Below are 54,603 nucleotides of genomic sequence, written 5' to 3' on the forward strand. Positions count from 1 at the left end.
TTTTCTTTTAATGTGTTTATTGTTCTCTCTTTAAAGTAGGTATCGCTTCTAGAACCGAAGATGACCCCTCTAACTAGTGAAGGGTTGTGGTGAAATATCTCACCATTGGATTTTCGCGGGGAGTGGAAAACAAGGCGGCTTTCTTTTTCGTATTCCCAATGGTTATTTTTAGTGAAAAAATAATTACTGTTGTCGATAATGTTTTTGGAGATGAGTTTCCAAAGATCTATTTTTTCGGGGCTGCTCGAATATCTTACATCCATCATCTTAACATCATACTCATTCTTTTCGAGAATATGTGTCTTAAGTTTAATTTTATTGTCTTCAAAATCATATATTAATATGCATCCTTTAAAACCATTGGCATAATGAGACCACATAAGATAATTAAAAGGGTCCCTGCTAAAGGATACGGAAATGAAATTTGCATCATTCTTTATTTGAGTAAATTTATCCATTAATAATGAGGCTGCGGAGGTAACGTTCGTTCCTGTAGCTAGTTCATTTCTTTTTATAATATCTATTATATTGTGCTTGTATTTAATTCCATTCTCGACTACTTCAGTGAGACTCTTTCCCTTAAATAGGTTATTTATTGAAATATAGAAATCATCGTCTTTTGGCTTGGAAATATAGTCCATTAAACAAACTAAACCATTGTCATAACGGCCAATAAATTGTTTCCATAACTCTATATCATCCCAAAAAATGGGATTGAACCATAAGTCCATTGGATCATTTAGCGAACTATTGGCGGCAAAAAAAAGTTCGTTATAACGTATTGATTTATCAAAGTTCGCATCATTTCTGAAGTATTTGAAATAGTACATGCTCAGTTCATCGCTCCTTTGAGATTGTGTGTATTGCAACGTGTATTGCAGCCCATTAGCATGAAGCCATTTTAATAAAAAAATTCCTTTTGAACCAGTTAGTTGTTTTCAAATCATTGCATGATGATCCAGCACCGCTACGAGCTCGAGCTTCCGCAACAGGATGCCGCCTCCTGCCCGGAGTGCTGGATCGACTGGCTGGTTATCGACAGCGCCGGCCTGGAGGTGAAGCCAATGCGCAAACAATTTTATAACCTCTGTCAGCAATCCTTCTGGCTGGCCATGCAGGCGGAAGGCGAAGATAAGAGCTGATACAGGATTGCTCAGATAATCGGCAATTGCCCGTGAACGGGCGATCGGGACGGTAAACTGTGACCCCGACGGCGGTAATGCACGGAAGATTCCCCTTATAGTGGCGACAGAGGTTAAATAGTCCTGATGAATATAAGGATATGCATCAGGCCGCTGATTTCGCCGAGATGCGCTTTTTCTGTCGTAAATGGAGGTTGTTATGAGCAGTTCGCTAACCGCGTCAATGCAGGCACGTCGTCACCCGGATACCACCCACATCGATCGCCTCGCCACCGCCGACATGCTGGCGATGCTGCATCAGGATGATAAGCAGATATCGGAGGCGGTCGGCGCCTGTCTGCCGGATATCGCCCGGTTGATTGATATCGCCACCGCGACAATGAGCCGGGGAGGGCGTCTGGTCATTATCGGCGCCGGGGAATCAGGCCGCACGGCAGTCCAGGCGGTCAGCGACTACTCTCCGGAAGGCAAACACGCGCTGGTGGGGCTGATTGCCGGTGGCCAGACGGCGGCGATGGCCGAGCGGGAGACGGCGGCGAATAATTACGATCTTGGCGCCTTCGAGCTGCAGTCGCTGGACTTTTCCAGCCACGATATGCTGCTGGCGCTGACCGTTAGCGGCAAGACCCCGTGGGTCTGGGGGGCGATGCGCCACGCCTGGTCGCTGGGGGCCCCGATCGCGGTGGTGACCCAGCAGGCGGCCAGCGAGGCGGCGCAGCTGGCGGATATTGTTATTGCTCCGCAGACCGGGCCGGAAGCGGTAGCGGGCTTGACCAATCCGAAGGCCCGGCTGGCCCAGCGGCAGATCCTTAACATGGTGTCGACGGGCCTCGCTATCCGTGACGGCCGGGTGTACAGCAACCTGCGGGTGGATCTGCAGGCTGACACTCCGCACTGGGCGGAGCGGCAGGTGGCGATTGTCATGGCGGCCACCGACTGCACGCGCAGCGAAGCAAAAGCCGCGCTGACCAGCTGCCACCACCATTGCCGCACCGCGATCCTGATGCTGCTCAGCGGGCTGGACGCCTGGCACGCGCGGGAGCTGCTGACCAAACATCACGATCATCTGCGTCTTGCCCTGCGCGAAGCCCAGCGCAGCGCTGTCACTCCCGCCCATTAAGCCTGTCGCCAGGCGCGCACCAACGGTGTGCGCGTCTGGACTTTATTAACTAAAGAAACCCCTCTTTTCTATTTTCCCCGGCAATCGCGCTGAATTTTCAGCGATAATTTTACGGCGGCTCTTATTTTTTTCGCTGCTCTGATTTTTTAAGTTAAATAATTGTTTGATTAAAAATGCGAGAGTGTAAATGATATTTTAAAATAAAGTAAAAGTGCGTTAATATGCTGCCTCTAATTACCGTGTGCTACGTGATAATTCTATTATGCCTGCAATGAAAAAAACGATTATTTCCTTTACCGCATTAGCGATGTTCGTCAGCGCGGCGACGCATGCTGAAGCGGATACCTCTAAAAAAACTGACTTCCTGCTGATTGGCGGCGGGATCATGAGCGCCTCGCTTGGCACCTGGCTGCAAGCGCTGCAGCCGGACTGGGACCTGACGATGGTGGAGAAACTGGACGGCGTGGCCCTGGAATCTTCCAACGGCTGGAATAACGCCGGTACCGGTCACTCGGCGAATATGGAGCTGAACTATACGCCGGAGCGGGCCGACGGATCGATTGACGTCAGCAAAGCGCTGGATATTAACGAACAGTTTATGATCTCCCGTCAGTTCTGGTCGGCACAGGTGAAGCGCGGTATTTTGCACGATCCGCACTCCTTTATTAATTCCACGCCGCATATGAGTTTCGTCTGGGGCGATAATGTTGATTATCTGCAAAAGCGTTATAACGCGCTGCAGCAGACCACCTTATTCCAGGGAATGAAATTCTCCACCGATCACGCGCAAATTAAACAGTGGGCGCCGTTGGTGATGGAAGGACGCGATCCGCAGCAAAAAGTGGCTGCCACCTGGACGCCGGTCGGTACCGACGTGAACTACGGCGAAATTACCCGGCAGCTGATCGGCAGCCTGAAGAAAAACAGCCATTTCACCCTGCAAACCTCCTCTGAGGTCACCGATTTCAAACGCAATGCCGATAACTCCTGGCACGTGACCATTAAGAACGTGCAGAGCGGGGAAGCGCAGACTATTGACGCGAAATACGTCTTTATCGGCGCCGGCGGCGGCGCGCTGAAGCTGCTGCAGAAAACCGGTATTCCGGAAGCGGACAACTATGCTGGCTTCCCGGTGGGCGGTTCGTTCCTGATGACCGAGAACCCGGCGGTCACCGCGCAGCACCTCGAGAAAGTGTATGGCCAGGCTTCGGTCGGCGCGCCGCCGATGTCGGTACCGCACCTTGACGCCCGCTACCTGGATGGCAAGCGCGTGGTGCTGTTTGGGCCGTTCGCCACCTTCTCGACCAAGTTCCTGAAAAACGGTTCCTTCTTCGACCTGTTGAGCACCACCACCACTGACAACGTGCTGCCGATGACCCACGTCGGACTCGATAACTTCGACCTGGTGAAATATCTCGTCAGCCAGGTGATGCTCAGCGATGATGACCGCTTCGCTGCGCTGAAAGAGTACTACCCGGACGCGCGTAAAGAGGACTGGAAGCTGATCCAGGCCGGCCAGCGCGTGCAGATCATTAAGAAAGACGCAGAGAAGGGCGGCGTGCTGAAACTGGGCACCGAAGTGGTGGTCGATCAGCAGAAAACCATTTCCGCGCTGCTCGGCGCGTCGCCAGGGGCTTCCACCGCTGCGCCGATCACCCTCAATGTGCTCAAGCAGATGTTCCCGACGCAGTTTAACTCGCCGGAGTGGCAGACCCGTATCCACCAGATCGTGCCGAGCTACGGCCAGAAGCTGAACGGTAACGTGGCGCTGACCCAGCAGGTTTGGGATGATACCGCCGCGACCCTGCAGCTGACGAAACCGCCGGTGATCCAGATGCCAGCGGCTGCGCCCACCGCGACCGCGAAGCCGGCTGAGCCGCAGCGCGACGCCTCGCCGCAGCACGATATGGCGCTGTAAAAGCAAACTCGATAGAGAACAAAAGGGAAGACCACGGTCTTCCCTTTTTTGCGTTCCTTGCCGGCCTAAGCCGCTCTCTGCCTGCAACTTTGCCGTCATAAACGATATACTGATTTGAATTGAAAAAAGAAAAGCAAATCAGGAGTGTGGAAGGGCTATGCAAGACGATATCAACCAGGAGATCACCTTCCGCAAGCTGTCGGTCTTTATGATGTTTATGGCGAAGGGCAATATCGCCAGAACCGCCGAAGCGATGAAGCTTAGCAGCGTCAGCGTTCACCGCGCGCTGCATACCCTGGAAGAGGGGGTGGGCTGCCCGCTGTTTGTCCATAAAGGGCGCAATCTGCTGCCGCTGCAGGCGGCGTGGACGCTGCTGGAATATTGTCAGGATGTGATGAGTCTGATGAGCCGCGGCCTTGAGGCGACGCGCAAAGTCGCCGGCGTCGGCCAGGGTCGGCTGCGCATCGGCACCCTCTATTCCCTGACCCTGGAAACCGTCCCGCGCATTATCATGGGTATGAAGCTGCGTCGCCCGGAGCTGGAGCTGGATCTGACCATGGGCTCTAACCAGATGCTGCTGGATATGCTGGAAGACGACGCCCTCGACGCTATCCTGATCGCCACCAATGAAGGGGAGTTCAACAATACCGCATTCGACGTGGTGCCGCTGTTTGAGGACGATATCTTTCTCGCCGCCCCGGCGACGGCGCAGCTGGATAGCACACAGCTTGCTGACCTGCGCGATTATGCCGACCGGAAATTCGTCTCGCTGGCGGAGGGGTTCGCCACCTATGCCGGGTTCCGGGAAGCGTTTCATATCGCTGGCTTCGAGCCGACGATCGTCACCCGGGTGAATGACATCTTTTCGATGATTAGCCTGGTGCAGGCGGGCGTCGGGTTTGCGCTGCTGCCGGGGCGGATGAAAAAAGTCTATGAAAAAGATGTACAGCTGTTAAAGCTGGCGGAACCGTACCAGATGCGCCAGCTGATCTCGATTGTCTATTCACACCATCGCGAACGCGATGCCGACCTGCTGGCGCTGGCGGCGGAAGGGAGAATGTACGCCCGGAGCCTTAATCGCTAAGCCGCTGCGCCAGATGGCGGGCGACATCCACGCCGCTGCGTTCCAGCGAAAGGGTCTCTCCGCGCCAGCCCGCCTGGCGGGTCAGGCAGGTCAATACCCCGCCGGGGGGCATCTCAATGGCTAAGCGCGCGTCGCGCTCATCGGCGGCGATCATCGCCTCCTGCCAGTGGACGGTGCGCGCCATGTTCATCGCCAGATCGTCGGCGATCCGCTGCGGATCCCACAGCACGCGCGCCGTCGAGCCGCTTAAATAGGCGCACTGCGGGCGCGTTAAGGTCACGTCGGCAAAGGCTGTTGCCAGCGCGGCGGCGGGTTTATCCAGCAGCGCGCAGTGCGACGGGACGCTGACCGCCAGCCGCTGCGCCTTACTGGCGCCCGCCTGCAGCGCCAGCTGCGCCACCTCGGCCATGGCTTCATCGCGTCCGGCGATCACGATCTGCGTTTCGGCGTTCAGGTTGGCAAGATAGACCTCGTGACCCTGCATCAGCTCCTCAACCCGCGGGCGGGTCAGGCCCATGATCGCCGTCAGCCCGTAACCTTCGGGATAGGCCTGCTCCATAAGATCGCCGCGCAGGGCCACCAGGCGCAGCGCGCTGGCGAAATCGAGCGCGCCGGCAATCACCGCTGCGGGAAAGGCGCCGATGGACAGGCCGCTGACAATCTGCGGATTGACGCCCTGGCGCTGTAGCTCGCGCGCCCAGGCTACCCCGGCGATCAGCAGGCAGAGCTGGACCGCACGGGTATGTTTTAGCGATCCGGCGCTATCGAGGGCCTCGACTTCATTCCCCAGCACGGCGCGCGCCTGGCTGAGGATCGCTTCGCGGTCGGGGATAGCCGCCAGCATGCCGGGACGCTGGGCACCCTGTCCGGGAAAAGTAAACAAAATCTTCATCATTCCTCCCTGCGCCACGGCGCAGCGGTTAAGCGCGCGCCGCGGGACGTTTTCAGCAGCGCTCGCCCATCGCGTAGCCACTCATTGAGGGCGAAGGCGCCGTATGGCGTTTCGACCTGGGTATCGGCGCGGCACGGGAGCAGGGCCACCCGGGACTGCCAATCCAGCAGCGCCTCGCGGGCCAGCGGCTGCGGGGCGCGGATCAGTAGATCCAGATCGCTTGCCGCATGGAGTACCGGGATTTCGGTCGCCAGCGCGTAGCCGGTGCTGCCGGTGGCGCCCCAGCGCCAGGGCCAGTCGCCCAGCGTCAGGGCGATGGCCGCCTGGACCGGCGGCTGCGAAACAAAAGGGGAGCCCAGCAGGCGCTCGCGCTCCACCAGCATCTCCGGGGTGACGCTGCGCACGATATTGTGCGCCTGTACCCAGCCGGCGGCGCGCTGTTCGCGCTTCATGCCCCGCACCCCAACCGGGATGCGGGCCTGGCCGTCAACATCGCGCCTCACCACCACCGGCAGCGCGGCTCGCCACTGCTGCGCCACCCACGGCTCGACAACATCTTCCAGGGCGCTGGCGTGGTTTAACCACACTAAATCGTGGGGACGCGGTGTTGATGACATGGTTTACAGTCCTGAAGTCAAAGAGATAAATAGCGGTAGCGACAGGATACACAGAACCGAGCTCAACAGCAGCACGGCTTCAGCATCCGGGGACTGCACGCCGAAGCGGTTGCCGAAGACCACGCCGAAGAAGCCGGCGGCCAGGGCAATCATCAGGATCGCGGTGATGGCGATGGCGCCGTGCAGACCCAGCAGCATCACCAGACCCCAGGCGATAAATGGCTGCACCAGCAGTTTCACGATGGTGGAGGTGGCGATCAGCGCATTGAGCTGCAGTTTACGCGCCGAGAGGATCACCCCGGTGAGGAACAGCGCCGCGGCGGTGGCGGCCAGGCCCAGCGGTTTGATGGCGGCCAGCAGCAGGTCCGGCATTTTAATGCCGATAGCGGAAAGCACCACCCCGAGCAGCGGGCCCCAGACGATCGGCTTTTTCACCGAACGCCACATCAGCACCGGCAGCATCGCCAGCGTAGAACCGGTGGTTTCCCCCGCGGCGCGGGCTTTTTCACGTTCCAGAATCAGCAGGCAGAAGGGGGTCATCAGTACCGAACCGCAGGCGATAGAGACCGCCACCGACAGCGAAGTCGATGCGCCTTCGCCGAGCACGCTGCCGAGGATCGGCAGGCCCAGCGCGGCATAGTTCGGCAGGGCGACGGTGAGGGTCAGCACCGCGGCATCCTGCGGGGTGCGTTTGAAGACGCTGGTGGCGAGGAAGTAAATCCCGGCGTAGGTGATCCACATCGCGCCAGTGAGCACCAGCACCAACGGCGACTGGGCGACGATACCGGCCCACGGAGTTTGCACCGTGGCGCTGAACAGCGTAGCGGGTAAGGCAAAGTCCATTACAAAGATATTGAGCAGGGAGACATTTTTGTTATCTACCATCCCGGCCTTACCGGCCCAGAAGCCCAGCAGCATAATGACGAAAATCGGGGCAAGAGCATGAATAATCACATAAGTCATAAATCACCTGTAAATAAAATAGAGTACTGGCGCGATTGTTATTTTTTCTAAAAGCCGTCCCTACCCGGCGCGGTTATGACGCGCTCCGGGGGACGGCTTCCGGCAGGTTTTCTTCTACTACTTACGTACGAACGTGTTACCAGCTGGCGCGCATCAGGTCGCGGACCCGCTGCGAGCTGCGGCGGTTTTCCGCACCCAGGCGGCACTTCAGCGAGGGATCCTGGCGCGCGTCAGCGATGGCGTCGCGCAGGGTGTGGCTGACCAGCGCCAGATCGTGGTCGTCAGGGGCGTCCGGATGGCTGATGTCAAGCAGAGCGGAGAGCAGGCCGAGCGTGGCGTAGTTGCTGACGTCATAGGCCATCGGCGGGATGGTCGCCGCCAGTTTCTCCAGCGCCTCCACGCTGCGCAGGGTAATGCGCGCGGCCGACGCTTTACCCATCGCGTGGACCAGTACGCCGCTGTCGTTAAAGGCGATCAGACGGTTGGCCTGGTAGCCGTGGGCCAGAAACGCCCCGGACATCGCTTTGCCGACGATCAGGCCAATCACCGGATGGCCGGCCAGACGGGCTTTGGCGTAGGCGCCTGCCGCTCCGGCCAGCGCCTGGTGAATACCAAAGGCTTCTTCGCGACGGCCATAGGCCTGGCTGGGGACATCGATAACCGCGATAATCGGGCGCTTTACCGTTTTATCGGCATCGGCGTCGAGGGTTTCGTTGACCACTTTCGCCAGCGTCCAGCCTTCCAGCAGACCGACTTCGCCTCCGGCGGCGCGCGGGTAGTGGTTGTTGGCGTCAGGCACTACGGCGATAAAACGCACCTTTTCGCCATTAAGCTGGCCGTCTGCTGCCTGAACGGAAGGGCACAGGCCGCTCATCAGCGGCGCCTCGGGCGCCAGTTTGTTCAGCCACAGCGCGGCGCGGTTTGGGAACTGACTCATTATTTTTCCTCCCGGGCAAAAAGCTGTTTAATCTGCGCGGTATCCGCCTGCTGGCGGGTGTCGAACTGGCTCAAACGGCGCAGATAGTCGTCATAATTGTCGCTGCGGTGCTGCGCCGGTACGCCTTTGGCGATCGCTTCGTTCATCGCGGTTTTGACGGCCTTGACGCCATCGTTAACCAGCGCGTCGACCAGGCCGCTGGCGGCGCGAATTTCGCCGCCGGTCATGCTCCAGATAAACGGCCGGTTACGCGAGTCGTACTCTTCAATGCCGGCTTCCTGCTCGATAACCTGCGGGCCGTTGAGGCCGAGACGGGCTTCTCGGGTGACGATGAGATAGCTGCACAGCGCGGCGGCGATGGACATGCCGCCGAAGCAGCCGACGGTGCCAGCGATGATGCCGACTACCGGGGTGTAGCGGCGCAGATCGACAATCGCGGCGTGAATATCGGCGATGGCGGCCAGGCCAAGGTTGGCCTCCTGTAGCCGTACGCCGCCGGTTTCCAGGCACAGGACCGCCTGCGTCGGGATACCATTGCGGTTATCCTCCGCCGCCAGCTCCAGCGCGGCGGCCATTTTGGCGCCGGAGACTTCGCCCATACTGCCGCCCTGGAAGGTGCCTTCGATGGCAATCACCACCGCCGGCTGGCCGTTGATAGCGCCTTTGGCGACCACCATACCGTCGTCGGACTGCGGGACAATGCCCTGCGCCCCGAGCCACGGCGACATAATGCCGTCAAACGGATCCAGCAGTTCACGGTAGCTGCCGTCGTCCAGCAGTGCGTGGGCGCGTTCGCGAGCGCGCAGTTCGATAAAGCTGCGATCGTTACGCATGAGCGGCCTCCTCAAAGACTTGTTCAATACGAATACGGGCGACGCCCGGCGTGGCGCCGAAGTCGTGAATAACCAACTGCCCGGCGGGCAGGCCGTTAATCAGGCTCAGCCGGTCGAACAGCGCCTGCCAGCGCGCCTGGCTGTTATCCACCGAGGTGGTAATTTGCACGCTGAGCGTATCGCTCCCGGCGGCGGTATAGAGCACTTCCATATCGCCTGAACCTACAACCCCTGCCAGCGCTCGGCCGCGGAGGGCGCGGCTGGCAGGAAATGACAATGTAATCTGTTCCATAACATCCTCTGAATGCGTTAGCCGGCAACCCGGTCGAGAAACAGGGTGGCGGCAAGGAGATCGGCGGCGCCGCCCGGCGAGGCGTTGTGCGCCAGCATCTGCGCGTCAAGCCGCGCCAGGGCGGCGCGTCCGGCGACGCTGGCGCACCCGCCGGCCGCCAGCACCGCGCGGGCGCCCTGCTGCATGGTCTGCAGGCCGGTCAAGCCGGCGCGCGACAGCACGCAGGTATCGCTCAGCGAGGTCATGATGGCCATCAGCGCGTCAAGTTGCGCCTGCGGCTCGCTGGCGCCCCGGGCGCGGCTTTGCTGTAACTGCGGCAGCGCCAGGGTGGTGATATGCGGGAAACCGCGCTGCGCCTCTTCGCGCGCGCCCGGCACCTGCCAGCGGCGGCTGGCGCGTAGCCCTTTACTGAAGCTTTTCGGCGCCAGGCCGTCGGGCAGGCGGGCGAGGGCGGCGGCGGTGTCGGCGATCGCCTGTGAATGACCCGCTCCCCCCAACATCGCTACCGCGCTGACCAGCAGCCCCAGCGCCCAGATGGCGCCGCGGTGGGTGTTGACCCCGCCGGTGGCCTGCATCATCTGCGCTTCGCCTTCCCGGCCGAGGCGGCCGACGGTTTCGCGCAGCGCGATATCCGCCGGGCGGCGCCAGCTTTGCTGGGCCAGCGCGTGGAAGGTCGGCTGCAGGCTGCGGGCGGAGCGTTCCATCAGCGCCAGCGTGAGGTCCTGATGCGCGCCGCTGCCGCGGCTGTCGACCAGACCCGGTTTCGGGCTCAGACGGGCTTCGTCAATCAGACAGGCGCTGGCGGTATCCGCCAGCCAGCTGACGCGGCTTTCTGCGTGCAGGGGGGAGAGAATTTTCATTACCAGCTCCGGAATTTTGCCGGTGGGTTGTACAGTCCGTCGGACCATTCCACCAGGTCGGCGACGCTGCCGGCGGCCAGCAGCGAACGGGTGGCCTCGCTGCGGCGAATGCCGAGATCTTCCGGGTAGACCACTTTGCCGCTCTGACGCAGGGCAGCCACGCGTTTCGCGCCCACTCCGAGGCCAATGTCGGTGATCCCGGCCACGGCAGCGACCATCGCCCGGCGCTCTTCCAGGCTTTCCGCACGATACAGGTAGGCGATACCCTCTTCGGTCAGCACGTGGGTGACGTCATCGCCGTAAATCATCACCGGCGCCAGCGGCATGCCGGATGTTTTGGCGACGTCGACCGCGTCGAGAGTCTCAACAAAGGTCGGCTTCACCCCGGCCTGAAAGGTTTCGACCATCTGCACTACCAGTTTTTTACCGCGCTGCATGGGGTCCGGCTCGGTGATCATATTGAGCCAGGCAGGGGTGGCATGACGGCGGCCGTGCGGATCGTGGCCCATGTTCGGCGCGCCGCCGAAGCCGGAAAGGCGGCCGCGGGTAACGGTCGAGGAGTTAGCCAGACCATCAACCTGCAGGGTCGAACCGATAAACATATCCACCGCGTATTGCCCCGCCAGCTGGCAGAAGGCGCGGTTGGAGCGCATGGAGCCGTCCGGGCCGGTAAAGAAGATATCCGGACGGGCGCGGATGTACTCTTCCATCCCCAGCTCGCCGCCGAAGCAGTGCACGCTCTCCACCCAGCCGCTCTCGATCGCCGGGATCAGCGTCGGATGCGGGTTCAGGGTCCAGTGTTTACAGATTTTGCCTTTCAGACCGAGCTGTTCGCCGTAAGTCGGCAGCAGCAGTTCGATGGCGGCGGTGTTGAAGCCGATCCCGTGGTTGAGGGACTGCACCTGATGCTCGGCGTAGATGCCCTTGATCGCCATCATCGCCATCAGAATGTGTTCTTGCTTAATCAGGCGCGGGTCGCGGGTGAACAGCGGTTCAATAAAGAACGGCTTGTCGGCGACCACCACGTAATCAATCCACGAGCCGGGAATATCGACGCGGGGCAGATCGCACTCGTCGTCCACCAGTTCGTTAACCTGGGCGATAACAATACCGTCGTGGAAGGCGGCGGCTTCCACCAGTGCCGGGGTATCTTCGGTACTCGGCCCGGTATACAGGTTACCTTTACGGTCGGCTTTGTAGCCGGCGATCAGCGCGACGTTGGGCGACAGATCGACGTACAGGCGGGAGTAGAGTTCGATATAGGTATGAATGGCGCCGATTTCCAGCAGGCCATCTTCCAGCAGCTGCGAAATGCGCAGGCTTTGGGTACCGGAGAAGGAGAAATCGAGTTTGCGGGCGATACCTTTTTCAAACAGGTCCAGATGCTCGCTGCGCCCGACGCTCGGCATGATCATATGCAGATCGTGGATTTTCTGCGGATTGACTTCCGCCAGCATGCGGGAGAGGAAATCGGCCTGCTTCTGGTTGTTGCCTTCCAGCACCACCCGGTCGCCGGGGGCGAGCAGGTTTTCCAGTACGCTGACCAGCTGGTCAGTGGGGATGACTTTGCCGGGGATGTTGGCCTCGGCCAGCCGCCGCTGCTTTTCCGTCCGGCGACGGTTCCAGACCCGCCCCGTCGTTTGTTCGGCATTCATTATTAACCTCCTGATTCGACAAATCGTTTTGTTTGTCCTGGTGGAGGTTAGTGTGCGATGCGAGGCGCGGAGCATCAATTAAGCACGGCGGCCAATCGTTAGCCTGAGAGTAACAATTGTGATTGGCCCTTTGTGATGAGGATCAATAATACGAAAGGCGTAGTGGTCTACCACAGGTGTCAGGGAGAGGGGGGGCCGGCCAGTCGCCGGCCCGGGGAAGGGTTACTCTTTGCTCACATCACTTAATAAGAATGCGATGCTCTGGCCGCCGCTGGTCTGCTCGAGGGCGATTTTGACGATGATCGTCAACGGCACCGACAGGAGCATACCGACCGGACCCAGCAGCCAGCCCCAGAAGATCAACGACAGGAATACCACCAGGGTGGAGAGTCCCAGGCCGCGCCCCATGATCCGCGGTTCGAGAATATTGCCGAACACCAGGTTAACGATCAGATAGCCGGCCAGCACCACCAGCGCCTCGTACAGGCCGCCGAATACCAGGACTTGCAGGATCGGCGGGATGGCCGCCAGCACGGAGCCAATATTGGGAATATAGTTCAGCGCGAAGGCCAGCAGCCCCCACATAAAGGCAAAACGCACGTCCAGCAGAACCAGCATGCCCCAGACCACCAGCCCGGTGACCAGGCTAATCGCGGTCTTCAGCACCAGATAATGCGACACGCTGTCGATGGCGCGCTGAATGGCCCCCATGCCTTCTACCGGGCGGGACATCAGCTGCTGCAGTTTGGCGGGCAGTTGCGGAACCTCCAGCAGCATAAACACCACCGTCAGCAGCAGCAGAAAAATCGAGGACATGGCGTTCGACAGCTGAGTGAGCAGACCGGTGACCAGGGTCATCACGGCGTTGGGGTCGATGTATTTGTTTAGCTCCACCACCGAGACGGTAAAGCCCAGGCGCTGCAGCCAGGGAGCGATGGTTTGCATCGGTTCGTAGAGATAGTTGCGGTACTGCGGCAGGGTGCGCGCCAGCTCGTTAAGCGAAGTCCCCAGCGAGGCCAGCAGCACAACGGCTAACATGACGATAAGGCCGATCAGCAATGAGATCGCCAGCACGCGTGGCACCCGGCAGCGGACCAGCAGCTGGACCAGCGGATTAATAATCACCGCCAGAAAAAGCGCGAGTATAAACGGGACAATAATGTCTGCCGCAAAGCGAATGCCGGTCAGGATGATCACCAGCATGCCCAGCATGATGACCATCTTTAATCCGTTAAGTGTAATAATAGGTTTAGCCATAGGATCCCGTCCTCAATCTTCCTTGCCTGTTAACAGGTTGCGTTACATTAGCATAATGACGTTTTTTTTCAGAAAAAACGCATTGCTGCAAAACCGCGGCGTAAAGAATTGCAAAGTCTTTGAATAAAATGTAGCACTATGCTACAAATGTACCTGTGTTTAACTACTGAGGACAATTTTCATCCGCACCGGACGAGAAGCAACACCGCGGATAATTGTAATTTTATGGACAATCAGTTCAGGATGTATATTTTAAATCACCCCGCAGTATCCCTCACTTTTTCCCGTTTTGCCGGCGAACAGCACTGGCATTCGGCGCTATAGTCACCTTCTTTCTGCCTGAGCTGGCGCCAAGCGCACAGCGAAATCTACGTCAGAAATTTTCCTGTTTACGCGTCGCGTAAACGGTAATGGATTATATTCTCAAGCAGGAGAAGGGATCATGTTTTATTGGATTTTATTAGCTTTAGCGATTATTGCTGAAATTACCGGCACCTTGTCGATGAAATGGGCAAGCATTAGCGGTGGGCATACCGGATTTATTTTAATGCTGGCCATGATTGCCCTGTCATATATTTTTCTCGCCTTTGCGGTTAAAAAAATTGCCCTCGGCGTGGCCTACGCGTTATGGGAAGGGATTGGTATTTTGCTGATCACCCTGTTCAGCGTACTGTTGTTTGATGAAAGCCTGTCGCTGCTGAAAATAGCCGGTCTGACCACCCTGGTGGTGGGGATCGTCTTAATTAAGTCCGGCACCCAGAAAAAAGCGTCGTCGAAGCAGGAGGTGGCTCATGCAGCAGTTTGAGTGGATCCACGCCATCTGGCTGGCTATCGCCATTGTTCTGGAAATTATTGCCAACGTCTTTTTGAAGTTTTCCGACGGTTTCCGCCGCAAGGTCTATGGCATTCTGTCGCTGGCGGCGGTGCTGGGCGCGTTCAGCGCCCTGTCGCAGGCGGTGAAAGGCATCGATCTGTCGGTCGCCTATGCGCTGTGGGGCGGCTTCGGTATCGCGGCGACCATCGCCGCCGGCTGGGTGCTGTTTGGCCAGCGCCTGAATAACAAAGGCTGGGCGGGAGTCATCCTGCTGGTTGCCGGCATGGTGTTAATTAAACTCGCCTGACGTCGCGCCGCTTGCAAAGCCAGGCGGCAAAACGGGTTCGCTGTAGTATGCTTACTCAAGACCGGCCCCGCAGGTATTGTGCCCGGTGACGATGAGGACTGCGCATGCTCACAGCTTTCGGCTGGCGGAAAATTCCTTCCGCCAGGACGTTGTCAATAATGATTTTTCTCGCCGGGCTCGGCCTCACCGCGTCGCTGATCTCCCTGCTTTACCTCTCGCAACACCTCATTGCCAGCAAATCCAATGAAATTGACCAACAGCGCTCGGTCCTGTCGGTGGAAGGGGCGGTGCAGACCTCGGTCAACCGGGTGCTGTCGCTGGTGCTGGACAATGCCATCTGGGACGATGCGGTGACCCAGACTTACGCTCCCAGCCTGGATCAAAAATGGCTGTACGACTCCTGGGGATCCGGCTTCAAAATCAATAACCTGTATGACGGCACCTTTGTCCTTGATGAACATTATCACATCCTGTGGGGCGCCTTTCAGAGTCAGGTTATGCCCCGGGCAGACCTCTCATTTCTCGGCGCCGGGCTGACCAGCCTGATCCGCTATCATGCACAGGCTCTGCGCGAGGGGAGAAACGCCTTCGCCGGCATCACACGTACCGAGGCCGGGATCGCTTTCGTCGGCATCGGCCTGATACGGCCGACGAGCGGCCGGCTGCAGGTGGCTGACGAGACCCGACGCTATCTGGTCATTACCCGGCACATCAGCCCTCAGCTGCTGGAGCGTTTAGGCGACACCTTCCAGATAAGCCATCTGCATCTCAGCGACGGCCCAGGCGAACACCGGATCCCGCTGCGCACGCAGGGAGGCGAGGTTCTGGGCTATCTGGCGTGGCAGCCGCGCCTGCCCGGCGCCGAAGCGGCCCTGGCCTCGTCAGGCAGTATGCGGTTGATCGCCGGGGTGGCCGCCAGCCTGATCCTGCTGTTTATTCTGTTCAGCAGCCTCGGCATGTATAAGCTGGCCCGCGGCGAACGTCAGGCGCGGGAGATCGCCCTGATTGACTGGCTTAGCCGCCTGCCCAACCGGCGTGCGCTGCTGCTGCGGCTCAGCCAGGTGTGCGACACGAGTAAGCACGATATGCAGTGCGTGGTGTTTATCGATCTGGACGGTTTTAAGGATGTGAATGATAACTATGGCCACGATGTGGGCGACACTCTGATCCGCCATATCGCCAGCGCGCTGCAAAAACGGGTGCCGGCGGGGGCCATGCTGGCAAGAATGGGCGGGGATGAGTTCGCCATGGCGGTGAGCGGCGAACAGGCGATCGACCGGGCCGCGGCGTTCGCCTGGGCGGCGCTGGAGCTGCTTAAAGCGCCGGTGGCGCTGAGCAAACGCACAATTTATATCGGCGCCAGCATCGGCATCGCCAGCGGTACTCCGGCGGAATGCTCCAGTACCGAACTGTTTCGCCGGGCGGATATCGCCATGTACCACGCCAAGAAGAGCGGCAAGGGGCGGACGGCCTGGTATGACGATGCGCTGGATGCCGTGCGACGTCATCAGCTGATGATTGAGAATGGCATCCGTCAGGGGCTGGAGCAGGATGAATTTGAGGTCTGGTATCAGCCGGTGGTCGATGCCGATACGCTGGCGATGACCGGCGTTGAAGCGCTGCTGCGCTGGCCGCGTCGCCCGCAGGGTGCGCTGGCGCCGGATGAGTTTATCGCCATTGCCGAGAGTAGCGGCCTGATTGACACCCTCGGCCAGTTCGTCCTGCAACGCGCCTGCAGCGACCTGCAGCCGGTGGGCGATCTGCTGCTGTCGGTGAACATCTCGCCGGCGCAATTTCGCGATCCGGCGTTTGAACGCCGGGTGATGGAAACGGTCGCTGCCTGCCGCTTTCCGCCGTCGCGCCTGCAGGTGGAGGTGACGGAGAGTTATGTGCTGGAAAATCCGGAACGTTCGCAGGCGGTGGTGGAGAATCTGAAGGCCCAGGGCATCGCCGTGGCGCTGGACGATTTTGGCACCGGTTACTCCAGCATCGGCTATTTACGCCGCTTCCGCTTTGACAGCCTGAAGATTGACAAATCCCTCGCCGGGCGGGTGGATTGCGATGCGCAGGCGGCGGAGATGGTGCGCGGCACGGTGCGCATCGCCCGCGCGCTGGGGATGACGGTCGTGGCGGAGGGGGTTGAAGATCCGCAACAGCTGGCGCTGCTGCGGCGGGCCGGCTGCGACCGGCTACAGGGCTTTTACTTCAGTAAACCGATGCCGATCGCCGACCTGCTGCAGCGGCGTCAGCAGCAGGGGTAATTACTCTCCGGCCAGCGCCTCCAGCTTATCGCGAAAGCCGGTCACCGCGATGGCGCGGTTGTCCGCCCGCCAGCGATCCTGCGGGCCGGGAGCCGAACTTTGCACGGCGATCACTTGCCAGCCGTCCGCGGTTTTCAGCAGCAGCGGCGAGCCGCTGTCGCCGGGCAGGGTGTCACACTGGTGCGACAGGACGCTGTTTTGCGCCCAGCCGGTGACGATGCAATCCTGATGGCTGTAAAGATTGTCCAGATGATCTTCAGGATAACCTGACTGGGTCACTTTCCGGTCCGCCGCCTTCAGAGCGGCGGTTAAATCGGCCTTACTGCCGGGGAAGAGCGGGATCGGCGTGATGCCCGAGGGGGCATAGCGCAGCACGATCAGGCCAAAATCCGAGGGCGCCGCGGCGGAGGGAACGATCCAGCCGTCACCGTCGGCTTTCAGACGCTTGCCTAACCCGGGATCCACGCGTCCGTCAATGCCGTGGATCTCATACACCCAGTTACCCTTGCGGGAAATAAAGCGCAGAGCGACCGCTTTGTCCGGCTTGCCGCGCGGGGGCGTTAACAGGCAGTGGCCCGCGGTCAGCGCCAGGTTGGGGGAGATGAGCGTCGCCGTGCACAGATTGCCGCTGGCGGTCTCCAGCTGGCCAATCGCGTCCCACGGACTCTCCTCCGGGCGGCTCACCGCTTTACGCTCATCGTGGCCGAAAAACAACGTCTTAATATCTTTGGCGCTCAGTCCGCTATCTTCGGCATGTGCGCCCAGAGGTAACAGATAAAATGAACACAGTAATAACAGAACGTCTCTACGCATATCACTCTCTGGGGGAGGCTATGATGTCTATTGACAGTAGCAGGAGATTTAAGTTTTTGAAAGTAAACAATAATTCTAATCAGGCCAAACGGCATGTCTCATCTGCGCGCGACAGGCTCTGGCGCGGGTAAAACCTTCTGATTTCAATCGGTTAATACCATTAACCTTCTGCTGCTATTTCCGCAGAAAGCACGGTCTGGCGCAAGCACATTCGTGTATCAGAACGTACTGAAATTGGCGAATAATGCAGCAATACCTCTTTGAGGTTATTCCTGGTTTGGCAGCATAATGCGCAAAAATAATACTTTTACCCGCCAGAACTTCACCAGAATTCGCACTTCTTTACGCCTCACGTAATTATTTTCAATGCGAAACATTTTCTCACCGAAAACGTTGTTACCGTCACCCGGCCGTTGAGTAAATAGAGAGGTAATACCGGCGATGATAGCCTGAATTCTATTTCCCCGGCGTTCGGAGGGTATATGTCTAAAAAAGGTATTCGCGCACTGGTCTATGTTTCCCTGGTCTCGGTGGCCATCTGGGGCGCAACCGGCTATCTGGTGATGGAAGCGGTACGTGCGTTGTGATGAGTCTGGCCGCCGTGTGGGGGCCAGGCGCGCGATGGTTTATTGCTAACGTGTCTGGCGTCTTCGGGCGCCGGGCATGATTTGCGCCGCTGGCAGCGGCAGGGTAAAGAGAGTGATAAGGGTGGGCAACAATATTTGCACGACATTCACCTTGCGGGAAGTCTGAGCCAGGCGGCAAAACGGGAGAGAAAGGCGAAATGATTAATAGAGGAAAAAGCGGGTCGCAACCACTGCGCAAATGATTAACAGGATCAGGATGAGCTCAAAACGATAACGCCGCAGCATAGTGCTCTCCAGAAAAAACGGCGCTGAAGCAGCGCCGATTATTTAAGAAGGTTGGTTCACCGGGAGGAATTAGGCTGCCGGCTGTGCAGCAGGTTTAGCGGCCTGGTGTTTGGTGGTTTTGTGGTGTTTTTTCGCTGCCTGAGCTTTCTGGGCTACCGGTTTAGCGGCAGCTTTGTGGTGCTTTTTCGCGGCCTGGGCTTTCTGCGGAGCGGCGGGTTTGGCTTCTGCTTTTTTGTGTTTTTTAGCGGCCTGGGCTTTCTGGGCAGCGGCTGGTTTAGCTTCTGCTTTCTTGTGTTTTTTGGCAGCCTGAGCTTTCTGCTCTGCAGCTGGTTTGGCCGCGGCTTTATGGTGTTTTTTGTGATGGGTGGTCTTGGCAGCAGTGCTGTGGGTAGCAGCTGGCGCCTGAGTGGTGCTTACTGCGTCAGCAGCGAAAGCGGCGGAAGAGAGACCCATAGCAGCGGCAACGACCAGAGCTAATACTTTTTTCATTCTGATATCCTCGAAAAGTTTTCTTAATTTCAACCCCACTGCGGGGCCGGTGAAATCACTATATGCTTGTCTTTTCGGGCTTTCCGTGAGTGTTTGGTATCGGCGTGTAACCGAATGTACAAGGCGGGGAGTGGAAGGACGCGCCGGGCAGCCCGGCGCGGACGATCACAGATAGCGGGCGGTAAGGTGGTCGCGGAAGTAGCGGCTGTTAAGATCCTCGCCGGTGGCCTGCTGGATCAGCTGCGAGGTGGTGAAGCGGCTGCCATGCTGCCAGATATTCTGCCGCAGCCAGTCAAACAGGGCGCTGAAATCCCCTTCCGCGATATCACGGTCTAACGTCGGCAGCGCGCGACGGGCGGCGGTCATCAGCTGCGCGGCATACATCGCCCCCAGCGTGTAGGAAGGGAAGTAGCCGAAGCCGCCGTCGGTCCAGTGAATATCCTGCATACAGCCGTCCCGGTAGTTGCCGGTGGTCGACAGTCCCAGCCAGTGCTGCATTTTCTCATCCCACAGCGACGGAATATCTTCCACCTCTATCTCGCCGTCGATCAGCGCGCGTTCAATTTCATAGCGCAGGATCACATGCGCCGGATAGCTGACCTCATCGGCATCAACGCGAATAAAGCCTGGTTTCACCCGCTGGTTCCAGGCGATGAAATTCTCCTCGCTAAAGGCCGGCCGATCGCCAAAGCGTTCGCGCACCGCCGGCAGCAGGCGTTTCAGGAAGCGCTCGCTGCGTCCCAGCTGCATTTCGAAGAACAGGCTCTGCGACTCATGGATAGCAGTAGAGCGGGCCAGTCCTACCGGCTGGTCGACCCACGGGCGAGGCAGATTCTGCTCATAGCGGGCGTGGCCGGTCTCGTGGATCACGCCGAACAGAGCGCTGAGCAGGTCGTTTTCGTTGTAGCGGGTGGTGATGCGCACATCCTGAGGGACGCCGCCGCAAAACGGGTGGGCGCTGATGTCCAGACGCCCGCCGTCAAAGTCAAAGCCGAGGATGCGCATCGCCTGCAGACCCAGTTCGCGCTGCTCAGGGATCGGGAACGGCCCCTGCGGGGCGATCAAGGTTCGCGTCGCCTGCTTATCGACCGCTTGTCGCAGCAGGGAAGGCAGCCAGGACTTGAGATCGGCAAACAGGCTGTCCAGCCGGGCGCTGGTCATATCCGGTTCGAAAATATCCAGCAGCGCGTCATAGCGTGAGCCGCCCCGGGCGTCGGCGCGGATCTGCGCTTCCTCGCGGCTCAGCCTGACCACCTCGCGCAAATTATCGGCAAAGCCAGCCCAGTCATTAGCCGGCCGCTGACTGCGCCAGGCATGTTCGCAACGGCTACCGGCCAGCGATTTGGCCTCCACCAGGCTCTCCGGCAGCAGCGCCGCCTGAGCGTACTGGCGCTGCATTTCCCGCAGGTTGGCCTGTTCGAGGTCGTTGAGATCCTGCTGGCGGGCCGCCTGCAGCCATTGGCCCACTTTTTTATCGGTCAGGATCTGATGCTGTAGCACGCCGAGTTCCGCCAGCGCTTCGCCGCGGGCGGCGCTACCGCCCGGAGGCATCATGGCGAACATATCCCAGCCGGCGATGGCGGAGAGATGCGAAAAGCGCGACAGGCGCTGAAAGGTGCGGGTAAGCTGCTGATAAGGCTTATTTTCAGTCATAGTAGCGTTCGGTCCGTGACAGGTGAATGAACAGATTATCGGTATGCCTCTACACTATCCTGATACGCCTGGCGGGTCGAGCGTGGCGCGCAGAGGGCGGGGTAAAGCATTAGCCGCGTGATAGCAGGAAAAAAAGCGTGGCTCTGTGAGCAGTATTGCAGAAATCGGTAACGCATCGTGACTAAACTGTGATCGATAACGCAAGTCTGGAGGTTCGGGGGTGGTTTATGAATCCGTTCACCTGGCTGTTTATTGCCTTACTGTCCGTTGATGCCGTCAGAGAGCTGATGGGCTTGTCATCTATCATGGGCATGTGGTGAAACGTGGCCCGCAGGCCACGTCACGCGCGATTATTTGAGTCGCCGATACAGGCAAGTGCCGGTCAACAGCGCGGCAAGGAGCAGCAGCGCGATAAATCCGCCGACGCCGTTCCAGCCGTAGCGATGCCAGAACACCCCGCCTAATGTCCCCGCCAGGCTTGAGCCAAGATAATAGCTGAACAGATACAGCGATGACGCCTGACCGCGGGCGCGGCGCGCGCGCGGGCCAATCCAGCTGCTGGCGACGGAGTGCGCGGCGAAGAAGCCGGCGGAGAACAGCAGCATGCCGAGGAAAATAAGCCACAGGGAAGAAAAGAGCGTCATCAGCAGGCCGCAGAGCATCACGCCGGTAAAGCCGAGCATCACCGGACCGCGGCCATAGCGTACGGTCATGGCGCCCGCTTTCGGCGAGCTCCAGGTTCCGGTGAGATACGCCACCGACAGCAGACCCACCACCGCCTGGCTTAACGACCACGGCGACATCATCAGACGGTAGCCAATGTAGTTAAACAGGGTGACAAAGGCCCCCATCAGCAGGAAACCCTCGACGAATAGCAGCGGCAGGCCGCGATCGCGCCAGTGCAGGCGGAAATTAATCAGCAGCGTTTTTGGCCGCAGCGAGGTCGGGCGGAAATGGCGCGACTCGGGCAGGATTCGCCAGAACATAATCGCCGCGGCCAGGGCGAAGCCGCTGATCACCGCCAGCGCCACGCGCCAGCCGAAAAAATCGGTAAAGACCCCGGTGAGCAAGCGGCCGCTCATGCCGCCGATGGAGTTGCCGCTGATATAGAGTCCCATAGAGAAGGCCACAAAGCTGGGGTGGATCTCCTCGCTCAGGTAGGTCATACCGACCGCCGCCACGCCGCTCAGCGACAGGCCAATCAGGGCGCGCATAATCAGGATGCCGTGCCAGCTGGTCATCATGGTCGACAACAGCGAGCAGCAGGCGGCCAGCAGCAGCGCGGTGACCATCACCGGCTTGCGGCCTATGGCGTCCGACAGCGGGCCGGTAAACAGCAGGCCCACCGCCAGCATCGCCGTGGAAATGGAGAGAGAAATACTGCTGCTGGCCGGCGATACGCCGAACTCGTTCGACAGCACCGGCAGGATCGGCTGTACGCAGTAGAGCAGGGCGAAGGTGGCCAGACCGGCGGAGAATAGCGCGAGCGTGACGCGCATAAACTGCGGGGTGCCGCGCTTAATAAACGGATCCGGGCGGGATGCACCAGCGACGCTGACCTCGCCCGCCGGCACGGTGTCAACGGTTGTTGTACGACTCACAGAGAATTCCTTGGGTAGAAGTTGCTGCTTACCAACAGAGTGTTGTGACCATTCAGCTCACATTTTTAGGGTATGAAAATGTAAATATTCTGTCTAATATATTAATAATCTCAAATAAGACGTTTTAAATATGAATATCGAGTTGCGTCATTTGCGCTACTTTGTCGCCGTCGCCGAGGAGCTGCATTTTGGCCGCGCCGCGGCGCGACTGAACATCTCTCAACCGCCGTTAAGCCAGCAAATTCAGATCCTCGAGCAGCAGACCGGCGCCCGCCTGTTCGCCCGCACCAACCGCAGCGTCTGCCTGACGGCGGCGGGGAAACAGTTTCTCGCCGACAGTCGACAAATTCTCGCCCAGGTGGAGGACGCGGCCGCCCGCGCCGCCCGTCTGCACCATGGGGAAACGGGCGAACTGCGTATCGGCTTTACCTCCTCGGCCCCTTTTATCAAGGCGGTATCCGATACGCTGTCCCTGTTTCGTCAGCGCTACCCGGATGTGCATATTCTCACCCGCGAGACCAATACCCGCGAACAGATTGTCCCGCTGAGCGAGGGAGCCCTCGACCTCGGCCTGTTGCGCAATACCCAACTGCCGGACACCCTGGCGTGGCAGCGAGTGCTGCGCGAGCCGCTGCTGGCGATGGTCCCGGCGGACCATCCGCTGGCCCGCCAACCCTCGGTCAGCCTGGCGGCGCTGGCGCGGGAGCCGTTCGTCTTTTTCGACCCGCACGTCGGTACCGGCCTGTATGACGATATCCTTGGCCTGCTGCGCCGCTACGGCCATACGCCGGTGATTGCCCAGGAGGTGGGGGAGGCGATGACCATTATTGGCCTGGTGGCCGCCGGGCTGGGGGTGTCGATCCTGCCGGCCTCCTTTCAGCGCGTGCAGCTCAGCGAAATGCGCTGGCTGCCGATTGACGAACAGGATGCGGTGTCGGAGATGTGGCTGGTGTGGTCGAAACACCATGAGCAGGGGGCGCTGGCAAAACGCTTTCGTGACACGCTGCTGGCCTGGAAAAACGAGCGCAATTGAGACAAAAAGGGGCTGGAAATGTGCGGTAAATCACAAGGCTAAGCAAAAATTTGACGTTCACCATCGAAGTGCTTCACCATAGCCGAAAGTTTATTTCGAAGCGCGAAAATAAAGGGAGTCAATGGTGGTAGCGGATAGTCAACCAGGCCATATCGATCAAATTAAGCAGACCAATGCGGGCGCCGTCTATCGCCTGATTGATCAGCTCGGCCCGGTATCGCGTATCGACCTCTCCCGATTTGCGCAACTGGCGCCCGCCAGCATCACCAAAATTGTCCGCGAGATGCTGGAAGCGCATCTGGTGCAGGAGACTGAGATTCAGGAGCCCGGCAGCCGCGGGCGGCCGGCGGTGGGTCTGATGGTGGAAACCGAGGCCTGGCACTATCTGGCGGTGCGCATCAGCCGCGGCGAGATCCACCTTTCGCTGCGCGATTTAAGCAGCCAGCTGGTGGTGGAGGAGCAGCTGGAGCTGGCCCTTACCGACAGCTCGCCGTTTCTGACGCGGATCATCGACCATATCGATCGCTTCTTTATTCGCCACCAGAAGAAGCTGGAACGCCTCACCTCCATCGCCATCACGATGCCGGGTATCATTGATACCGAAAACGGCATTATTCATCGCATGCCGTTTTATGAAGAGGTCAAAGACGTCCCGTTGGGCGAAACGCTGGCCAACCATACCGGGGTGCCGGTCTATATTCAGCATGACATTAGCGCCTGGACCATGGCGGAATCGCTGTTTGGCGCCTCGCGCGGCGCCCGGGACGTCATTCAGGTGGTGATCGATCATAACGTCGGCGCCGGGGTTATCACCGACGGACGTCTGCTGCACGCCGGCAGCAGCAGCCTCGTGGAGATCGGTCATACCCAGGTCGACCCCTATGGCAAACGCTGCTACTGCGGTAACCATGGCTGTCTTGAAACGATCGCCAGCGTGGAGAGCGTGCTGGAGCTGGCGCAGATGCGGATGGCACAGTCGATGAGCTCGCTGCTGCATCAGCGTCCGCTGAGCGTGGAGTGGCTGTGCCAGGCGGCGCTGCAGGGCGACCTGCTGGCCCGGGACATTATCAGCGGCGTCGGTCATCACGTCGGTCGCATTCTGGCGATCATGGTCAATCTGTTTAACCCGCAGAAAATCCTGATCGGCTCGCCATTTAACCTGGCGGCAGACATTCTTTTTCCGGCAATTTCCAGCTGTATTCGGCAACAATCACTCCCGGCCTACAGCCAGCATATCGCAGTTGAAAGCACCCAGTTCTCCAACCGCGGAACGATGGCTGGCGCGGCGCTGGTCAAGGATGCGCTCTATAACGGATCCTTACTCATACGACTGTTACAGGGTTAACATTTTTTCATAGTCACACCAAAAATTGCGCTATCTCAAGCTGACCCCCAGCGGCTTCACGTAGACTTTGCCCACTGTTGATTATTTCTCTCCCGTATATTTCATCGACAAAACTGTGGGGTTAGTGATGTTTAAGCGTTTCTTTATTACAGGTACAGACACTGCTGTCGGGAAGACAGTGGTTTCCCGTGCGCTGTTGCAGGCACTTGCTGCCAGAGGCAAAAGCGTGGCCGGGTACAAGCCTGTGGCGAAGGGCAGCAAAGAGACGCCGGACGGTTTGCGTAATAAAGACGCGCTGGTGCTGCAGAGCGTCTCCACGCTGGCGTTACCCTATGAAGCTGTCAATCCCATCGCCTTAAGCGAAGACGAAAGCAGCGTGGCGCACAGCTGCCCGATCAACTACGGTCTGCTGTCGGATGGTTTGCAGCGGCTGGCCGGGCAAGTTGAACACGTGGTGGTTGAAGGCACCGGCGGCTGGCGCAGCCTGATGAACGACCTGCGACCGCTCTCCGAATGGGTGGTACAGGAGCAGCTCCCGGTGCTGATGGTGGTAGGGATCCAGGAAGGGTGCATCAACCATGCGCTGCTGACGGCCCAGGCGATCGCCAATGACGGGCTGCCGCTGATCGGCTGGGTGGCCAACCGCATTAACCCCGGTCTGGCGCACTACGCCGAAATCATTGATGTGCTCAGCAAAAAGCTGCCGGCGCCGCTCATTGGCGAGCTGCCGTATCTGCCGCGCGCCGAACAGCGTGAGCTAAGCCGCTACGTCGACTTAGACATGCTCGGCAACGTGATGGCGATAGATCGAATCTCGGCGTAACGTACGCGACAGCACCGACGCCACCACGCAGGTGATCAGCAGGCCGGGCAGCAGCACATACTGCCCGGTCATCTCACAAATCATCAGTGTCGACATGATTGGCGCATGGGTAGTGGCGGCAAGAAACGCCGCCATGCCGGTCAGTCCCATCATCATAGCCATCTCCTGCTCCCCCGGTAGCCACAGCCCGCTGAAGCGGGCCAATAGCATGCCCATCGCCAGGCCGACAAACAGCGTGGGGGTAAACACCCCGCCCGGCGCGCCGGAGCCACTGCTGGCCAGCACCGCCAGCAGTTTGCACAGGAATACCGCTACCAGCAGCGCGCCGGGCGGCGGCAGCAGCAGATAGCTTTGCACCACGCTGTAGCCGTTGCCCCACACCGCCGGCGTGATGAGCGATAAGCCGCCGACGATCAGACCGCCCAGCGCCAGCTGCCACGGCGGCGCCAGTTTCAGCCTGACGAACCCGCGGTGGCTGTATTCCATCAGCCAGATAAACAGCGGCCCGCACAGTCCGGCCAGCAGTCCGGTGGCGAGCATCAGGCCATAGTGCAGCGCGCTGAGATCCTGCTGCAGGACGACATGGTACAACGGCGCGGCGCCGCCGTTGAGAAACTGGGTCAGCAGCAGGGCGATCACCGCCGAGATCACTACCGGCCCAAGCGAGGCCAGCATCAGCGTGCCAAACAGAATTTCAGCGATAAACAGGCTGCCGGCCAGTGGAGCATGATAGGCGCTGGCCATCCCGGCGGCGGCGCCGCAGGCGACCCACAGTTTCCATTCGGCCTGCGGCGTGAAGCGGCGGGCGAACAGCGAGGCCGCCAGCGCGGCCAGCAGGATCATGGCGCCTTCCCGGCCAATCGCGCTGCCGGTGACCACCACCAGCAGCGAGGCCAGCGACTTCACCAGGCTTGCCGGCGTATCGAAGCAACCGTCTCCGGTCTCCAGGGCTTCCATATAATCGGTGGCGGCGTGCGGACGGGCAACGCGGCGTCGTTGCCACAGCCAGAGAAGTGCCCCTGCCGCCAGTCCCCCCAGCGCCGGGGTAATCAGCCGTCGCCACGCCGGCAGCGACTGCGCGGCGTTGACCAGGCTCCCGCTGTCGTTACCGAGAAACAGCGTTTCCAGCACCACCATGGCATGGCGAAACAGGGCCACCGCCAGGGCGGCGAGAAGGCCAATCAGCGTGGCGATCAGCAGGCGACGAAACATCACCTGCACATCAGGATAGGGATGAAGACGGTGCATCGGTCACGGCGAGATTGGGAAAACATGGCCTTATTGTGATAGGGAATAAACTTATATGCAAAAGCGATAAGTGCGGGGCACGGAGAGGGGAGCCATCAAGGAAACCGCGCCGACTCCCGGCGCGGCAAAGGGATTAGCGATAGAGCGGCTTTTCCGCCACCGCGAGGGGCAGACCCGCCTGCCACTGCGCCAGGGTCGCCTGCGCCAGCTGGCCCAGCGCCTGGTAGAAGGGGTGGGCGGCATGTTCGACAAAGACGCTCAGGAAGCGCCCGGACCACGGCAGCAGATGCCAGGCCAGCAGCTGGGCAAACAGCGCCTCCTGCTCCGTTTCGCACAGCCACGCCGCCAGCAGCAGCAGGGTGCCGAAATGGTCTTCCGGCTCGTTGCGATCGGCGTCCAGTGCGATGCCGTTCGCGCGCATCCATTCGCGCAGGGCCAGTGTGGATTCGCCGAACAGCACCGACTCTTTATCCAGCCAGACGGATCCCCAGGGCGGCGCCGGCAGGGCCCACGGTCCGATAAACAGGCGCTGCCAGGCTTCCGGCAACGACTCTTCAACCGACGCGGCAAACCCCGATGCCAGCGGGGCGGCAACCGGGAAGGGCCACTGTTGCTGCCAGCTGCCGTCCTGGAAGGCGGCCACCAGCGGCGCGATTTGCGGGCTATTCGGCGCATAAGAGAACAACGCGCCCAGGGTACGGGCGCTTAAGGCGACAGCGTCGCGGTGAGGGAACGGCATCATCACTTATTCCTTTCTGCGGCGCGCGCCGGCGCGCCGTCTCATTAACGGGCAACCGCCATACCGACGGTCATATGGAGCCCATAAAACAGGCCGCGGCCAATACATTCCGCGATCAAGACCAGCAGCAGACCGGCCAGCAGCCCCGCAGCGCGCGGCGGCTGACGGCGGATCAGCGGACACAGCCAGCAGCCGAGTCCCAGCGCCAGCAGGATCAGACGTAAGGCCTGCAGTCTGCCGTAATCCGGCAGCAGGGTGGCCGCCTGCTGAACGGAGCTGTGTATGGCGCCGAGCCCGGCGCTTTGCATCACGATAATCGCGGCGCTGATGACCAGCGCGGCCACGCTCAGACCGGCAATAAACCAAGCGTTAACGTCGACTTTCGCCATTCGCAGCAGCAGGGCGGCGAACAGCGGCCCGCTGAGGAGTACCGTCAGGAAGAAGGCGCTGGTGGTGTAGCCAGTGTACCATGTCGGCACGGTATCGATTTGATAAACCCGGGTCATCGCCAGCACAAACAGCAGTCCCAACAGCAGGGCGATCGCCAGCCAGACTTTACCCAGCGCCGCCGGCATTTTTTCCAGCACGGCCAGCAGCCACCAGAATCCGCCCACGACGAAAAACAAGGCGCCGCTGGCGATTTCGTTGCTCAGCGCCGAGGCCCCGACGCGGTTCAGCGAGTTAAACGCCCGCAGCGGCGAACCGAGATGCATCACTGAGGCGAGAAAACCGATCCCCATCAGCAGCCAGATAAAAAACATGCTGCGCACCAGCCGCTGCCGCGCTTCGCGCTGGTCCGCCAGCGTCAGCCAGACCAGACCGCTGACGAGGGTCGCGCCGACCACGCATTGCCCCAGTACCGTAAACAGCACCAGCGGCCATTCCTGCCATCCGCTTCCCATCTCACACCTCCTTCGGGTTTGCAAGATAACCGGTGGTATCGCCACACGGCCGGGCGTTGCGGTTAGGTTTGATCGCGATGCTCGGCTGAGTGAAGTGCGCCGAGGGCAGCGGGGCCACCGCCGCCAGCTGGCCGTGCTTAGCGCGCAGTTCGGCAATGGGGCCGAAATCGAGCGCCCGCAGCGGGCAGGACTCGACGCAGATCGGCTTTTTCCCTTCGGCGACGCGCTCGTGGCAGCCGTCGCACTTGGTCATATGGCCTTTGTCGGCGTTATACTGCGGCGCGCCGTACGGGCAGGCCATATGACAGTAGCGGCAGCCGATGCACACCTCTTCATCCACCACCACAAAACCGTCTTCGCGCTTGTGCATCGCTCCGCTCGGGCAGACCTTGGTGCAGGCCGGATCGGCGCAGTGGTTACAGGCGATGGAGAGGTAATAGGCGAACACGTTCTGCTGCCAGACGCCGTTGTCCTCCTGCCAGTCGCCGCCGGCGTACTCATAGATGCGACGGAAGCTGACTTCCGGAGTCAGGTTCTTATAGTCCTTACAGGCCAGCTCGCAGGTTTTGCACCCGGTACAGCGAGCGGAGTCGATAAAGAATCCATATTGCGTGCTCATGGTTTACTCCTTAAACCTTCTCGATGTCGACCAGGTTGGTATGCTGCGGATTCCCTTTCGCCAGCGGCGAGGGGCGATGGGTGGTCAGGGTATTCATGCAGGCGCCATGGTCAACCCGGTCCCCGGCCATATTGGCGTCGTGCCACGCGCCCTGGCCCATCGCCGACACGCCCGGCATGATGCGTGGCGTCACTTTCGCCGGCAGCCGGACTTCGCCGCGCTGGTTGAACACCCGCACCAGATCGCCGTTTTTAATCCCGCGTTTTTCCGCGTCCAGCGGGTTGATCCACACTTCCTGACGGCAGGCGGCCTGCAGCACGTCCACGTTGCCGTAGCTGGAATGGGTGCGCGCCTTATAATGAAATCCAAACAGCTGCAGCGGATACTGGCTGCGCAGCGGATCGTCCCAGCCTTCAAATGTGGAGGCATAGACCGGCAGCGGACTGATGACTTCGTCTTTCTCCAGCTGCCAGCGGGCGGCAATTTCGGCGAGCCGGCTGGAGTAGATCTCAATTTTGCCGGACGGGGTTTTGAGCGGATGCGCTTCAGGATCGCGGCGGAAGTCGCGATAGGCGACGAAGTGGCCGTTCGGGTCCTTGCGCTTGTAGATGCCCATTCGCTTCAGCTCATCGTAGGCCGGCAGCGCCGGATCTTTCGCCACCATTTTGGCGTACAGATGCTGCAGCCACTGCGCCTGAGTACGTCCCTCGGTAAAACGCTGGTAGACATCGTCGCCGAGCCGTTGCGCCACTTCGCTTAAGATCCAGTAAATCGGTTTGCGTTCAAATTTCGCCGAGGTGGCGGGCTGGATGAAAATCAGATAGCCCATATTGCCGGCGTAATCGTTGGGAATAATATCTTCCTGCTCAACGGTCATCAGGTCGGGCAGCAGCAGGTCGGCGTATTTCGCTGACGAGGTCATAAAGTTGTCGATAACCACAATGGTTTCGCACTTGCTTTCGTCCTGCAGGATCTCGTGGGTCTTATTGATGTCGGAGTGCTGGTTGATGAGGGTATTGCCCGCGTAGTTCCACAGGAACTTGATCGGCACATCCAGCTTCTCTTTGCCGCGCACGCCGTCGCGGGTGGCGGTCATCTCCGGGCCTCGAGCGATGGCGTCGGTCCAGGTGAAGCAGGAGATGGCGGTTTTCACCGGGTTTTCCAGCACCGGAAGACGCTCGATGGTGATGGTGTAGGTCGATTCACGGGCGCCGCTGTTGCCGCCGTTGCCGGTTAAGATCGGCAGCATGGCGATCGCCCGGGCGGAGAGTTCGCCGTTGGCCTGGCGCTGCGGCCCCCAGCCCTGGCAGATGTAGGCCGGTTTGCTCATGCCGATGTCGCGCGCCAGCTTAATGATGCGATCGGCGGGGATGCCGGTGATACGCGAAGCCCACTGCGGCGTTTTGGCGACGCCGTCGTCGCCCTCGCCGAGGATATAGGCTTTATAGTGGCCGTTTGCCGGCGCCCCGGCCGGCAGCGTCTTCTCATCGTAGCCGACGCAGTATTTATCAAGGAACGGCTGATCCACCAGATTTTCGTTAATCAACACCCAGGCGATACCGGCGACCAGCGCGGCGTCTGTGCCGGGGCGAATGGGGATCCACTCATCTTCGCGACCGGCGGCGGTATCGGTGTAGCGCGGATCGATAACGATCATCCGCGCGTTGGAGCGCTCGCGGGCCTGTTCCAGATACCAGGTAATGCCGCCGCCGCTCATGCGGGTTTCCGCCGGGTTGTTGCCGAACATCACCACCAGCTTACTGTTTTCAATATCCGAGGTGCTGTTGCCGTCGTTACTGCCGTAGGTGTAGGGCATGGCGCAGGCGATCTGCGCGGTGCTGTAGGTACCGTACTGGTTAAGCGAGCCGCCGTAGCAGTTCATCAGCCGCGCCACCGGCGAAGCGGAAGGCGAGGAGCGGGTCATGTTCCCGCCGACAATTCCTGATGAGTAGTTAATGTACACGGCTTCGTTGCCATATTGCGCGACGACGCGTTTCAGACGGTCAGCAAGGGTATCCAGCGCTTCCTGCCAGCTGATACGCTCAAATTTGCCTTCTCCGCGTTTGCCGACGCGCTTCATAGGATAGTTAAGGCGATCAGGGTGGTTGATGCGCCGGCGAATCGAACGCCCGCGCAGGCAGGCGCGGACCTGATGATCGCCGTAGCGGTCGTCGCCGGTGTTATCCGTTTCCACGTAGACCACTTCATCATCACGCACGTGCAGCCGCAGGGCGCAGCGGCTGCCGCAGTTGACCGAACAGGCGCCCCAGACAATGCGGGTGTTGTCGCCGGCAGCCTGCTGTACCGCCGCCGCGGCGCTGCGCAGCGTAAAGGGCAGGGGAAGCCCGCCGGCGGCCAGCGCCAGAGAACCGAGGGCTGTGGATTTAAGTAGCGCGCGTCGGGTGACGCCGCCGGAAGATTCCTGATTCGACATTGCTCACTCCATGATAGTTATGCTGGGCGGAGAAGGGCCGCCGCGTCTTCAACAGACGCCGGGGTGAGCGATAATACGTTATGGGTAGCCGGCAGATCTTATCCCTGGTCAATGCAGGGATAAGATCTTTCGTTTGAAAGCGAGGCGGGCTTACTGAGCGTCGTTTTCGGCGGGACTGTCGCTGTTACGGGTGTAGGTGATTTTGAATGTGTCGTTGGCGCAATGACCCACCACCTGAGCGCCGGGCTGGTCCGCCTGGTCGTTTGGCACGATGGCCAGACTGAAGGCCGTTTCCGGTACGCCATTGTTAATGATCTTCTGTTGAATATCATTTTTGACCCGTTCACAGGAGTCGGGGGCCGCCAGCACGGTAGTGGAGCACAGCAGCAGCGCGGCGCCTGTCCAGAGGGATAGTTTCATCTTACGCTCCTTATCGATGGTATCCAGATTTAAGCATAGCAGAACTGGTGTAAACAATTGTATTTGCTAATATGATTGGATGTACACAAAAGGAATCACCTGTGAAAAGACTGTATTGGTTGATCCCCACCGCGCTGCTGCTGACGGCGTGCGACCGCGAAAGCGCCCCGGAAGCCTTCACCCCGGAGATGGCGAGTTTTTCCAATGAGTTTGAGTTCGATCCGCTGCGCGGTCCGGTGAAGGATTTTAGCCAGACGTTACTGGACGAACACGATGTGGTGGTCAAGAAGGTGAGCGCGCAGCTGTCAAAAGAGGGATGTTTCGATCTGCTGACGCTGGAGGATGTGGAGAATAACACCGGCGCCACGCTGCTGCTGGACGCCAACTACTACGTCGATGGCCGCACCCATGAGAAGCGGCTGCGTCTGCAGGGGAAATGTCAGCTGGCAGAGATGCCCGCCACCGGCGTGAGCTGGGAAACGGATGATAACGGCTTTATTATCAGCGCCCGCGGCAAAGAGACTACCGCCACCTACCGTTACGACAGCGATGGCTATCCGCTGGGGAAAACCACCACCGCCAAAGAGGAGCGATTTACCGTCGCCTCCACGCCGTCGAAGGATCCGCGCAAGAAAATGGACTATACCGCCATCAGCACCTTCAACGACCGCACGCTGGGCACGGTGCGCCAGACCTGCGACTACGATCGCCATGACAATCCGCTGAGCTGTGAGCTGCAGGTGATCGATGAAAGCGTCCAGCCGCCGCTGACCCGTCACTACACGATTAAAAACCGCATTGATTATTACTGAGCCGTCGGCTTCAGCAGAGACGGGCCCGGCGTTTTGTGTTCCGCCAGATACTGATGCTGGAACAGACACATGCGGATGGTGTTGCGGTACTCGCCGTTAATGAAAAACTCATGGATCAGTTCACCCTCGACCATAAAGCCGAGCTTGCGGTAAATATGGATCGCTTTTTCATTCTCTTTATCCACAATCAGATACAGCTTATACAGATTGAGCACGGTAAAGCCATAGTCCATCGCCAGCCGTGCGGCGCGGGTGGCGAGGCCTTTTCCCTGGAAGTCGGGTGAGATGATGATCTGAAATTCGGCCCGGCGGTGCACATGGTTGATTTCCACCAGCTCCACCAGTCCGGCTTTATCGCCATTGCATTCGATCACAAAGCGACGCTCGCTTTGATCGTGAATATGCTTGTCGTACAGATCGGAAAGCTCAACGAAGGCTTCATAGGGCTCTTCAAACCAGTAGCGCATCACGCTGGCGTTGTTGTCGAGCTGGTGAACAAAGCGCAAATCTTCGCGCTCAAGGGGGCGGAGTCTGACGTGTAGCGCGTCGGTCATGGGTATTCCTGTGGTCAAAGCGGAAAAGAGGGGGCTGAAAGGCGGCGCCCGCAGGCGCCAGCGTGCTCAGGGATTGATCGCCCGGCCGGTGCGGCGATCAAGGCAGCGCAGGGTGTTTGGTTCCCAGTAGGCATTGACGTTGGCGCTCTTCTGGCAGTTATCCTGCGCGTCAAAGGCGACATCGGTTTTGTCCCACTCTTTTTCCGCCCGTTTGTTCACCTTCTGGCGCAGGCTGCGGGTGTCGTTCCATTGCTCTTTTTCCATCGACGCCTGCTGACGGCTTTGCGCGCTGTCGCCGGACTCAATCACCAGCCGGTCGGTGGCCGCGAACGAGCTGGAGGTATAGACGACGGCGCTTAACGCCAGAATGGCGGTCAGGCACCAGCGTTTGTTCAGTGTCATGTTCATCACGGTTTCCTTTAAGTGATGGGTTAACCCTCAGGTTAAGTTTACTACAGCTCTTTTGCCGGGCATAGCCGACGAAACAGCGTAGGGAAAGGGCTATTATCGCGTAGAATAGTTCAACGCTTTGTCTCTTTTACGAATCTTTTAATGCTCAAAACAACGCTGCTGTTCTTTGCCACCGCCCTGTGTGAAATCGTCGGCTGCTATCTGCCGTGGCTATGGTTAAAGCGCGGGGCCACGCCGCTGCTGCTGATCCCCGCCGGCCTGGCGCTGGGTCTGTTCGTCTGGCTCCTGACGCTCCATCCGACCGCCAGCGGGCGGGTATATGCCGCCTACGGTGGCGTGTACGTTTGTACCGCATTGCTCTGGCTGCGGGTCGTTGATGGGGTCAAATTAACCCATTATGACTGGGCGGGGGCGGCCATCGCCCTGTGCGGCATGCTGATTATCGTGGCGGGCTGGGGACGAGCGTAAGCCCGTCTTATGTGATCCCTACCACTTTTTTAAACCCTAATTCTTGTATGGTAGTCGACCTGTTGCCTTACTTATCAGACATCATATTGGGTTATGACTCTGTAAGGAATCACGATGGCTATTGAGACATTTGCCCCACAGGCGGGCGCGACGCCGCTGCGCATCCGTCGGGTGCAGAAGATCACCCTGACGCTGCTGTTTATCGCCGGGATCGTTAACTTTCTTGACCGCTCTTCCCTGAGTGTCGCCGGGGAGGCGATACGCGCCGATCTGGGTCTGAGCGCCACCGAGTTCGGGGTGCTGCTCTCCGCTTTTTCGCTCTCCTATGGCTTCGCGCAACTGCCCTCGGGCATTTTGCTGGATCGCCTCGGACCGCGGGTTGTGCTGGGCGCCGGGCTGATATTCTGGTCTGCGATGCAGGCCCTGACCGGGATGGTTAATTCGTTCTCGCATTTTATTCTGCTGCGCATTGGCCTCGGGATCGGTGAAGCGCCGTTTATGCCCGCCGGGGTGAAATCGATCAACGACTGGTATGCGCAAAGAGAGCGCGGCACGGCGGTGGGGATATTTAACTCCTCCACGGTGCTGGGGCAAGCCATCGCCCCGCCGGCCCTGGTCATCATGCAGCTGGCCTGGGGCTGGCGGACAATGTTTGTGGTGATTGGTTTAGCCGGTATTCTGGTCGGCCTGTGCTGGTATGTGGGATACCGTAACCGGCGGCAATTTACCCTCCAGGAGGAGGAGCAACGCTATCTGGCCAGCGAGGAGGTGGCCCGGCCGGCGCTGAAACTGAGCGAATGGCTGGCGCTGTTTAAACGGCGTACTACCTGGGGGATGATCCTCGGCTTCTCCGGGGTGAACTATACCGGCTGGCTGTATATCGCCTGGCTGCCCGGTTATTTGCAGGCTCAGCAGGGGTTAAGCCTGGCGCGCACCGGCTGGGTGGCGGCGATCCCGTTCCTCGCCGCGGCGGTGGGGATGTGGGTCAATGGTCTGGTGGTCGACGCCCTGGCGCGCAGAGGCTACGATCTGGCGAAAACCCGCAAAACGGCGATCGTTGCCGGTCTGGTGCTGTCGGCGCTGGGAACGCTGCTGGTGGTGCAATCGTCCACGCCGACCCAGGCGGTGGCATTTATCTCTATGGCGCTGTTCTGCGTCCATTTCGCTGGCACCTCGGCCTGGGGATTGGTACAGGTGCTGGTGGCGGAGCATAAAGTGGCGTCGGTGGCGGCGATCCAGAACTTTGGCAGTTTTGTGTTTGCCTCCTTCGCGCCGATAGTCACCGGCTGGGTCGTGGATACCACCCATTCTTTCAATCTGGCGCTGGTGATCGCCGCCGGGGTGACCTTCGCCGGGGCGCTGTGCTACTTCTTTATCGTCAAAACCCGCATCGATTAACCGACCAGGAAGCCACAGGCCCGCAGGGAGGCGCGGCCTGCGCCATGCTCCATCTTCTCTTACCGCTTCGCGGCGGATTATCTCCTGCCATCCCAGAGATTTTGTGATCGCTCGCCAGCAGCCACAACCCGGCAAAAGCTTCTTGTATGGTAGTTGACAGAAATCAAAGATGTTATACCAATTGCGTGAGATGGTTGAGGCACAAAGGCATTCTCCTCGAGAGTTCTCCCAGAGAATGGTTGATGAGCCACATAACAACGAGAGTCATCATGGAAAACACCCTCTTAACCGCTAACGCCATACAGCCGGACTACGATCGCCGCGCGCTGGTTCCCCGTATCGTCCATCTGGGTTTTGGCGCGTTCCACCGCGCCCATCAGGCGGTCTACGCCGATATACTGGCCAGCGAGCACGGCAGCGACTGGGGCTACACTGAAGTCAACCTGATTGGCGGCGAGCAGCAGATCACCGATCTCCGGCAGCAGGATCTGCTGTACACCGTGGCAGAAATGTCCGCCGACGCGTGGACCGCGCGCGTGGTCGGGGTGGTGAAGCAGGCGCTGCACGCCCAGGTCGATGGTCTCGAGGCCGTGCTTTCGGCGATGTGTGAGCCACAGGTGGCCATTGTCTCCCTGACCATTACCGAGAAAGGCTATTGCCATTCGCCAGCCAGCGGCGAGCTGCAGCTCGATCACCCGCTGATCGCCGCCGATCTCGCTAACCCGCGCCAGCCGAAATCGGCAGTGGGCGTGGTGGTGGCGGCCTTAGCGCGTCGCCGGGCGGCAGGGCTGTCGGCCTTTACCGTGATGTCCTGCGATAACATGCCGGAAAACGGTCATGTGATGCGCAACGTCGTCTGCGCCTACGCCCGGGCGCTGGACGCGGATCTCGCCGCATGGATAGAACAGAATGTCACCTTTCCGTCGACCATGGTGGACCGTATTGTCCCGGCGGTGACGGCGGAAACCCTCGATAAAATTGAACAGCTGACCGGCGTGCGCGACCCGGCTGGCGTGGCCTGTGAGCCTTTCCGCCAGTGGGTGATTGAGGATAACTTTGTCGCCGGACGTCCACAGTGGGAGAAAGCGGGGGCGGAGCTGGTCGCCGATGTGGTGCCTTTCGAAGAGATGAAGCTGAGGATGCTCAACGGCAGCCATTCGTTCCTCGCCTATCTCGGCTATCTGGCCGGTTATCAGCATATCAACGACTGTATGCAGGATGACAACTACCGCCGCGCGGCGCTGGCGCTGATGCTGGACGAGCAGGCTCCGACCTTGAAAGTGCAGGGGGTGGATCTGTCACACTATGCCAGTCTGCTGATTGACCGCTACTGCAATCCGGCGCTCAAACACCGTACCTGGCAGATTGCCATGGACGGTAGCCAGAAGCTGCCGCAGCGCATGCTGGACTCGGTACGCTGGCACCTGGCGCACCAGCATGACTTCACGCTGCTGGCGCTGGGCGTGGCGGGCTGGATGCGCTATGTCGGCGGTGTTGACGACGCCGGCCAGGCGATCGAAATTTGCGATCCGCTGCTGCCGGTGATCAAGGAGGCGGTTGCCGCCAGCGCCGATGGCGAAGCGCGCGTCAAAGCGCTGTTGGGCATTGAGGCCATCTTCGGCCGTGAACTGCCGCAGGAAGCTCGGTTCGTCTCGGCGGTGACCCGCGCCTATGTTGCGCTGCAGCGTCAGGGGGCCAAAGCCACCGTTGCCGCATGGGCTGAGGCGCAATAATCGTTTATTCCCGGTGTCGGTCATGGGGTCGACACCGGCTCTTCTGCTGTTTCCGCACGGTTCCGCTGATATATCTTTTTTTGCTGTAGATCGCTTTTAGCAGACTAAAAATATGATCGACCGCAATGTCCTTACATAACTCTATATTTCCCTGATTTACTAAAGATAATTAGCTGTTATTTTTCCGAATAAAGGCTGGTCATTCACCGCAAAAATGGCATAGTTAAGTTATTGAAAAATCACTTTCTCTGGAAAAGGAGTGCGGGCCATGTATAAAAAAATTTTATTGCCTGTTGATGTTTTTGAAATGGATTTAAGCGATAAGGCAGTGCGTCACGCGGAATTTCTCGCGTCGGCGGAAAATGGCGAAATCACCTTGCTCAACGTTCTGCCGAACAGCAGCCGTTCGTTATTACGCGGGTTTACGGCGGATATTCGTAAATTCGAAGCCTATATGCAGGAAGAGTCGGAGAAAAAGATGCGCGAGGTGGCGCGACTGTTCGACATACCGATGTCGCGGATCCATACCCGGGTCGTCTTTGGTAACGTGCGCGATGAAATTCTGGCTATCAGTAACAACGAAGCGTTCGATGTGATAGTGATTGGCTCCCGCAAACCGGGGATCTCCACCCATCTGCTGGGCTCCAACGCCGAATCCATTTTGCGCTACGCCAAAACGCCGGTGCTGGTGGTCAGATAATCCTTTCCATTACGACGGCTGCGTCTGCCTTATTTCGCAGCCGTCTGATCCTTACTCTTCGCTAAACCAGTCGCGATTCTCCTGGCGGATCAACAGCACGGATTCGCTGATTTCATGCAAATGAATACTCATGGCTTTCTCGACCGCCTCGGCGTCGCGTTTTTCCAGCGCGGTGAAAATTTCATGATGCTGGCGCAGCAGCATCTCCGGGGAGGAGACATGGTCGAGGCTCATGTAGCGCACGCGGTCAATAGCGGCTTTGATGTTTTCCACCGTATCCCAGGCCAGCTGACAATCGGCAATAACTGACAACTTCTGGTGAAATTCATCATCAAGCAGGAAAAAGTCGTTTAACTGCTGACGGTCGACGGCAATACGCTGCTGATGAAGATTCTGCTCCAGCTGATAGACTTGCTCATCGTTAATCATGCCAGCGGCACGGCGGACCACCGCGCATTCAATCGCCTGGCGGACAAAGCAACCATTGCGCACCTGAGACAGGGAAATTTTGTTGACGTAGCTGCCGCGCTGGGGACGGATCTGGATAAGTCCATTCTCCGCCAGCTTAATAAAGGCCTCGCGCACCGGCTGACGAGATACCGCAAAACGCACGGAGACTTCTTTCTCCGACAGCGGCGTGCCAGGCGGGATCAGGCAGTGAACGATATCCCGGCGGAGGATGCGATAAATTTGCTGATTGACGGGTTGCGTCGGATTCAGTTGCGATTCTGCGGCCATTGATGGTTACTTTTTATGGGGTTATGCGCACTATTTTACGCGTTTTTTGCGGTTCCGCCCATACCCGGCCAGCAGGCCGGGTGGCTGACGGTTAGCCCTGGCGGTGAACGCTGAGTCCGGCAAAGCTCTGGCTCACCGGCATCATCTCCAGGGTGTTGATGTTGACGTGTTTCGGCAGGGTGGCCACCCACCAGACCGCCTCGGTCACATCTTCCGGCGTCAGGGCTTCGGTGTTCTCGTAGGTTTTACCGGCTTTGGCGTCATCGCCTTTAAAGCGGACGTTCGAGAACTCGGTGCCGCCCACCAGACCCGGCTCGATGTCGGTGACGCGCACCGCGGTGCCGTGCAGGTCGGTGCGAAGATTGAGGCTGAACTGACGGACGAAGGCTTTGGTCGCCCCATAGACGTTACCGCCGGCGTAAGGCCAGCAGCCTGCCGTGGAGCCGATGTTGATGATGTGGCCGCGATTGCGCGCCACCATGCCCGGCAGGACGGCGCGGGTCATGTACACCAGCCCTTTATTATTGGTGTCGATCATATCTTCCCAGTCTTCCACGCTGGCGCGGTGCGCCGGCTCCAGACCGAGCGCCAGACCCGCGTTGTTCACCAGCACATCGATTGCCTGCCACTCGGCGGGCAGGTCGGCAATCAGCGTCTCAATAGCGGCGCGGTTGCGAACGTCCAGTTGCGCGATATAAAGATTATCGCCCAGCTCGTCTTTCAGCGTCTTCAGGCGCTCTTCGCGACGTCCGGTCGCAATCACTTTATGACCGTTAGCGACAAAACGGCGAGTAATACTTTCACCAAAACCGGCAGTGGCGCCGGTGACCATGATAATCATCTTACTGTTCCTCAACGCTTTTTGTGTTTTCATACCATAGCACGCACAGGCGGCGACCGGTAACGGAAATCATTGCGACCCCTTAAGGAGAAGCCTAATCTTACAGGATAAGCCTGTACAGGAGAGAAAGATGTCCGAACAAAACCCCTTTTTTAGCGTCAGTCTGTTGCCTTACCAGGCGCCGCGGTTTGATCTGATTGAAGACAGTCACTATCGGCCGGCGTTTGATGAGGGCGTCCGGCAGCAGCGCGAGGAGATCCGCGCCATTATCGACAATCCGCAGCCGGCCAGTTTCGCCAACACGCTCGAGGCGCTGGAGCAGAGCGGACAGCTGCTGGCGCGGGTGACGCGGGTCTTTTTCGCCATGGCCAGCGCCCATACCAACCCTTATCTGCAATCACTGGATGAACAATTTTCCGCCGAGCTCGCCGGGCTGGGGAATGACATCTGGCTCAACGAGGCTTTATTCCAGCGGGTGAACAGCGTCTACGAGCAGCGCGAGACGCTCTCGCTTGACGACGAATCCCGGCGTCTTCTGACCCTGACATGGCAACGCTTTGTTCACGCCGGGGCAACGCTGGCCCCGGCGCAGAAGGCGGTGCTGCGCGCCCTGAACACCGAAGCGGCCACTTTACAAAGTCAGTTCCAGCAGCGGCTGCTGGGGGCGGCGAAAAGCGGTGGCCTGGTGGTCGATGACCGGCATCAACTGGATGGCCTGACCGATGAGGAGATAGCGGCAGCGGCCGACGCGGCGCGGGAAAAAGGGCTCGGCGATCGCTGGCTGCTGACGTTGACCAACACCACCCAGCAGCCGCAGCTGCTTGCGCTGCGCGACCGGCAAACGCGGGAGAATCTCTTCGCCGCCGGCTGGACGCGCAATCAGCAGGGCGATGAGCATGATACCCGTAGTCTGGTGCTGCGGCTGGCGGCTATCCGCGCGCAGCAGGCGGAACTGTTGGGGGCGACAAATTACGCCAGCTGGGCGCTGACCGATCAAATGGCGGCTTCTCCGGCGGAGGCATTGGGCTTTATGCGTCAGATTGCGCCGGCGGCGCGGGCGAGGGCGGAACGTGAGCTGGCGGACATCCAGCAGGTGATCAACAACGAAGGCGGGGAGTTTCGCGCGCAGGCATGGGACTGGCTCTACTACAGCGAGCAGGTGCGGCGGGCTGCCTATGCCATTGATGACGCACAGCTCAAACCCTATTTTGCCCTCGAGCGCGTGCTGCAGGACGGCGTCTTCTGGACGGCATCGCAGCTCTTTGGGCTCCGCTTCGTGGAACGCTTTGACATCCCGGTGTACCACCCGGATGTGCGGGTTTGGGAGGTCTTCGACCACAATGGCGAAGGGATGGCGCTGTTTTACGGTGATTATTTCGCGCGCGATTCAAAGAGCGGCGGCGCCTGGATGGACGTGTTTGTCGAACAGTCGACCCTGCGGGAGCAGCGCCCGGTTATCTATAACGTCTGCAATTATAGCCGGCCGCAGAGCGGACAGAGCGCGCTGTTGTCATGGGATGAGGTGATCACCCTGTTCCATGAGTTTGGCCACGCACTGCACGGACTGTTCGCCAGCCAGCGCTATGCCAGCCTCTCCGGGACCAATACCCCGCGGGATTTTGTCGAGTTTCCGTCGCAAATCTTCGAACACTGGGCCAGCCATCCGCAGGTATTCGCCCACTATGCGAAGCACTATCGCTCCGGAGAGCCGATGCCGGAGGCGCTGCGCGACAATATGTTGCGTGCTGCAACCTTCAATAAAGGGTATGACATGAGCGAGCTGCTAGCCGCCGCGCTGCTCGATATGCGCTGGCACACGCTGTCGACCACCGGATTTCCGGACGAGGTGGACGCATTTGAGCAGAGGGTACTCCGGGAAGAACACCTCGATCTGGCGGCCGTTCCCCCGCGCTATCGCAGCAGCTACTTCTCCCATATCTTCGGCGGCGGCTATGCTGCAGGCTATTATGCCTATCTGTGGACCCAGATGCTGGCCGACGACGGCTATCAGTGGTTCGTGGAGCAGGGCGGTTTGACCCGTGAGAACGGTCAGCGCTTCCGGGAAGCGATTCTGTCGCGCGGCAATAGCGCTGATTTAGCTGAACTTTATCGCCAGTGGCGCGGGCACGATCCACAGATTGAGCCGATGCTGAAAAATCGCGGTTTGAGCGCATAGGCCATCGGGCGGTGAGAAGCGATCGATTGGGTGTTTTCCTTATCAGGCGCTTTTCACTGGCCGTGCTTTGATCGCAGGGGATTGCGCCAGGCGCCGGTCAGGAGAAATAGCGCGAAAATAATCAAATACACATTTAGAGAAAAGCCACTTAATCCCGTTGCGATATCGAGGTAGTCTTTCAATAACCTCATGCAGGTGGTAATAAAACCACCTGCCACGATATCTCTCCCTGGAAAACGGATAAATAAATGGTTTTGATTGTTACTATGCTTATGTTTGCGCTGGCCCTGTCATTTTCGCCAGGTCCGGTTAATATGATTATTATCTCTTCCGGCGCTGCGCATGGATTCAGAAAAACATTTTCTTTCGTCTCGGGCGCCACTATTGGTTTTACATTGTTACTGGTCTTTATTAGTTTTGGACTCTACGCGGCCATCGCAACGTCCCCCTGGTTTTTTAGCTATCTGAATATCGTTGGTTCGTTATTTATCTTGTTTCAGGGCTATAAAATTGCTACTTCACATCCGGAATGGACACTGAAAAAAGCACAGGCGCCGGGGTTTGCGCAGGGTTTTTTAATGCAATGGCTCAATCCTAAAGCCTGGGCTGCCTGTGCCTCTGGCGTCGCCTTGTTTTCTGAACCCTCGTCGCGCCTGAGTATATCGCTATTTATTATCATCTACTTTTTTGTCTGCTATCTGTCCCTGGCGGCCTGGGCGATATTCGGTGATAAAATGTCAGCGATTCTCAAAAGCAGAGCACAGATCCGCCTGTTTAATCTGGTGATGGGCGGATTATTGTGCATGACTGCGGGTTACATACTGTATTCGCAGTATATTACCTATTCATAGCGGCTGATGTTCAATGGCATTATAGATATAATTAATCAGTTTATAGGCCGCGCCGCTAACTGAAATATTGCCAGGCCATAGGGCATACACTTTTAGCGGGGCTAATGACCAGTCAGGAAGTAGTTCCTGCATGTCGCCGCGGCGGATATCCTTTTCGCAGAGAAAACGCGGCGGAGCGGCCAGGCCAATTTGTTGTCTGGCAAGGGCATAGGCGGCTTCAACACTATCGACATACACGCCGGGTGTATACTTTATTATCGCCTGTTCGCCGTTGCGATGTCTGAACTCGCGCACATTCTCCCTCATCGTCAGCCCAATCCACGGCATTGATTCAAGCATAGCGGGATGATCAATGGGGGGATAGCGCAGGAGAAAGCCCTTTGCTGCCACCAGCTTTCGCGGCAGAACAAACAGGTGCCGTGCCTTGAGAGCGCTATCGGGGAGCTCGCCAATGCGAAAGGCGACATCAATACTGTCGGCAATAATGTCCTCGCGCAGGTCACTATAAGAAATGCTCAGAGCAATATCCGGGTTCTCTTTAATGAAATTTGCAAGATGGTGAGTGAATGGGCTGTTTAAAAAAACGGCAGGTATGGAAATACGCAGCTTACCGGCTGTGGATACCGAACGTTGCTTAAACTCAATGACGCCTTTTTCATAAAGCTCGAGCATCGACCTGGCGGTCTCCAGCACACTTTCGCCATCTTGTGTTAGAGAAAGCTTTCGGGTATTTCTGTAGAGCAAAGCGCTGTTAAGGTTTTTCTCAAGCCTGGATAAATGTGCGCTTGCTGTTGCGGTCGACAACCCTAACGCCGCGGCGCCGCCTGAAACAGAACCGCTCTCGACAATTTTGGCAAAGACTATCAGGTAGCGGATGTCATCGATCATTTACAGTCCTGTTTTCACTCGGTAACGATATGCGTGGCGCCGACAAAAGGGGATCCCGTTTCCGGATTAACATATCCTATTTTTATTGCCGGAAGTATCTGTTTAATCGCGCTTCTCAGGTCCGCTTGAACAAGTCCCAGGCATCCACCACGGCAGGGAGGGTTCGCGAAGCGTCGCGGGCCACCTCACTCGTCAAGGAGATACGTTTGCATATTGAGACTCATCGCCTGCGTCTTCGCCCAGTCATGGCTGAAGATGTCGCCGATCTTTACCGAATTTATGGCGATCCGGCGACTAATACCTTTAACCCCGCAGGACCCTACCCGGATATTGACTATGCCAGTACGGTTCTCCAGCGCTGGCTTGCCCACTGGCACGATCGCGGGTTTGGCAACTGGGCCATATCGGCGCGTGATGCTCCGGAAAAAATCATTGGCTTTGGCGGCTTAACTATTCGTCGCTATAACGATGTCATCCTCAACAATCTTGGCTATCGATTCGCAACAGAAGCATGGGGAAAAGGGCTGGCCACCGACCTCGCGACCTCGGCGGTAAGATATGGCTTCGAGGCGATCAAACTCACGGAGATTTCAGCGGTGGTGAGGGCGAATCACCTGGCCTCGCGAAAAGTGCTCGAGAAAGCAGGCTTGAGGTTCATCAACGAGATTGCCGATATAGAAAATGCGCCGCCGAGTCTGCTTTATTCGTTGACCTTAAGCGAGTGGTTAAGCCAGTCGGGATAACCCGCGGGGGCTTATTGGCAAGGCTGGATCGCACCGCAGCCGGCGCATCAGGCGGGGGATCGGCCACAGAGTGAGGCGCTCACTCTACTGGCTCAATTAACGCTGGCCCCTGATTGTTCAGATTGCCGACCGCCCGCGATACCGCGTGCCAGGTGAAATCGTCGGCGGAGACGCTTCCGTCCCTGGCAATCTCCTCCGCTTCCGCGCCGGTGAGATCCTGCCTCATCCATTCCCGGGCGGCTTCCGACGTCAGGACCAGAGGCCGGCGGTCATGTATATCGACAAGACCGCGATCGGCGGCAGCGGTCACCAGCAAAAATCCTTCGGCGCTGTCCCCGCGTTCGAAGGGGGTGCTGCCAATAGCGGCCATAAATATCGGCTGGCCATCCTTTCGCTGAATGAAGTAGGGCTGCTTTTTGCCTCCGACCTTTTTCCATTCAAACCAGCCATCGGCGAAGCAGATCGCCCGCCCGTGCTGCCACAGCGGTTTGAACACCCTGCTGGTGGCAGCGGTTTCAACCCGGGCATTAATCAGCGGTGATTTATCCCACCATCCCGGCGCATAGCCCCAGTGAACGGGATCGAGGTGGAGTTGCTCATTCCTTTCACTCAGGAGTAACACTTTTGTCCCTGGCGCGACGTTATACCGCCCAATGGGCTCCGGGTCCCAGGGGATATCGCGTTCGGCCTTTTCTGCGAGAAACGCCAGGTATGCTTCACGCGTCTGCGCTTGCGCAAAACGTCCGCACATCGCCACCTCCAGCCAGATATCTGAAGGAAAGTATAGTTCAGCAGGGAAGGGGCGCGGTTAGACATGATTTTGAAATCATGCGATTGTGAATTCTTTTCGCAGGCTTATAGCTGACGCTTAGGCACATACTACTTAAGTTGCCTACATTGCAGGCCTTAATTCTGGCCTGAACTATATTAATTGAAGTTACACATTCGCCATGTGAATTTTTATTTCGCAAAAGGGTTCGCGGGCGCAAATACTGAGCATTTGTCGCCTGAACAAGAAGTGTGGATGGGGTAGAGGGTGGTGTATTGACCCGCCGCTGCATCAGGTGAATGGCAACGGCGTCCAAAAAGGATTAGTTATCCGGGTTGTTGGAGATGCCTTTCCATACCATCCCCAGACCGATCAACATCGACGCGAAGAGGGCGAACAGGGTGGTAGAGATAAAAATGCCGGTCATAGTGATGCCTCAGAAAGTGCGTATGCAGGTTATTAGGCACGGAGGGATGAGAAAGGTTCCTTCCCTGACGGCGTAAATTTTCGCCAGTGTCTTCCAACTGGCGCCAGCGAGGCCAATGTGATGTCGAGGCCGCCGCAGCTGGCGAAACGATCGTCAGGGGAACCGCATTTCTCGTGGCGCTATTGCAGGGCGACGGGTGAGGGGGCGCGATTCGGGCGTTGACATCCCCTTGAACAAGTAATATATACATGACGCTTCTGTTTATTGAATGTTAAACAGCATCAGTTATGGGACTCAGAAGCACCCCAGCCCCCGCCGTCTGGCGGGGGTCACTTTGCCACCTGACCTGGTTATTTGTTTCTGTGACTGACGAAGAAATTTTTTTATTTCAGGTCTTGAAAAACGCGCTTTAGCTATTATTTTATAAAGCGGACAAGCAATGCTTGCCTTCATGTTGAGCTTTTGAATGGATATTCAGGAGGTTAATTATGGCACTCAAAACCTTGTCAGCACTCCCGGTATTTGCTGATTCCCTTTTTGCCGATCGCTTTAACCGTATCGACCGTCTTTTCAGCCAGTTAACGGGCGATACGCCGGTGGGGACCTTACCAGCCTACGATTTACAGAAAGTGGATGACAGTAATTTCCTGCTCAGCGTCAGCGTGCCTGGCTGGAAAGATGATGAACTGGAAATAGAGACCGTAGGCGGTAATCTGCATATTACCGGTAAACGCGCGCAAACCGAAAATCATTCCGGAAACAGCCAGGGTTGGATTTATAAAGGCATTCGCCGGGCTGATTTCCAGCTTAGTTTTTCGCTTCCCGAACACGCCCAGATTAATCAGGCGCAGCTGGAGAGCGGGATCTTAAAAATTGCTATCCATCAGGAGATCCCCGAGAGCGAAAAACCGCGCAAAATTGCCATTGAGAACCAGGGGCGGGTGATCGAACACAAAGTGTGATTCCGCTTCTGTGCCGAGGTAGTTCCTTTCAAGGCCCGCGCTGCGGGCCTTTATTTTATCCACTCAAGGTGGCGTAAACGGCCTCCAGGCGACGAGAGAAATCACTATGCTATCCTGTTAACAGGGCAGTGTGGCGGTGATACTTTTCAAATTCGGCGAGGAGTGAGAATGGCTGACGAGATCGATAAAGACGCACAACATACTCATCAACTGACCGCCGAGGTGGCCCGGGCGCTTATCGCGCGCGGCTGGCGGCTCACCACTGCGGAATCCTGCACCGGCGGCAATCTGGCGGCAGCGCTCTGTGCTCAGGCTGATACTGCGGCCTTTTATGATACCGGCGTGGTCACCTTCAGCGATGAAGCCAAGCGCAATGTGCTGCGGGTGCGCGCGGAAACCCTGGCGGAACACAGCGCTGTCAGCGAAGCGTGCGTGAAGGAGATGTCCAGCGGTATGCTGGCGATAGCCGGGGCCGACATCGCCATCGCCATCAGCGGCTATGCGGGACCGGAGGGGGGAGAGGATGGTACCCCCGCCGGCACGGTATGGTTTGCCTGGAACTTTCGCGGCCAGATCGAAACTCAACGGCTGCGCTTTACCGGCGACTGCGAGACAGTGGTGGCGAAAGCGGTGCGCTTCGCCCTGGCGGCGCTGGGTGAAAAGCTCCCCCACTGGCAGTGACGCTGCCGACTACCGCGGCCTTACAGATCCGTTGCCTGACGCGCTATCGGCCAGCAAATTTCCCCGATGCCGTTCAGGCACGGTCGGGAGAAAAGGAACCCCTGAAACAGGCGAATGCCCACCGACTGCAGCCAGCACCACTCTTCCAGGGTTTCGACGCCTTCCGCCACCACCGTGATGCCCAAATCCTCGCAGCAGCGCACGACCGAGGCGACAATCGCCTGCTTGGCGCCGCTGATATGAATATTGCGCACCAGCTCCGCATCCACTTTGATTTTATCGGGCTGAAAGCGGGTCAGTAACGACAGGCCGGAGTAACCCGCACCAAAGTCGTCGATGGCCAGCTTCATGCCCGCGACGCGCAGCGCTTTGAGCACCTTGCGGAACTGGTCAAAGCAGGTGATCACCTCCGTTTCGGTAACCTCTATCAGCACCTGGTCCGGTCGGAGGCCGGCCGCCAGCAGGCTGTTCATCAGCCAGCCTACGGCGTCAGGGTGGTTATACAGCGAACCGGGCAGCAGGTTAATGGCCAACTGGTGTTTACCAAGCGGTAACTGACCGGCGAGAGAGAAGGCATACGCTTTGCTCTCGAGGTCGAAACGGTAGCGATCCTCCGCCGGGATGGCGGCAAACATCTCTACAGGAGATCCGCCGGTGGGGCTGCGGATCAGCGCTTCAAAGGAAGAGACCCGCTTTTTGGCCGGCTCGACGATGGCCTGCAGGGCAAACTGGCAAGGTTGATCGGGCAGGTGGCGCGCGATGGCAGTGGCCGGGGCAGGCATCATCGTCCAGCGAGAAGGCTGCAGCGGCTCAGGCAGACAATAGCGCCCACCGTCGGCGATAAAGGCGCTAATCAGGCGGAACATCCGGTCGTTGACCGGATCGGTGACCCCAAACGAGCTAAAGCGCAGGAGCTCCTCCAGCGCGCTGTCGGCTTCGAAAAGACGAAGATCCAGCAGGCGCATTCCGGTGTCGTGAAAACGACGGTAGGCCGAATAGTCGCGCATCAGTTCCACCACGTCGCGATGGCGCGGATCGCTCTGTATCTCGTGGAATAACGACTCAAGATCCTCCTCGCTTCCCTCCAGCACCTGGAAGAACTGCAGCCCGTTAAACAGCAGAATACCGGTGATGCCAAGAGGCATGTTTTTCCCGCTGGCGCGATGAATTAAAGCGTCGAGATCGGTGGGCGGGCGGGCAGGATTAACCTGGCTGCGGTATATCAGGGTGGTTAGCATAATCATTCCGGTCGCTGCGGCAGCGCGTGATGGTCCGCACAGCGCGTATTGAGGGAGGTATGGCCAGACCCCCAGAGAAGTGTGGCTGTTTTTTCTGACATTTAACCAACCGTGATGTCCGCTACGCGGAACGGGAGCTTCACTTTGTGATTACCTTCACTCTACAGGGAATCTGAGGTTTAGCTATCTTTTTCTCATTTACAATGCAAAAGGGGGAATCAGGCCGCTCACTCCTCCTGTGGTATAGGCCCACCTCCTTAAATTATCGGTTAACATTCGCCACCAGGAATTATCCTGCCATTATATTACCCGCTCTCAAAAAGAGATGCTGGTCTTGCCTGATTAAAAGCAAATCCATATTATCAACGTAAGTTTAATTCCTTTTTTCAGGTCTGATATGAGCGACTTATTTATTATTTTGTGTCTGATTTTTTGTCCCGTCATTTCTTTGTGGAGTGGTCTTTCTTATATTCAGGAAAGACGCAAAAGACGCTACGTCTTCCGTTCCAGAAGATAATCTGCAGAGGTAATATAATGACGATTGTATTAACGTCTGGCGAGTAGTTTTACGAGGTTGTTAAATTGCTGGCGGCTGTGCAAATTGAACTTGCTCATAATATTCTTTTTATGCGAGTGAATGGTTTTGTGGCTAATTTTTAGCGCCGCGGCGACTTCATGCGGACTTAGACCAATACTGAACGCGTAAATGACTTTGGTTTGCGCATCGCTGACCGACTTGCAGGCGCAATTGATGCAACGCCGCAGGCGATTGAAGGACGGGTCTTGCTGAGGTGGCAAGGGGCGCTGAATCGCGCTGGCTATCTCATCTTTAAGACGCTGAACGGGAGCGTGGGGAGGCATAAACACCGCCTGACGCAGACAGTTGGGTAAACCCTCTTCGGCGGTAGCTTGTTCATTGTCCTGAAAAATAAAAAGCGTGTATTGCTCTGGGGCATGCTGAAACAGGTCATGACACAGGTACCATTCTCCCGCCACCATTTCCGTGAAGATCACATTAGCTTGCGCCATCCCATCCGCGTTCCATTGTTGAGAAAACTGATACGCTGATCCCCCGTAGGTCTTCATCGCTTCATCCACCAGCTCCGCAATAGCGACTCGCAAATAGTGATTTTTTATATTGATCAAAAAATTCGTCATATAACTTCCCTGTGGGGTATGAAAAAAGTGTCAGAATAAATTAAAGAATATAATGGTGATGCGAAGGCCTTTTTTAGCTGGGGTAATCTAAGGGATGTTTTTCATTAATGCAATATCTGCCAGGAAAAGTGAGATAACGGTGTGTTGGTATGCGAAAGTTCCTAATAAACAAAATGATAAGCATATATTTGAAGGTGTTTTAAGCGCTTTGGTAATTTTTTTATTTTTGCGATGCATAAAAAGCTTAGTGGCAGCCAGTATCTGTTGCTAAAATTAGCGGAGGACAAGATTACAGGAAGTATGTGGTGCTTATGAAGCAAATGCTCTATTTAAAAATGCTGGCGTGGCTGGAGGATAATATCTACTGTAACCCGGCGATCGATGACCTGGCGCAGTATATGGGCTATTCGCGTCGGTTTGTGTACGAGGTGTTTTATCAATATGGCCGGTTACCCATCGGGCAGTATATTCGCCTGCGGCGGCTGACCATCGCAGCGGTCAGTCTGCGTTTAACGCGGCAACCGATCGCCGCCATAGCCTGGCAGTTAAGTTACGATTCGCCGCAGACCTTCTCCCGGGAATTTAAGAAACGTTTCTCACTTTCGCCACGGGAGTACCGCTGCGCGGCGCACTGGGACACGGCAAAACTGTTAAAAAAATTCCCCACGGATGATGAGAGCCTGCCTTTGGCTCGGATCTGTTCCCTGCCGGAGCGGGTCTATTATGGCTACCCGATGAAGTATGAACTGCGCCTGTCGGATATGGTGTTGCAAAGTACCGCCAAGACGGCTATCAGACAAAAGGTTGACCGTTTTTTCGCCGCTGGAGGCGGTTCGCTTTCCATACTCTCCGATTACGCGGCAGCGAGTCAAAATGAGCTTAACGTCGAGGTTAACGCCTTTGTCGGTTGTCACGAGGCGCGAAAGCCGTCGTCCGCGTTGACCACCCGGTCGGGGCTGTATGTGGGGGTTGAATTCTACGGCAGCTGGTCACGCTATGCCCGTTTGTCCAGCGATCTCTATCTGGAACAGTTGCCAACGCTGGGGGTAAGCCGTCGGGATGGGCATGACATTGAATGCTTCATGACCCGTCATGCGGAAGGAGGAGAGGCAGAGGAGAAGCGCTATCACGTACGCTATTTTATACCGGTGACGCAGTCAGCGGGAGGCCAGCTGCCGGGCAGCGATAATGAGTTAGTCCCCGCGAAGGGGACACGATAAGGTGGCCGGAGCCACCCGGGTGAATATTACAGTACAAACCACAGCAGCCAGGTGATCAGGAAGCCCGTCACCCCCATGATGGTGGTCAGTACGGTCCAGGTTTTGAGCCCGTCCGGCACCGAGAGCCCGAGATAGCGCGTGACCACCCAGAACCCGGCGTCGTTAACGTGCGATAACCCGAGCGAGCCGAAACAGGTCGCCAGCGTCACCAGCACCAGCTGCAGCGGCTCCAGCCCGACAACCGCCTGTGACAGCAGGCCGGAGGTGGTGAGGATCGCCACGGTGGCCGAGCCCTGCGAGGCCCGAAGCACCAGCGACAGCAGGAAAGCGGCGGGCATCAGCGGCAGATGAATCGTCTCCAGCGCCTCGGCTAAGGCATTGCCGATGCCGGAGGCGACCAGCACCCCGCCAAAGGCGCCGCCGGCGCCGGCGACGAGGATCACGTCCGCCGAGGAGGGGATCGCGCTGCCGGTGACTTCTCCCAGCTTTTTCAGGTTCATCCCCCGCCGGATGCCCAGCGTCCAGCTGGCCAGCCCCAGGGAGATCAGCAGGGCGACGGGCGGGGTGCCAATGACGGTCATCAGCTGGCGAATCGCGTTATCCGGCAGCAGCAGGGCCTGACACAGCGTTCCGGAAACAATCAGCACGATGGGCACCACGATCAGCCCGCCGATAACCAGCGCATTCGGCGGCGCCAGTCGGGTCTGCTGGGCGTTGACGGAGAGGTCGGGCACCTCGGCCGTTTGCTGCTGTTCCAGCACGTTAATCGACAGATGATAATGGCGCTGATTGATAGACCGGGCGACAAAATAGCCCACGATACCCACGACGATCGACACTCCAATTCCCGCCAGCATCAACCAGCCGACATCGCTATGCAGAATACCTGCCGCAGCCGCCGCGCCAGGGTGGGTTGGCAATGCCACATGGACGGTTAACATCACTCCGGCCATCGGTAGGCCAAATTTCAGCGGCGACAGATGGGCGACTTTACTGAAGCCGTAAATTAACGGAATGATGATAATAAAGCCGACTTCAAAGAAGACTGGCGTGCCGAGAATAAAAGCCACGATGGTTAAGGCGGCAATAGTCCGTTTAGAACCCAGCACGCCGGTCAGCGTTTTCGCCAGCGATTCGGCGCCGCCGGATATTTCAATAAGCACCCCCAGCATTGATCCCAAAATAATTATGCTGGCGATGTGGCCGAGCAGGCCGCCCATGCCTTTTTCAATGGTGGTAATGATTTTATCCGCCGGAATGCCGGTGGCGAACGCCACCAGCAGGCTGACGATCAGGAGCGCCACAAAAGGATGCGCTTTCGCTTTGATCACCAGCAGGAGCAACAGCACTACGCTGGCTAACGCAATAAGTAACAGCGCCGATGTCGACATAGTTTTGCCTCGGGTATTAACAGGTGTACAGAGAGTTATATTTTTAGAACCGCGCTTTATTTTTTCCGGTAGGGCGAGAACCATTCCAGTCCGGAAAGGGTATCCGCCCTGGGGATATATTCGCAGCCGATCCAACCGTCATAGCCGACGTTATCCAGCAACGCATAGATCCATGAATAATTAATCTCGCCCTCGTCCGGTTCATGGCGGTCGGGCAGGGAGGCTATCTGAATATGGCGGTACTGACCGGCATACTCGGTAATAAGATGGCTTAAATTGCCGTCCACTTTCTGCGCATGAAACAGATCTAACTGCACGGCGATGTTTGGCCGGTCGACCCGCTGCGCTATCTCCAGCGTCTGATATTGACTGTGGTAGAAATAGCCCGGTTTGGTCTGCGGATTCAGGGCTTCAATAAGCGCCCGCTTGCCGTGGCGGGCAAAGCGCTCAGCGGCGTAGCGCAGGTTATCGAAAAGCTCCGCCTCGCAGGCCGCGCGATCCATCCCCGACTGCACCACGCCGGCCATAACATGCACCTGCGGACAATCCAGCTGGCAGGCATACTCCAGCGCCAGCTCGATATCACGCCGGGCCTCGGCGCTCCTGCCCGGTAGGGCGGCGAGTCCCCATTCCCCGGCGTTAACGTCGCCGGGCGGGGTATTGAACAGCACCAGCTGCAGCTGGTTTTCCTGCAGGCGCTGTTTAATTTCCCCGGCGGCATACTCATAGGGGAACAGAAACTCCACGGCTTCGAAACCGGCGCGGGCGGCGGCGGCAAAGCGGTCCAGGAACGGCAGTTCGGTAAACAGCATGGATAAATTTGCAGCAAATTTTGGCATGGTTTTATCTCAGTTCATCCACTTCGTCAGCGGTCAGGTAACGGATCTCGCGATTGCCGAGGGTAAACATCAGCCGCGCGGTCTCTTCCAGCTCTTCGGTATTATTGGTGGCTTCGCGCAGCGATGAGCCAGTGACCACCGGACCATGGTTGGCCAGTAAAAAAGCGTTATAGCGCGGTGCCAGGCCGGCCAGCGCCTCGGCAATGCGGTCGTCGCCCGGTCGGTAGTAGGGAACCACCGGGACGTCGCCGACCCGCATCACCACGTAGGGAGTAAAGGGGCGAATACAATTGTGCGGATCGAGCCCCTGCAGGCAGGAGAGCGCGGTCAGATAGTGGCTATGCAAGTGGACGATCGCCTTGCAGGCCGGGTTATGTAAATAGACCGCCCGGTGAAAAGCGATCTCTTTCGACGGTTTGTCGCCGGCGATCCATTCGCCTTGCAGGGTGACCACCGACAACCGCTGGGCCTGCAGCTCGCCCAGGCAGGAGCCGGTCGGCGTCGCCAGCAGGTTGCCGTCCGGCAGCAGGAGCGACAGATTGCCGGCGGAGCCGGTGGCATAACCGCGGTTAAACAACGAGGCGCCAATCTGCACCATCTCATCTCGCAGCTGTTGCTCAGTCATGACAAAACTCCTGCTGGGCACGGGCAAAGAACTGGATATCGCCGAAATTACCTGACTTCAGCGCCAGGGAGAGCGGCTGGCGGGTGTCACGCACCCAGGGAACCCCAGGGGAGATCGTCGGCCCGATATGGAACGCCTCGACCCCCAGCGTCTGCGCCACAATGCTCGACGTTTCCCCTCCGGCCACAATAAACCGGGTGAACCCTTTCTCCTTCAGCGCGGCGGCGAGGGCGGCGAACAGCTGTTCCACCCGTTCGCTGCTGGCCTTGTCGCCATACTGCGCCTGGATCCGCTGCAGCGTTTGCGGCTCAGTCGTGGCATAGACCATCGGCGCCAGCGGCGAATCGCGGTTTGCGTCCACCCAGGCCGCCAGCGTCCCGGCATAGCCCTCCAGATCGGTAAAGCAGGCGCTTAAGTCGACGGCGCGGGCGGGAGCCTGTTCACGATAGGCCGCCACCTGGCTGTTGGTCATCAGCGAACAGGAGCCCGAGAGCACTACCGCCGGGCCGGGCAGCGGCATGCCCGCCTGGGATCCTTCACCCTGGGTTCCGTGGCGCTGCGCCCAGTCGCGGGCGAGGCCGATGGCGAGACCAGAGCCGCCGGAGACCAGCTTCATCTCCCGCAGCGCCGCCCCCTGAGTCAGCAAATGCTGTTCACTGAGGGCGTCGAGCACCACATAGCGCACCGCCGGATCGCTGATGGCCGCCAGCGCGGCAGCGACCGCCTCCGGCCCCTGATCGATAATCGGCCAGGCGATCAGCGCCGCTTTTCCGCCGCCCTGGCGCTCAATTAAGCGGCCCAGGTGGGCATCTTCCATCGGCGTCACCGGATGGTGGCGCATCCCGGACTCATTGAGTAACTGCTGGCCGACAAACAGATACCCCTGATAGACCGTGCGGCCGTTTACCGGCAGCGCCGGGGAAATCACCGTCCGGGTCTCGCCCAGCTCTGCCAGCAGAGCATCCAGTACCGGGCCAATATTGCCCTGCGCGGTGCTGTCGAACGTGGAACAATACTTAAAATAAAATTGCTGACAG

General features: G+C 58.4%; 59 protein-coding genes (1 of these 59 only partly in view). 24 read left to right on the plus strand and 35 right to left on the minus strand.

Translation table 11 applies throughout. The annotated features are described in order from the left end of the window. The coding region (locus tag ACOI7Z_RS02980; RefSeq protein WP_420701958.1) for a DUF2971 domain-containing protein at nt 1-830 on the minus strand (830 nt) is incomplete at its 3' end. Nucleotides 831-950: 120 nt separating this feature from the next. Between ACOI7Z_RS02980 and ACOI7Z_RS02985 the strand changes: the two genes are divergently transcribed. The 4 genes from ACOI7Z_RS02985 to ACOI7Z_RS03000 all read left to right on the plus strand — a co-directional run bounded on the left by ACOI7Z_RS02985 (nt 951) and on the right by ACOI7Z_RS03000 (nt 5,264). Beyond that, nucleotides 951-1,142: a hypothetical protein gene (locus ACOI7Z_RS02985; protein WP_205837369.1), complete on the plus strand. Its 192-nt coding sequence runs from the start codon at nt 951-953 to the stop codon at nt 1,140-1,142. Between the two features lie 199 nt (nt 1,143-1,341). Further along, nucleotides 1,342-2,262 carry an N-acetylmuramic acid 6-phosphate etherase gene (locus ACOI7Z_RS02990; protein WP_023289527.1) on the plus strand — a complete coding sequence of 307 codons (921 nt, stop codon included), beginning with the start codon at nt 1,342-1,344 and terminating at the stop codon, nt 2,260-2,262. 307 nt (nt 2,263-2,569) lie between these two features. Then, complete coding sequence (gene mqo, locus ACOI7Z_RS02995) at nt 2,570-4,180, plus strand: malate dehydrogenase (quinone) (protein WP_236947715.1); 1,611 nt, start codon at nt 2,570-2,572, stop codon at nt 4,178-4,180. A gap of 157 nt (nt 4,181-4,337) precedes the next feature. Continuing rightward, nucleotides 4,338-5,264, plus strand: a complete 927-nt coding sequence (locus tag ACOI7Z_RS03000; protein WP_023289529.1) for a LysR substrate-binding domain-containing protein — start codon at nt 4,338-4,340, stop codon at nt 5,262-5,264. Here ACOI7Z_RS03000 and mdcH read toward each other — a convergent pair. From mdcH to ACOI7Z_RS03045, 9 genes are all read right to left on the minus strand, one after another. Further along, nucleotides 5,254-6,156 carry a malonate decarboxylase subunit epsilon gene (gene mdcH / locus ACOI7Z_RS03005; protein ID WP_087849186.1) on the minus strand — a complete coding sequence of 301 codons (903 nt, stop codon included), beginning with the start codon at nt 6,154-6,156 and terminating at the stop codon, nt 5,254-5,256. The genes ACOI7Z_RS03000 and mdcH overlap by 11 nt on opposite strands. Then, a complete protein-coding gene (locus ACOI7Z_RS03010; RefSeq protein WP_087849187.1) occupies nt 6,156-6,773 on the minus strand; it encodes a malonate decarboxylase holo-ACP synthase in 618 nt (205 codons plus the stop codon). Before ACOI7Z_RS03010 ends, mdcH begins: the two co-directional genes overlap by 1 nt. 3 nt (nt 6,774-6,776) lie before the next feature. Next, nucleotides 6,777-7,736, minus strand: coding sequence for an AEC family transporter (locus ACOI7Z_RS03015; RefSeq protein WP_044522774.1), 960 nt, complete (start codon nt 7,734-7,736; stop codon nt 6,777-6,779). Between the two features lie 136 nt (nt 7,737-7,872). Beyond that, the gene (gene mdcE / locus ACOI7Z_RS03020) at nt 7,873-8,673 is read right to left on the minus strand and encodes a biotin-independent malonate decarboxylase subunit gamma (RefSeq protein ID WP_087849188.1); all 801 of its coding nucleotides are present in this window, start codon (nt 8,671-8,673) and stop codon (nt 7,873-7,875) included. Then, the gene (locus tag ACOI7Z_RS03025) at nt 8,673-9,506 is read right to left on the minus strand and encodes a biotin-independent malonate decarboxylase subunit beta (RefSeq protein WP_023289534.1); all 834 of its coding nucleotides are present in this window, start codon (nt 9,504-9,506) and stop codon (nt 8,673-8,675) included. The genes mdcE and ACOI7Z_RS03025 overlap by 1 nt, the downstream gene beginning before the upstream one ends. Next, nucleotides 9,499-9,798, minus strand: coding sequence for a malonate decarboxylase acyl carrier protein (mdcC, locus tag ACOI7Z_RS03030; protein WP_023289535.1), 300 nt, complete (start codon nt 9,796-9,798; stop codon nt 9,499-9,501). Before mdcC ends, ACOI7Z_RS03025 begins: the two co-directional genes overlap by 8 nt. A 17-nt stretch (nt 9,799-9,815) precedes the next feature. After that, nucleotides 9,816-10,658 (minus strand): triphosphoribosyl-dephospho-CoA synthase, encoded by an 843-nt coding sequence (locus ACOI7Z_RS03035; protein ID WP_065882299.1) that lies wholly within the window; start codon nt 10,656-10,658, stop codon nt 9,816-9,818. Beyond that, nucleotides 10,658-12,313: a malonate decarboxylase subunit alpha gene (gene mdcA / locus ACOI7Z_RS03040; RefSeq protein WP_087849189.1), complete on the minus strand. Its 1,656-nt coding sequence runs from the start codon at nt 12,311-12,313 to the stop codon at nt 10,658-10,660. Before mdcA ends, ACOI7Z_RS03035 begins: the two co-directional genes overlap by 1 nt. Nucleotides 12,314-12,535: 222 nt before the next feature. Beyond that, nucleotides 12,536-13,570: an AI-2E family transporter gene (locus ACOI7Z_RS03045; protein ID WP_023289538.1), complete on the minus strand. Its 1,035-nt coding sequence runs from the start codon at nt 13,568-13,570 to the stop codon at nt 12,536-12,538. A gap of 442 nt (nt 13,571-14,012) precedes the next feature. Here ACOI7Z_RS03045 and kpnE point away from each other — a divergent pair, with 442 nt between their 5' ends. Both kpnE and kpnF read left to right on the plus strand, forming a co-directional pair. Next, nucleotides 14,013-14,375, plus strand: coding sequence for a multidrug efflux SMR transporter subunit KpnE (gene kpnE, locus ACOI7Z_RS03050; protein ID WP_023289539.1), 363 nt, complete (start codon nt 14,013-14,015; stop codon nt 14,373-14,375). Next, a complete protein-coding gene (gene kpnF / locus ACOI7Z_RS03055) occupies nt 14,362-14,691 on the plus strand; it encodes a multidrug efflux SMR transporter subunit KpnF (RefSeq protein ID WP_023289540.1) in 330 nt (109 codons plus the stop codon). The genes kpnE and kpnF overlap by 14 nt, the downstream gene beginning before the upstream one ends. Before the next feature lie 55 nt (nt 14,692-14,746). Here kpnF and ACOI7Z_RS03060 read toward each other — a convergent pair whose 3' ends face one another. Then, on the minus strand, nt 14,747-14,836 hold the full coding sequence (locus tag ACOI7Z_RS03060) for an ArsR family transcriptional regulator (protein ID WP_258315333.1): 90 nt from the start codon (nt 14,834-14,836) through the stop codon (nt 14,747-14,749). On the opposite strand from ACOI7Z_RS03060, the gene ACOI7Z_RS03065 reads away from it, so the two are divergent. Beyond that, nucleotides 14,796-16,952 carry a putative bifunctional diguanylate cyclase/phosphodiesterase gene (locus ACOI7Z_RS03065; RefSeq protein ID WP_137916290.1) on the plus strand — a complete coding sequence of 719 codons (2,157 nt, stop codon included), beginning with the start codon at nt 14,796-14,798 and terminating at the stop codon, nt 16,950-16,952. The two genes, ACOI7Z_RS03060 and ACOI7Z_RS03065, sit on opposite strands and share 41 nt — an antisense overlap. Here the strand turns inward: ACOI7Z_RS03065 and ACOI7Z_RS03070 are convergent, their stop codons facing one another. The 3 genes from ACOI7Z_RS03070 to ACOI7Z_RS03080 form a co-directional block, all read right to left on the minus strand. Beyond that, nucleotides 16,953-17,765, minus strand: a complete 813-nt coding sequence (locus ACOI7Z_RS03070; RefSeq protein WP_044522790.1) for a trypsin-like serine peptidase — start codon at nt 17,763-17,765, stop codon at nt 16,953-16,955. A gap of 941 nt (nt 17,766-18,706) precedes the next feature. After that, entirely contained in the window at nt 18,707-19,126 is a 420-nt protein-coding gene (gene asr / locus ACOI7Z_RS03075) for an acid resistance repetitive basic protein Asr (protein WP_004206052.1), read from the minus strand. A 165-nt stretch (nt 19,127-19,291) separates the two neighbouring features. After that, the gene (locus ACOI7Z_RS03080; RefSeq protein ID WP_137916289.1) at nt 19,292-20,779 is read right to left on the minus strand and encodes a carboxypeptidase M32; all 1,488 of its coding nucleotides are present in this window, start codon (nt 20,777-20,779) and stop codon (nt 19,292-19,294) included. A 227-nt stretch (nt 20,780-21,006) separates the two neighbouring features. Here ACOI7Z_RS03080 and ACOI7Z_RS03085 point away from each other — a divergent pair, with 227 nt between their 5' ends. After that, complete coding sequence (locus ACOI7Z_RS03085) at nt 21,007-21,099, plus strand: KPN_01571 family protein (protein WP_004206050.1); 93 nt, start codon at nt 21,007-21,009, stop codon at nt 21,097-21,099. Between the two features lie 30 nt (nt 21,100-21,129). On the opposite strand, the gene ACOI7Z_RS03090 is transcribed toward ACOI7Z_RS03085, so the two are convergent. Continuing rightward, nucleotides 21,130-22,380 (minus strand): MFS transporter, encoded by a 1,251-nt coding sequence (locus ACOI7Z_RS03090; RefSeq protein WP_023289545.1) that lies wholly within the window; start codon nt 22,378-22,380, stop codon nt 21,130-21,132. A 130-nt stretch (nt 22,381-22,510) separates the two neighbouring features. Here ACOI7Z_RS03090 and ACOI7Z_RS03095 point away from each other — a divergent pair, with 130 nt between their 5' ends. The 3 genes from ACOI7Z_RS03095 to bioD all read left to right on the plus strand — a co-directional run bounded on the left by ACOI7Z_RS03095 (nt 22,511) and on the right by bioD (nt 25,581). After that, a complete protein-coding gene (locus ACOI7Z_RS03095; RefSeq protein WP_137916288.1) occupies nt 22,511-23,413 on the plus strand; it encodes a LysR family transcriptional regulator in 903 nt (300 codons plus the stop codon). Nucleotides 23,414-23,537: 124 nt separating this feature from the next. After that, on the plus strand, nt 23,538-24,758 hold the full coding sequence (mlc, locus tag ACOI7Z_RS03100) for a sugar metabolism global transcriptional regulator Mlc (protein WP_032429145.1): 1,221 nt from the start codon (nt 23,538-23,540) through the stop codon (nt 24,756-24,758). A gap of 127 nt (nt 24,759-24,885) precedes the next feature. After that, nucleotides 24,886-25,581 carry a dethiobiotin synthase gene (gene bioD, locus ACOI7Z_RS03105; protein WP_137916287.1) on the plus strand — a complete coding sequence of 232 codons (696 nt, stop codon included), beginning with the start codon at nt 24,886-24,888 and terminating at the stop codon, nt 25,579-25,581. Here bioD and clcB read toward each other — a convergent pair. From clcB to ACOI7Z_RS03135, 6 genes are all read right to left on the minus strand, one after another. Then, nucleotides 25,534-26,829 (minus strand): voltage-gated ClC-type chloride channel ClcB, encoded by a 1,296-nt coding sequence (gene clcB, locus ACOI7Z_RS03110; RefSeq protein WP_064154666.1) that lies wholly within the window; start codon nt 26,827-26,829, stop codon nt 25,534-25,536. The two genes, bioD and clcB, sit on opposite strands and share 48 nt — an antisense overlap. A gap of 133 nt (nt 26,830-26,962) precedes the next feature. Then, nucleotides 26,963-27,571, minus strand: a complete 609-nt coding sequence (gene dmsD / locus ACOI7Z_RS03115) for a Tat proofreading chaperone DmsD (RefSeq protein WP_137916286.1) — start codon at nt 27,569-27,571, stop codon at nt 26,963-26,965. Between the two features lie 41 nt (nt 27,572-27,612). After that, a complete protein-coding gene (locus ACOI7Z_RS03120) occupies nt 27,613-28,470 on the minus strand; it encodes a DmsC/YnfH family molybdoenzyme membrane anchor subunit (RefSeq protein ID WP_137916285.1) in 858 nt (285 codons plus the stop codon). A gap of 1 nt (nt 28,471) precedes the next feature. Continuing rightward, nucleotides 28,472-29,089: a DMSO/selenate family reductase complex B subunit gene (locus ACOI7Z_RS03125; protein ID WP_137916284.1), complete on the minus strand. Its 618-nt coding sequence runs from the start codon at nt 29,087-29,089 to the stop codon at nt 28,472-28,474. 10 nt (nt 29,090-29,099) lie between these two features. Then, nucleotides 29,100-31,523: a selenate/tellurate reductase subunit YnfE gene (gene ynfE, locus ACOI7Z_RS03130; RefSeq protein WP_137916283.1), complete on the minus strand. Its 2,424-nt coding sequence runs from the start codon at nt 31,521-31,523 to the stop codon at nt 29,100-29,102. 150 nt (nt 31,524-31,673) lie between these two features. After that, nucleotides 31,674-31,943, minus strand: a complete 270-nt coding sequence (locus tag ACOI7Z_RS03135; RefSeq protein ID WP_004206039.1) for a DUF1161 domain-containing protein — start codon at nt 31,941-31,943, stop codon at nt 31,674-31,676. A 101-nt stretch (nt 31,944-32,044) separates the two neighbouring features. On the opposite strand from ACOI7Z_RS03135, the gene ACOI7Z_RS03140 reads away from it, so the two are divergent. After that, on the plus strand, nt 32,045-32,755 hold the full coding sequence (locus tag ACOI7Z_RS03140; RefSeq protein WP_023289554.1) for a YnfC family lipoprotein: 711 nt from the start codon (nt 32,045-32,047) through the stop codon (nt 32,753-32,755). Here ACOI7Z_RS03140 and speG read toward each other — a convergent pair. Together speG and ACOI7Z_RS03150 are read right to left on the minus strand one after the other, a co-directional pair. Further along, nucleotides 32,749-33,309, minus strand: a complete 561-nt coding sequence (gene speG / locus ACOI7Z_RS03145; RefSeq protein WP_004206037.1) for a spermidine N1-acetyltransferase — start codon at nt 33,307-33,309, stop codon at nt 32,749-32,751. The genes ACOI7Z_RS03140 and speG overlap by 7 nt on opposite strands. A 66-nt stretch (nt 33,310-33,375) precedes the next feature. Then, nucleotides 33,376-33,717, minus strand: coding sequence for a DUF1283 family protein (locus tag ACOI7Z_RS03150; protein ID WP_004206035.1), 342 nt, complete (start codon nt 33,715-33,717; stop codon nt 33,376-33,378). 108 nt (nt 33,718-33,825) lie between these two features. Between ACOI7Z_RS03150 and ACOI7Z_RS03155 the strand changes: the two genes are divergently transcribed. From ACOI7Z_RS03155 to ACOI7Z_RS03170, 4 genes are all read left to right on the plus strand, one after another. Then, on the plus strand, nt 33,826-34,188 hold the full coding sequence (locus tag ACOI7Z_RS03155) for a YnfA family protein (protein ID WP_072140454.1): 363 nt from the start codon (nt 33,826-33,828) through the stop codon (nt 34,186-34,188). A 114-nt stretch (nt 34,189-34,302) separates the two neighbouring features. After that, complete coding sequence (locus tag ACOI7Z_RS03160) at nt 34,303-35,586, plus strand: MFS transporter (protein WP_137916282.1); 1,284 nt, start codon at nt 34,303-34,305, stop codon at nt 35,584-35,586. A gap of 269 nt (nt 35,587-35,855) precedes the next feature. Beyond that, a complete protein-coding gene (locus tag ACOI7Z_RS03165; RefSeq protein ID WP_086076189.1) occupies nt 35,856-37,319 on the plus strand; it encodes a mannitol dehydrogenase family protein in 1,464 nt (487 codons plus the stop codon). A gap of 268 nt (nt 37,320-37,587) precedes the next feature. Further along, on the plus strand, nt 37,588-38,019 hold the full coding sequence (locus ACOI7Z_RS03170) for a universal stress protein (protein WP_048334875.1): 432 nt from the start codon (nt 37,588-37,590) through the stop codon (nt 38,017-38,019). A 51-nt stretch (nt 38,020-38,070) separates the two neighbouring features. On the opposite strand, the gene ACOI7Z_RS03175 is transcribed toward ACOI7Z_RS03170, so the two are convergent. Together ACOI7Z_RS03175 and ydfG are read right to left on the minus strand one after the other, a co-directional pair. Next, nucleotides 38,071-38,757, minus strand: a complete 687-nt coding sequence (locus ACOI7Z_RS03175; RefSeq protein ID WP_004206025.1) for a GntR family transcriptional regulator — start codon at nt 38,755-38,757, stop codon at nt 38,071-38,073. A gap of 91 nt (nt 38,758-38,848) precedes the next feature. Next, entirely contained in the window at nt 38,849-39,598 is a 750-nt protein-coding gene (gene ydfG, locus ACOI7Z_RS03180) for a bifunctional NADP-dependent 3-hydroxy acid dehydrogenase/3-hydroxypropionate dehydrogenase YdfG (RefSeq protein WP_023289559.1), read from the minus strand. A gap of 130 nt (nt 39,599-39,728) precedes the next feature. Between ydfG and dcp the strand changes: the two genes are divergently transcribed. Further along, nucleotides 39,729-41,774: a peptidyl-dipeptidase Dcp gene (gene dcp, locus ACOI7Z_RS03185; RefSeq protein ID WP_137916281.1), complete on the plus strand. Its 2,046-nt coding sequence runs from the start codon at nt 39,729-39,731 to the stop codon at nt 41,772-41,774. Between the two features lie 53 nt (nt 41,775-41,827). Here the strand turns inward: dcp and ACOI7Z_RS03190 are convergent, their stop codons facing one another. Next, the gene (locus tag ACOI7Z_RS03190; protein ID WP_171003149.1) at nt 41,828-41,992 is read right to left on the minus strand and encodes a hypothetical protein; all 165 of its coding nucleotides are present in this window, start codon (nt 41,990-41,992) and stop codon (nt 41,828-41,830) included. A 30-nt stretch (nt 41,993-42,022) separates the two neighbouring features. Here ACOI7Z_RS03190 and ACOI7Z_RS03195 point away from each other — a divergent pair, with 30 nt between their 5' ends. After that, nucleotides 42,023-42,625: a LysE family translocator gene (locus ACOI7Z_RS03195; RefSeq protein WP_137916280.1), complete on the plus strand. Its 603-nt coding sequence runs from the start codon at nt 42,023-42,025 to the stop codon at nt 42,623-42,625. Here ACOI7Z_RS03195 and ACOI7Z_RS03200 read toward each other — a convergent pair. Then, nucleotides 42,620-43,513 (minus strand): LysR family transcriptional regulator, encoded by an 894-nt coding sequence (locus tag ACOI7Z_RS03200; RefSeq protein ID WP_023289591.1) that lies wholly within the window; start codon nt 43,511-43,513, stop codon nt 42,620-42,622. The genes ACOI7Z_RS03195 and ACOI7Z_RS03200 overlap by 6 nt on opposite strands. A 206-nt stretch (nt 43,514-43,719) precedes the next feature. On the opposite strand from ACOI7Z_RS03200, the gene ACOI7Z_RS03205 reads away from it, so the two are divergent. After that, complete coding sequence (locus ACOI7Z_RS03205) at nt 43,720-44,256, plus strand: GNAT family N-acetyltransferase (protein WP_023289592.1); 537 nt, start codon at nt 43,720-43,722, stop codon at nt 44,254-44,256. A 79-nt stretch (nt 44,257-44,335) separates the two neighbouring features. Here ACOI7Z_RS03205 and ACOI7Z_RS03210 read toward each other — a convergent pair whose 3' ends face one another. Next, the gene (locus ACOI7Z_RS03210; protein ID WP_137916279.1) at nt 44,336-45,007 is read right to left on the minus strand and encodes an SOS response-associated peptidase; all 672 of its coding nucleotides are present in this window, start codon (nt 45,005-45,007) and stop codon (nt 44,336-44,338) included. A gap of 340 nt (nt 45,008-45,347) precedes the next feature. Then, nucleotides 45,348-45,452 carry a YnaM/YnfT family protein gene (locus tag ACOI7Z_RS03215; protein WP_022065603.1) on the minus strand — a complete coding sequence of 35 codons (105 nt, stop codon included), beginning with the start codon at nt 45,450-45,452 and terminating at the stop codon, nt 45,348-45,350. Between ACOI7Z_RS03215 and ACOI7Z_RS03220 the strand changes: the two genes are divergently transcribed. The 3 genes from ACOI7Z_RS03220 to ACOI7Z_RS03230 all read left to right on the plus strand — a co-directional run bounded on the left by ACOI7Z_RS03220 (nt 45,403) and on the right by ACOI7Z_RS03230 (nt 47,095). Beyond that, nucleotides 45,403-45,528 carry a hypothetical protein gene (locus ACOI7Z_RS03220; protein WP_369821819.1) on the plus strand — a complete coding sequence of 42 codons (126 nt, stop codon included), beginning with the start codon at nt 45,403-45,405 and terminating at the stop codon, nt 45,526-45,528. The genes ACOI7Z_RS03215 and ACOI7Z_RS03220 overlap by 50 nt on opposite strands. Nucleotides 45,529-45,940: 412 nt before the next feature. Continuing rightward, a complete protein-coding gene (locus tag ACOI7Z_RS03225) occupies nt 45,941-46,414 on the plus strand; it encodes an Hsp20 family protein (protein WP_023289594.1) in 474 nt (157 codons plus the stop codon). Between the two features lie 168 nt (nt 46,415-46,582). Further along, nucleotides 46,583-47,095 (plus strand): 2-oxo-tetronate isomerase, encoded by a 513-nt coding sequence (locus ACOI7Z_RS03230; RefSeq protein ID WP_137916278.1) that lies wholly within the window; start codon nt 46,583-46,585, stop codon nt 47,093-47,095. Between the two features lie 20 nt (nt 47,096-47,115). Here the strand turns inward: ACOI7Z_RS03230 and ACOI7Z_RS03235 are convergent, their stop codons facing one another. Next, nucleotides 47,116-48,333 (minus strand): diguanylate phosphodiesterase, encoded by a 1,218-nt coding sequence (locus ACOI7Z_RS03235; protein WP_065882330.1) that lies wholly within the window; start codon nt 48,331-48,333, stop codon nt 47,116-47,118. Between the two features lie 397 nt (nt 48,334-48,730). On the opposite strand from ACOI7Z_RS03235, the gene ACOI7Z_RS03240 reads away from it, so the two are divergent. Continuing rightward, the gene (locus ACOI7Z_RS03240; RefSeq protein ID WP_137910593.1) at nt 48,731-48,850 is read left to right on the plus strand and encodes a small membrane protein; all 120 of its coding nucleotides are present in this window, start codon (nt 48,731-48,733) and stop codon (nt 48,848-48,850) included. 29 nt (nt 48,851-48,879) lie between these two features. Here the strand turns inward: ACOI7Z_RS03240 and kbvR are convergent, their stop codons facing one another. Beyond that, nucleotides 48,880-49,491 carry a LuxR family transcriptional regulator KbvR gene (gene kbvR / locus ACOI7Z_RS03245; protein WP_086076317.1) on the minus strand — a complete coding sequence of 204 codons (612 nt, stop codon included), beginning with the start codon at nt 49,489-49,491 and terminating at the stop codon, nt 48,880-48,882. Between the two features lie 311 nt (nt 49,492-49,802). Between kbvR and ACOI7Z_RS03250 the strand changes: the two genes are divergently transcribed. Then, nucleotides 49,803-50,711: a helix-turn-helix domain-containing protein gene (locus ACOI7Z_RS03250; RefSeq protein WP_087849197.1), complete on the plus strand. Its 909-nt coding sequence runs from the start codon at nt 49,803-49,805 to the stop codon at nt 50,709-50,711. Between the two features lie 26 nt (nt 50,712-50,737). On the opposite strand, the gene ACOI7Z_RS03255 is transcribed toward ACOI7Z_RS03250, so the two are convergent. The 4 genes in view from ACOI7Z_RS03255 to otnK are tightly spaced (at most 56 nt apart) and all read right to left on the minus strand, a layout consistent with a single transcriptional unit that may run on beyond the window. Beyond that, nucleotides 50,738-52,102: a GntP family transporter gene (locus ACOI7Z_RS03255; protein WP_023289599.1), complete on the minus strand. Its 1,365-nt coding sequence runs from the start codon at nt 52,100-52,102 to the stop codon at nt 50,738-50,740. A gap of 56 nt (nt 52,103-52,158) precedes the next feature. Next, the gene (locus tag ACOI7Z_RS03260; RefSeq protein ID WP_137916277.1) at nt 52,159-52,941 is read right to left on the minus strand and encodes an HPr family phosphocarrier protein; all 783 of its coding nucleotides are present in this window, start codon (nt 52,939-52,941) and stop codon (nt 52,159-52,161) included. 4 nt (nt 52,942-52,945) lie between these two features. Beyond that, nucleotides 52,946-53,566, minus strand: a complete 621-nt coding sequence (locus ACOI7Z_RS03265; protein ID WP_065806325.1) for an aldolase — start codon at nt 53,564-53,566, stop codon at nt 52,946-52,948. Further along, nucleotides 53,559-54,603 carry the 3' portion of a 3-oxo-tetronate kinase gene (gene otnK, locus ACOI7Z_RS03270; RefSeq protein ID WP_048297465.1) on the minus strand. Its footprint extends 221 nt past the window's final position, so only the last 1,045 of its 1,266 coding nucleotides appear in the window; its start codon lies beyond the right edge, outside the window; its stop codon occupies nt 53,559-53,561. Before otnK ends, ACOI7Z_RS03265 begins: the two co-directional genes overlap by 8 nt.

This window comes from Klebsiella sp. C283 (genome assembly GCF_048822555.1).
Taxonomy (GTDB): domain Bacteria; phylum Pseudomonadota; class Gammaproteobacteria; order Enterobacterales; family Enterobacteriaceae; genus Klebsiella; species Klebsiella quasipneumoniae.

Bases quoted from the DNA above. Each gene is read 5' to 3' on its own strand.
- speG (WP_004206037.1), bottom strand. From the start codon at position 33,309: ATGACCGACGCGCTACACGTCAGACTCCGCCCCCTTGAGCGCGAAGAT.
- ydfG (WP_023289559.1), bottom strand. From the start codon at position 39,598: ATGATTATCATGGTCACCGGCGCCACTGCCGGTTTTGGTGAAAGTATT.
- ACOI7Z_RS03160 (WP_137916282.1), top strand. From the start codon at position 34,303: ATGGCTATTGAGACATTTGCCCCACAGGCGGGCGCGACGCCGCTGCGC.
- dmsD (WP_137916286.1), bottom strand. From the start codon at position 27,571: ATGATGCCGTTCCCTCACCGCGACGCTGTCGCCTTAAGCGCCCGTACC.
- ACOI7Z_RS03165 (WP_086076189.1), top strand. From the start codon at position 35,856: ATGGAAAACACCCTCTTAACCGCTAACGCCATACAGCCGGACTACGAT.
- ACOI7Z_RS03085 (WP_004206050.1), top strand. From the start codon at position 21,007: ATGAATCCGTTCACCTGGCTGTTTATTGCCTTACTGTCCGTTGATGCC.
- ACOI7Z_RS03255 (WP_023289599.1), bottom strand. From the start codon at position 52,102: ATGTCGACATCGGCGCTGTTACTTATTGCGTTAGCCAGCGTAGTGCTG.
- ACOI7Z_RS03260 (WP_137916277.1), bottom strand. From the start codon at position 52,941: ATGCCAAAATTTGCTGCAAATTTATCCATGCTGTTTACCGAACTGCCG.
- mdcH (WP_087849186.1), bottom strand. From the start codon at position 6,156: ATGAAGATTTTGTTTACTTTTCCCGGACAGGGTGCCCAGCGTCCCGGC.
- ACOI7Z_RS03120 (WP_137916285.1), bottom strand. From the start codon at position 28,470: ATGGGAAGCGGATGGCAGGAATGGCCGCTGGTGCTGTTTACGGTACTG.
- ACOI7Z_RS03175 (WP_004206025.1), bottom strand. From the start codon at position 38,757: ATGGCCGCAGAATCGCAACTGAATCCGACGCAACCCGTCAATCAGCAA.
- kbvR (WP_086076317.1), bottom strand. From the start codon at position 49,491: ATGACGAATTTTTTGATCAATATAAAAAATCACTATTTGCGAGTCGCT.
- ACOI7Z_RS03230 (WP_137916278.1), top strand. From the start codon at position 46,583: ATGGCTGACGAGATCGATAAAGACGCACAACATACTCATCAACTGACC.
- ACOI7Z_RS03125 (WP_137916284.1), bottom strand. From the start codon at position 29,089: ATGAGCACGCAATATGGATTCTTTATCGACTCCGCTCGCTGTACCGGG.
- ACOI7Z_RS03150 (WP_004206035.1), bottom strand. From the start codon at position 33,717: ATGAACATGACACTGAACAAACGCTGGTGCCTGACCGCCATTCTGGCG.
- ACOI7Z_RS03170 (WP_048334875.1), top strand. From the start codon at position 37,588: ATGTATAAAAAAATTTTATTGCCTGTTGATGTTTTTGAAATGGATTTA.
- ACOI7Z_RS02990 (WP_023289527.1), top strand. From the start codon at position 1,342: ATGAGCAGTTCGCTAACCGCGTCAATGCAGGCACGTCGTCACCCGGAT.
- ynfE (WP_137916283.1), bottom strand. From the start codon at position 31,523: ATGTCGAATCAGGAATCTTCCGGCGGCGTCACCCGACGCGCGCTACTT.
- ACOI7Z_RS03240 (WP_137910593.1), top strand. From the start codon at position 48,731: ATGAGCGACTTATTTATTATTTTGTGTCTGATTTTTTGTCCCGTCATT.
- ACOI7Z_RS03080 (WP_137916289.1), bottom strand. From the start codon at position 20,779: ATGACTGAAAATAAGCCTTATCAGCAGCTTACCCGCACCTTTCAGCGC.
- mdcC (WP_023289535.1), bottom strand. From the start codon at position 9,798: ATGGAACAGATTACATTGTCATTTCCTGCCAGCCGCGCCCTCCGCGGC.
- ACOI7Z_RS03015 (WP_044522774.1), bottom strand. From the start codon at position 7,736: ATGACTTATGTGATTATTCATGCTCTTGCCCCGATTTTCGTCATTATG.
- ACOI7Z_RS03095 (WP_137916288.1), top strand. From the start codon at position 22,511: ATGAATATCGAGTTGCGTCATTTGCGCTACTTTGTCGCCGTCGCCGAG.
- kpnE (WP_023289539.1), top strand. From the start codon at position 14,013: ATGTTTTATTGGATTTTATTAGCTTTAGCGATTATTGCTGAAATTACC.
- ACOI7Z_RS03250 (WP_087849197.1), top strand. From the start codon at position 49,803: ATGAAGCAAATGCTCTATTTAAAAATGCTGGCGTGGCTGGAGGATAAT.
- ACOI7Z_RS03065 (WP_137916290.1), top strand. From the start codon at position 14,796: ATGCTCACAGCTTTCGGCTGGCGGAAAATTCCTTCCGCCAGGACGTTG.
- bioD (WP_137916287.1), top strand. From the start codon at position 24,886: ATGTTTAAGCGTTTCTTTATTACAGGTACAGACACTGCTGTCGGGAAG.
- ACOI7Z_RS03025 (WP_023289534.1), bottom strand. From the start codon at position 9,506: ATGCGTAACGATCGCAGCTTTATCGAACTGCGCGCTCGCGAACGCGCC.
- asr (WP_004206052.1), bottom strand. From the start codon at position 19,126: ATGAAAAAAGTATTAGCTCTGGTCGTTGCCGCTGCTATGGGTCTCTCT.
- mdcE (WP_087849188.1), bottom strand. From the start codon at position 8,673: ATGAGTCAGTTCCCAAACCGCGCCGCGCTGTGGCTGAACAAACTGGCG.
- ACOI7Z_RS03135 (WP_004206039.1), bottom strand. From the start codon at position 31,943: ATGAAACTATCCCTCTGGACAGGCGCCGCGCTGCTGCTGTGCTCCACT.
- ACOI7Z_RS03215 (WP_022065603.1), bottom strand. From the start codon at position 45,452: ATGACCGGCATTTTTATCTCTACCACCCTGTTCGCCCTCTTCGCGTCG.
- mdcA (WP_087849189.1), bottom strand. From the start codon at position 12,313: ATGAATGCCGAACAAACGACGGGGCGGGTCTGGAACCGTCGCCGGACG.
- ACOI7Z_RS03200 (WP_023289591.1), bottom strand. From the start codon at position 43,513: ATGATCGATGACATCCGCTACCTGATAGTCTTTGCCAAAATTGTCGAG.
- mqo (WP_236947715.1), top strand. From the start codon at position 2,570: ATGTTCGTCAGCGCGGCGACGCATGCTGAAGCGGATACCTCTAAAAAA.
- ACOI7Z_RS03010 (WP_087849187.1), bottom strand. From the start codon at position 6,773: ATGTCATCAACACCGCGTCCCCACGATTTAGTGTGGTTAAACCACGCC.
- ACOI7Z_RS03000 (WP_023289529.1), top strand. From the start codon at position 4,338: ATGCAAGACGATATCAACCAGGAGATCACCTTCCGCAAGCTGTCGGTC.
- ACOI7Z_RS03225 (WP_023289594.1), top strand. From the start codon at position 45,941: ATGGCACTCAAAACCTTGTCAGCACTCCCGGTATTTGCTGATTCCCTT.
- ACOI7Z_RS03035 (WP_065882299.1), bottom strand. From the start codon at position 10,658: ATGAAAATTCTCTCCCCCCTGCACGCAGAAAGCCGCGTCAGCTGGCTG.
- ACOI7Z_RS03195 (WP_137916280.1), top strand. From the start codon at position 42,023: ATGGTTTTGATTGTTACTATGCTTATGTTTGCGCTGGCCCTGTCATTT.
- ACOI7Z_RS03045 (WP_023289538.1), bottom strand. From the start codon at position 13,570: ATGGCTAAACCTATTATTACACTTAACGGATTAAAGATGGTCATCATG.
- ACOI7Z_RS03265 (WP_065806325.1), bottom strand. From the start codon at position 53,566: ATGACTGAGCAACAGCTGCGAGATGAGATGGTGCAGATTGGCGCCTCG.
- dcp (WP_137916281.1), top strand. From the start codon at position 39,729: ATGTCCGAACAAAACCCCTTTTTTAGCGTCAGTCTGTTGCCTTACCAG.
- kpnF (WP_023289540.1), top strand. From the start codon at position 14,362: ATGCAGCAGTTTGAGTGGATCCACGCCATCTGGCTGGCTATCGCCATT.
- ACOI7Z_RS03235 (WP_065882330.1), bottom strand. From the start codon at position 48,333: ATGCTAACCACCCTGATATACCGCAGCCAGGTTAATCCTGCCCGCCCG.
- clcB (WP_064154666.1), bottom strand. From the start codon at position 26,829: ATGCACCGTCTTCATCCCTATCCTGATGTGCAGGTGATGTTTCGTCGC.
- ACOI7Z_RS03070 (WP_044522790.1), bottom strand. From the start codon at position 17,765: ATGCGTAGAGACGTTCTGTTATTACTGTGTTCATTTTATCTGTTACCT.
- ACOI7Z_RS03210 (WP_137916279.1), bottom strand. From the start codon at position 45,007: ATGTGCGGACGTTTTGCGCAAGCGCAGACGCGTGAAGCATACCTGGCG.
- ACOI7Z_RS02985 (WP_205837369.1), top strand. From the start codon at position 951: ATGATGATCCAGCACCGCTACGAGCTCGAGCTTCCGCAACAGGATGCC.